This window comes from Peptacetobacter sp. AB800 (assembly GCF_047807365.1).
In the GTDB taxonomy this organism is placed as follows: Bacteria; Bacillota; Clostridia; order Peptostreptococcales; family Peptostreptococcaceae; genus Peptacetobacter.
Map to the genome: position 1 here is coordinate 1 of NZ_JBLOUI010000019.1, position 43,689 is coordinate 43,689.

Annotated in this window: 55 protein-coding genes; 5 read left to right on the plus strand and 50 right to left on the minus strand. The window is 33.1% G+C overall.

Translation table 11 applies throughout. From position 1 onward, the window contains the following. Positions 1-260: 260 nt before the first annotated feature. From ACK2WN_RS06790 to ACK2WN_RS07000, 43 genes are all read right to left on the minus strand, one after another. Positions 261-1,064 carry an N-acetylmuramoyl-L-alanine amidase gene (locus ACK2WN_RS06790; RefSeq protein ID WP_416155174.1) on the minus strand — a complete coding sequence of 268 codons (804 nt, stop codon included), beginning with the start codon at positions 1,062-1,064 and terminating at the stop codon, positions 261-263. Next, complete coding sequence (locus ACK2WN_RS06795; protein ID WP_416155175.1) at positions 1,064-1,474, minus strand: holin family protein; 411 nt, start codon at positions 1,472-1,474, stop codon at positions 1,064-1,066. The genes ACK2WN_RS06790 and ACK2WN_RS06795 overlap by 1 nt, the downstream gene beginning before the upstream one ends. Positions 1,475-1,748: 274 nt before the next feature. Beyond that, on the minus strand, positions 1,749-1,976 hold the full coding sequence (locus ACK2WN_RS06800; RefSeq protein ID WP_416155176.1) for a hypothetical protein: 228 nt from the start codon (positions 1,974-1,976) through the stop codon (positions 1,749-1,751). Further along, positions 1,976-2,278 (minus strand): hypothetical protein, encoded by a 303-nt coding sequence (locus ACK2WN_RS06805; RefSeq protein ID WP_416155177.1) that lies wholly within the window; start codon positions 2,276-2,278, stop codon positions 1,976-1,978. Before ACK2WN_RS06805 ends, ACK2WN_RS06800 begins: the two co-directional genes overlap by 1 nt. A 13-nt stretch (positions 2,279-2,291) precedes the next feature. Then, positions 2,292-2,921: a hypothetical protein gene (locus tag ACK2WN_RS06810; protein WP_416155178.1), complete on the minus strand. Its 630-nt coding sequence runs from the start codon at positions 2,919-2,921 to the stop codon at positions 2,292-2,294. A 292-nt stretch (positions 2,922-3,213) separates the two neighbouring features. Further along, the gene (locus ACK2WN_RS06815) at positions 3,214-4,170 is read right to left on the minus strand and encodes a hypothetical protein (RefSeq protein WP_416155179.1); all 957 of its coding nucleotides are present in this window, start codon (positions 4,168-4,170) and stop codon (positions 3,214-3,216) included. Positions 4,171-4,245: 75 nt separating this feature from the next. Next, positions 4,246-5,337, minus strand: a complete 1,092-nt coding sequence (locus tag ACK2WN_RS06820) for a hypothetical protein (protein WP_416155180.1) — start codon at positions 5,335-5,337, stop codon at positions 4,246-4,248. A 15-nt stretch (positions 5,338-5,352) separates the two neighbouring features. Beyond that, positions 5,353-6,408 (minus strand): siphovirus ReqiPepy6 Gp37-like family protein, encoded by a 1,056-nt coding sequence (locus ACK2WN_RS06825; protein WP_416155181.1) that lies wholly within the window; start codon positions 6,406-6,408, stop codon positions 5,353-5,355. A 10-nt stretch (positions 6,409-6,418) separates the two neighbouring features. Continuing rightward, positions 6,419-7,291 carry a phage tail family protein gene (locus ACK2WN_RS06830; RefSeq protein WP_416155182.1) on the minus strand — a complete coding sequence of 291 codons (873 nt, stop codon included), beginning with the start codon at positions 7,289-7,291 and terminating at the stop codon, positions 6,419-6,421. A gap of 14 nt (positions 7,292-7,305) precedes the next feature. Then, complete coding sequence (locus tag ACK2WN_RS06835; protein WP_416155183.1) at positions 7,306-11,028, minus strand: phage tail tape measure protein; 3,723 nt, start codon at positions 11,026-11,028, stop codon at positions 7,306-7,308. 56 nt (positions 11,029-11,084) lie between these two features. Beyond that, positions 11,085-11,315, minus strand: a complete 231-nt coding sequence (locus ACK2WN_RS06840; RefSeq protein ID WP_416155184.1) for a hypothetical protein — start codon at positions 11,313-11,315, stop codon at positions 11,085-11,087. A 5-nt stretch (positions 11,316-11,320) separates the two neighbouring features. Beyond that, a complete protein-coding gene (gpG, locus tag ACK2WN_RS06845) occupies positions 11,321-11,605 on the minus strand; it encodes a phage tail assembly chaperone G (RefSeq protein WP_416155185.1) in 285 nt (94 codons plus the stop codon). 14 nt (positions 11,606-11,619) lie between these two features. Beyond that, positions 11,620-12,192: a major tail protein gene (locus ACK2WN_RS06850; RefSeq protein ID WP_416155186.1), complete on the minus strand. Its 573-nt coding sequence runs from the start codon at positions 12,190-12,192 to the stop codon at positions 11,620-11,622. A 1-nt stretch (position 12,193) separates the two neighbouring features. Beyond that, positions 12,194-12,535, minus strand: a complete 342-nt coding sequence (locus ACK2WN_RS06855) for a hypothetical protein (RefSeq protein ID WP_416155187.1) — start codon at positions 12,533-12,535, stop codon at positions 12,194-12,196. Then, complete coding sequence (locus tag ACK2WN_RS06860) at positions 12,528-12,905, minus strand: HK97-gp10 family putative phage morphogenesis protein (RefSeq protein WP_416155188.1); 378 nt, start codon at positions 12,903-12,905, stop codon at positions 12,528-12,530. The genes ACK2WN_RS06855 and ACK2WN_RS06860 overlap by 8 nt, the downstream gene beginning before the upstream one ends. Then, on the minus strand, positions 12,889-13,242 hold the full coding sequence (locus ACK2WN_RS06865; protein WP_416155189.1) for a hypothetical protein: 354 nt from the start codon (positions 13,240-13,242) through the stop codon (positions 12,889-12,891). The genes ACK2WN_RS06860 and ACK2WN_RS06865 overlap by 17 nt, the downstream gene beginning before the upstream one ends. Next, complete coding sequence (locus ACK2WN_RS06870) at positions 13,224-13,556, minus strand: phage head closure protein (RefSeq protein ID WP_416155223.1); 333 nt, start codon at positions 13,554-13,556, stop codon at positions 13,224-13,226. The genes ACK2WN_RS06865 and ACK2WN_RS06870 overlap by 19 nt, the downstream gene beginning before the upstream one ends. After that, a complete protein-coding gene (locus ACK2WN_RS06875) occupies positions 13,556-13,855 on the minus strand; it encodes a head-tail connector protein (protein WP_416155190.1) in 300 nt (99 codons plus the stop codon). The genes ACK2WN_RS06870 and ACK2WN_RS06875 overlap by 1 nt, the downstream gene beginning before the upstream one ends. 47 nt (positions 13,856-13,902) lie before the next feature. After that, complete coding sequence (locus ACK2WN_RS06880; RefSeq protein WP_416155191.1) at positions 13,903-15,045, minus strand: phage major capsid protein; 1,143 nt, start codon at positions 15,043-15,045, stop codon at positions 13,903-13,905. After that, a complete protein-coding gene (locus ACK2WN_RS06885) occupies positions 15,038-15,760 on the minus strand; it encodes a head maturation protease, ClpP-related (protein ID WP_416155192.1) in 723 nt (240 codons plus the stop codon). Before ACK2WN_RS06885 ends, ACK2WN_RS06880 begins: the two co-directional genes overlap by 8 nt. Beyond that, positions 15,729-16,847: a phage portal protein gene (locus ACK2WN_RS06890; RefSeq protein ID WP_416155193.1), complete on the minus strand. Its 1,119-nt coding sequence runs from the start codon at positions 16,845-16,847 to the stop codon at positions 15,729-15,731. The genes ACK2WN_RS06885 and ACK2WN_RS06890 overlap by 32 nt, the downstream gene beginning before the upstream one ends. Before the next feature lie 102 nt (positions 16,848-16,949). After that, the gene (locus ACK2WN_RS06895; protein ID WP_416155194.1) at positions 16,950-18,614 is read right to left on the minus strand and encodes a terminase large subunit; all 1,665 of its coding nucleotides are present in this window, start codon (positions 18,612-18,614) and stop codon (positions 16,950-16,952) included. Positions 18,615-18,673: 59 nt separating this feature from the next. Then, positions 18,674-19,141, minus strand: a complete 468-nt coding sequence (locus ACK2WN_RS06900) for a phage terminase small subunit P27 family (RefSeq protein ID WP_416155195.1) — start codon at positions 19,139-19,141, stop codon at positions 18,674-18,676. Positions 19,142-19,309: 168 nt separating this feature from the next. Further along, positions 19,310-19,744, minus strand: coding sequence for a hypothetical protein (locus tag ACK2WN_RS06905; protein ID WP_416155196.1), 435 nt, complete (start codon positions 19,742-19,744; stop codon positions 19,310-19,312). Between the two features lie 182 nt (positions 19,745-19,926). After that, a complete protein-coding gene (locus ACK2WN_RS06910; RefSeq protein ID WP_416155197.1) occupies positions 19,927-20,475 on the minus strand; it encodes a site-specific integrase in 549 nt (182 codons plus the stop codon). A 308-nt stretch (positions 20,476-20,783) separates the two neighbouring features. Further along, positions 20,784-21,245: a hypothetical protein gene (locus ACK2WN_RS06915; RefSeq protein ID WP_416155198.1), complete on the minus strand. Its 462-nt coding sequence runs from the start codon at positions 21,243-21,245 to the stop codon at positions 20,784-20,786. Positions 21,246-21,256: 11 nt separating this feature from the next. Then, entirely contained in the window at positions 21,257-21,379 is a 123-nt protein-coding gene (locus ACK2WN_RS06920; RefSeq protein WP_416155199.1) for a hypothetical protein, read from the minus strand. Between the two features lie 119 nt (positions 21,380-21,498). Further along, positions 21,499-21,657 carry a hypothetical protein gene (locus ACK2WN_RS06925; RefSeq protein ID WP_416155200.1) on the minus strand — a complete coding sequence of 53 codons (159 nt, stop codon included), beginning with the start codon at positions 21,655-21,657 and terminating at the stop codon, positions 21,499-21,501. After that, the gene (locus ACK2WN_RS06930) at positions 21,658-22,005 is read right to left on the minus strand and encodes a hypothetical protein (RefSeq protein WP_416155201.1); all 348 of its coding nucleotides are present in this window, start codon (positions 22,003-22,005) and stop codon (positions 21,658-21,660) included. It lies immediately after the preceding gene. Continuing rightward, positions 22,005-22,292: a hypothetical protein gene (locus tag ACK2WN_RS06935; protein ID WP_416155202.1), complete on the minus strand. Its 288-nt coding sequence runs from the start codon at positions 22,290-22,292 to the stop codon at positions 22,005-22,007. The genes ACK2WN_RS06930 and ACK2WN_RS06935 overlap by 1 nt, the downstream gene beginning before the upstream one ends. A gap of 9 nt (positions 22,293-22,301) precedes the next feature. Further along, positions 22,302-22,703 carry a single-stranded DNA-binding protein gene (locus tag ACK2WN_RS06940; protein ID WP_416155203.1) on the minus strand — a complete coding sequence of 134 codons (402 nt, stop codon included), beginning with the start codon at positions 22,701-22,703 and terminating at the stop codon, positions 22,302-22,304. Continuing rightward, positions 22,696-22,947, minus strand: a complete 252-nt coding sequence (locus ACK2WN_RS06945) for a hypothetical protein (protein WP_416155204.1) — start codon at positions 22,945-22,947, stop codon at positions 22,696-22,698. The genes ACK2WN_RS06940 and ACK2WN_RS06945 overlap by 8 nt, the downstream gene beginning before the upstream one ends. Before the next feature lie 2 nt (positions 22,948-22,949). After that, entirely contained in the window at positions 22,950-23,204 is a 255-nt protein-coding gene (locus ACK2WN_RS06950; protein WP_416155205.1) for a hypothetical protein, read from the minus strand. Then, positions 23,197-23,640: a hypothetical protein gene (locus ACK2WN_RS06955; protein WP_416155206.1), complete on the minus strand. Its 444-nt coding sequence runs from the start codon at positions 23,638-23,640 to the stop codon at positions 23,197-23,199. The genes ACK2WN_RS06950 and ACK2WN_RS06955 overlap by 8 nt, the downstream gene beginning before the upstream one ends. A 12-nt stretch (positions 23,641-23,652) precedes the next feature. Further along, positions 23,653-23,982 (minus strand): hypothetical protein, encoded by a 330-nt coding sequence (locus ACK2WN_RS06960; protein WP_416155207.1) that lies wholly within the window; start codon positions 23,980-23,982, stop codon positions 23,653-23,655. A gap of 53 nt (positions 23,983-24,035) precedes the next feature. Beyond that, positions 24,036-25,373, minus strand: coding sequence for a DnaB-like helicase N-terminal domain-containing protein (locus ACK2WN_RS06965; RefSeq protein ID WP_416155208.1), 1,338 nt, complete (start codon positions 25,371-25,373; stop codon positions 24,036-24,038). A gap of 3 nt (positions 25,374-25,376) precedes the next feature. Next, positions 25,377-26,306, minus strand: a complete 930-nt coding sequence (locus ACK2WN_RS06970; RefSeq protein ID WP_416155209.1) for a conserved phage C-terminal domain-containing protein — start codon at positions 26,304-26,306, stop codon at positions 25,377-25,379. A gap of 117 nt (positions 26,307-26,423) precedes the next feature. Next, a complete protein-coding gene (locus tag ACK2WN_RS06975) occupies positions 26,424-27,146 on the minus strand; it encodes a hypothetical protein (RefSeq protein WP_416155210.1) in 723 nt (240 codons plus the stop codon). Positions 27,147-27,149: 3 nt separating this feature from the next. Continuing rightward, entirely contained in the window at positions 27,150-27,377 is a 228-nt protein-coding gene (locus ACK2WN_RS06980; RefSeq protein WP_416155211.1) for a hypothetical protein, read from the minus strand. 3 nt (positions 27,378-27,380) lie between these two features. Further along, positions 27,381-27,698: a helix-turn-helix domain-containing protein gene (locus ACK2WN_RS06985; protein WP_416155212.1), complete on the minus strand. Its 318-nt coding sequence runs from the start codon at positions 27,696-27,698 to the stop codon at positions 27,381-27,383. Position 27,699: 1 nt separating this feature from the next. Next, positions 27,700-28,191: a hypothetical protein gene (locus tag ACK2WN_RS06990; protein ID WP_416155213.1), complete on the minus strand. Its 492-nt coding sequence runs from the start codon at positions 28,189-28,191 to the stop codon at positions 27,700-27,702. Between the two features lie 14 nt (positions 28,192-28,205). Continuing rightward, entirely contained in the window at positions 28,206-28,751 is a 546-nt protein-coding gene (locus ACK2WN_RS06995) for a hypothetical protein (protein ID WP_416155214.1), read from the minus strand. A 110-nt stretch (positions 28,752-28,861) separates the two neighbouring features. Then, complete coding sequence (locus ACK2WN_RS07000; protein WP_416155215.1) at positions 28,862-29,059, minus strand: helix-turn-helix domain-containing protein; 198 nt, start codon at positions 29,057-29,059, stop codon at positions 28,862-28,864. A gap of 176 nt (positions 29,060-29,235) precedes the next feature. Here ACK2WN_RS07000 and ACK2WN_RS07005 point away from each other — a divergent pair, with 176 nt between their 5' ends. The 5 genes from ACK2WN_RS07005 to ACK2WN_RS07025 all read left to right on the plus strand — a co-directional run bounded on the left by ACK2WN_RS07005 (position 29,236) and on the right by ACK2WN_RS07025 (position 32,683). Then, the gene (locus ACK2WN_RS07005; RefSeq protein ID WP_416155216.1) at positions 29,236-29,565 is read left to right on the plus strand and encodes a helix-turn-helix domain-containing protein; all 330 of its coding nucleotides are present in this window, start codon (positions 29,236-29,238) and stop codon (positions 29,563-29,565) included. After that, positions 29,565-30,068 (plus strand): ImmA/IrrE family metallo-endopeptidase, encoded by a 504-nt coding sequence (locus tag ACK2WN_RS07010; RefSeq protein WP_416155217.1) that lies wholly within the window; start codon positions 29,565-29,567, stop codon positions 30,066-30,068. The genes ACK2WN_RS07005 and ACK2WN_RS07010 overlap by 1 nt, the downstream gene beginning before the upstream one ends. Before the next feature lie 12 nt (positions 30,069-30,080). After that, positions 30,081-31,223: an AbiH family protein gene (locus ACK2WN_RS07015; protein ID WP_416155218.1), complete on the plus strand. Its 1,143-nt coding sequence runs from the start codon at positions 30,081-30,083 to the stop codon at positions 31,221-31,223. A 147-nt stretch (positions 31,224-31,370) separates the two neighbouring features. Then, positions 31,371-31,544, plus strand: coding sequence for a hypothetical protein (locus tag ACK2WN_RS07020; RefSeq protein ID WP_416155219.1), 174 nt, complete (start codon positions 31,371-31,373; stop codon positions 31,542-31,544). 11 nt (positions 31,545-31,555) lie between these two features. Continuing rightward, on the plus strand, positions 31,556-32,683 hold the full coding sequence (locus tag ACK2WN_RS07025) for a tyrosine-type recombinase/integrase (protein WP_416155220.1): 1,128 nt from the start codon (positions 31,556-31,558) through the stop codon (positions 32,681-32,683). Between the two features lie 133 nt (positions 32,684-32,816). Here the strand turns inward: ACK2WN_RS07025 and ACK2WN_RS07030 are convergent, their stop codons facing one another. From ACK2WN_RS07030 to purE, 7 genes are all read right to left on the minus strand, one after another. Continuing rightward, positions 32,817-36,602: a phosphoribosylformylglycinamidine synthase gene (locus ACK2WN_RS07030; RefSeq protein ID WP_416155221.1), complete on the minus strand. Its 3,786-nt coding sequence runs from the start codon at positions 36,600-36,602 to the stop codon at positions 32,817-32,819. Between the two features lie 31 nt (positions 36,603-36,633). Then, on the minus strand, positions 36,634-37,884 hold the full coding sequence (gene purD, locus ACK2WN_RS07035; protein WP_416155222.1) for a phosphoribosylamine--glycine ligase: 1,251 nt from the start codon (positions 37,882-37,884) through the stop codon (positions 36,634-36,636). Between the two features lie 19 nt (positions 37,885-37,903). Next, positions 37,904-39,439 (minus strand): bifunctional phosphoribosylaminoimidazolecarboxamide formyltransferase/IMP cyclohydrolase, encoded by a 1,536-nt coding sequence (gene purH, locus ACK2WN_RS07040; RefSeq protein ID WP_300529302.1) that lies wholly within the window; start codon positions 39,437-39,439, stop codon positions 37,904-37,906. Beyond that, the gene (gene purN / locus ACK2WN_RS07045; RefSeq protein ID WP_300529304.1) at positions 39,432-40,028 is read right to left on the minus strand and encodes a phosphoribosylglycinamide formyltransferase; all 597 of its coding nucleotides are present in this window, start codon (positions 40,026-40,028) and stop codon (positions 39,432-39,434) included. The genes purH and purN overlap by 8 nt, the downstream gene beginning before the upstream one ends. Further along, positions 40,022-41,098 carry a phosphoribosylformylglycinamidine cyclo-ligase gene (purM, locus tag ACK2WN_RS07050; RefSeq protein WP_006441091.1) on the minus strand — a complete coding sequence of 359 codons (1,077 nt, stop codon included), beginning with the start codon at positions 41,096-41,098 and terminating at the stop codon, positions 40,022-40,024. Before purM ends, purN begins: the two co-directional genes overlap by 7 nt. Positions 41,099-41,269: 171 nt before the next feature. Further along, positions 41,270-42,625 (minus strand): amidophosphoribosyltransferase, encoded by a 1,356-nt coding sequence (purF, locus tag ACK2WN_RS07055; protein WP_330000010.1) that lies wholly within the window; start codon positions 42,623-42,625, stop codon positions 41,270-41,272. Between the two features lie 137 nt (positions 42,626-42,762). Beyond that, positions 42,763-43,236 (minus strand): 5-(carboxyamino)imidazole ribonucleotide mutase, encoded by a 474-nt coding sequence (gene purE, locus ACK2WN_RS07060; protein ID WP_006441089.1) that lies wholly within the window; start codon positions 43,234-43,236, stop codon positions 42,763-42,765. Between the last annotated feature and the right edge of the window lie 453 nt (positions 43,237-43,689).

Sequence of the window (43,689 nt, forward strand, 5' to 3'; positions counted from 1 at the left end):
TTTGCAGTTGGCGGACCGCAATTATATCTTATCAAAAGGAGCTTTTTTATTAAAGACTCAAAGCTAAAAGCTTTACTGAACCCCCAGTCTAACTGGGGGTTTTCTACATAAAAAAGAGGAGAACACCGCTGCTCTCCTCTTGTCTGTTATAATATAAGTTATTGAGTTTTTTAGATTTTTAAACACTATAGGCACCGCTGCCATTTAGTTGTTTGGACTATTATATTTTCTTTCTTTAGATTATTTTATTTTTTATTTTGTTACTTCTGTAATGTATCTATAAATTCAGATACCTTTTTAACTGTTTCATATCTATCATCCCCAACAAGTTTCTTTGCATTTGGGAATGCTTTTGCAGCTATGCCTCCAACTGCTATTATATTTTTAGCAGTGTATGATCTGGCTGTGTCTACATTTACAAGTAAGCTTTTTTGCTTTTTCCAATGTAGAATTTCAGCTGCTATTTTGTCGACTTCATTTCCATAGACTATTAATTCATCTGCAGATTTTTTCTCGTCAACATTTTTTCCTAAATACTTCAATATTCCATGAGCTATCTCTCGCCCGTTTCTCTGACGTTCAGCAAGAGTATCAGCTATCTGAACATCCTTTGAATTATCTAAGAAGCAAACTTCAACGATAACTGCTGGCATATTAGTTCCTCTAATTACCGCATAATAATCTTTGCCTGTCTTCTCAGATTTTCTTGAATATTCCTGGACTGTTGTTTGTCCCATATCCTTCATCTCTTTTGCTATGTTATGAGCTAATGTTTTTCCTTTGCCCTCATTGATACTATAGATTACTTCTCCTCTATCTCCTCCACCAGAATTATGATGGATTGATACAAATAAAGAGCAACCACTTTTATTAGCCATAGAGCATCTTTCATTTAGAGATAAATATTTATCTCCAGTTCTACTCATTATAACTTTTTCTCCATATTTCTCAAGCTCTTTCTTACATGCTAGAGCTGTATCTAAGTTGTATAATTTCTCAACATGATTTCCATGAACAGCTCCAGAGTCAGAGCCTCCATGACCAACATCTATAAATACAGACATTATTTCACTTCCTTTCCATTTCTTAACTGTTCAAGTGCGTTTTTTATCTGTGCTGGAACTGGAACACCTAACTCTGCAGCATTCTCTATTATGCTCAAGCTTTCGTTGCTTATATAAAAAAATGCTACTAATGTTCTAAATATGTGTTCACCTGCTCCTATAATTCTGTCTAGTGCCACCGCTATTATTAATATGAACAGTATAAATATTTTCTTCATTAGACCTTTTATACTTGTTTCAGAATTAAGATTTTTATTTATATATCCTTTACTCAATCCAGTTAAGTAATCTAATGCCATTAATAATACTAATGTGTTAAGAGCTATATCCCATCCTCCGAAAAGGAATGTAACTGTTGTCCCTATTATCGCAACAGTTGCATTCAATACATCTGATAATCTAGCTGCCATCTTTCTCTCCCTTCAAAAATTTTTTCAAAAAAAATCAAAATAAATGAAATTATTCTATCTCACCTTCATATATTAATTAAAAATTAAAGAAAGAAGGTGAGCTTATGTCTTTTTATTTTTATATTTCAATAACTATAGATATAAATATGTTATTATCAATACAAAATATTATTATTTTAGCTATACTTTTTAAAAAATTCAAATAATACTTTAGGGCATAAAAAAAGAACCCTCTGGTTCTTCATCTTATGCCCTTTATTTTTCTACACTGAAATTATATTGTTTCGTCTATAAGGTCAGCTTTTCCTAAATCACTAAGGATAAGGTCAACGTCATCTTTAAATTTTTTCCATACTGGATGTGTCATACATTTTCTATAATGCTCTTTACCTGCTCCAGCTTTCCCTTCTTCTAATTCTACTACACGCATAGCTATATACCCTGCCATACCAATCACTCCTTTTCCTTCTATAGTGTTTTTTATATCAATAGATTTGCTCATTATATCATCCCTCCTTCCATTGTCATCATCATGAGCTCATCTATTGCCATCTTAGTTATGTCTAACTCTTTCTGCAAACTTTCTATTGTTACTCTTTCTTTTTCTGCTTCAGCTCTTTCTTTTATTATTGCTTCTATATGTGCTATTGCGCTTTCTTCCATGGTTGTTCTTGGGTATGGAATAAATTCTCCGTATTGATAATACAGTCTTTTTCCATTTTCTTTTATATAGTATTCTTTCTTTTCTTCGTAAGCTTCGGCTTCTAATATATTGCCGTTTATGTCTGTGTATTGTTTAGTCATATTTTTTACTCCTTTATTTTATTTTTTTATAATATAATTCATTTGTCATTATGTTATTATTTGCATCTTTTATATAGAGTCTATTGTTTTCTATATAAAAGAATTCTGGACTATTTTTCATCTCAAATTCGCCTAACCCTTTATATTTTTCAAATATTTCAGTATTGATATTAAATTTGTAGATAGCGTTATTATCTATTGCATATACATTGTTTTTATATTTAAATAATGAATTTATATTAATATTATTTTCTTGTTTTTCTATTTTTGTATAAGCTGTGCCATTTGATGTTTTAAAAAAATCAAATTGATAATTACTTTTATTTGTGTATAAGATATAACATAAATTATTAATTAAAAAATACAATCTTCCATCTGTAGGACAAGGATATTCGGGGCTATTTAATTCTGTCCAAGTGTCGTTTTTTGTATTGTATTGATAATAATAAAATCTACCATATCCCCAAGGTTCATGCTGTATTAAATATAAATTATCATTTAATGGATATAATATACATTTTTTCCCGCCAGAATAGGGCTTACTTCCATTTTTACCAAGTTGTGTAATAAGATTAGTTTTTATATTACATTTATAAAAATAGTCCTCTTCTAAAAAGTAAACTTCGTCTTTTAAATACGTCATTTCAAAATCAGTTTCACTTGTTCCATTTATATTTGGAATAGCTTTTTCTGTAAATCCTTTTTCTAAATTTCCAAAATAAAGCTTATTTGAATAAAAGAAATAATCTATTTCTTTTTCATCATCTCTTAAATACCTCCATGGTTTTAATAAATCTGTTGAAATTGGAAATGGATTAGCTAATTTTTTATTTATTATTTCTTTTTTTTCAAAACTATGTTCGCCTCGTTGAAGGATTCCGTCAATTAAAATTCGACTTGACCCCCCCCCCCGATTCTATTGTAAACAGCCATTTTTAGACCTCTCTTTCTCTATATATTTCATCATTTAGAAGTATTGCCTTCCTTTCGGGTGTCACTACATAAATTTTTTTATCATCTTCTGTGTACAAAATTTTAATTCCATATATAAAAGAATTATTTAAATCTGATTTAATTAGACCTACATCTATATAATCATCATTTTCAAATTTACAAACTTTTAAATTGGTTTCATTATCAGATATAAATTCTTCTTCTGTTATATACGTATTATTTTTAATTGTAAATAAAACTGAATCGCTCATATTGTAATATCCATTTTTAGCAGTTTTAGCAATCCAAGTTGCCAAGTCTTTTGTTTTATAAATATGAGCATCTTTAACTAAATACAAATAACCATCTTTTTCAAATACTCCTACTGGAAGCTGGTAAAATGGGAATCCAGAATTAACAACTTTCAATGTTATATCGGTAATAATATTATCTTTTATTTTGTACATATATTTTTTACCAGACATTACAAATACATAATCATTAAAAGGAATACACATAGTAGCCGAATCTCCATCTGAACTCATGGCTGGTGAAATAATTGTTTCTGTAAAATCAATTAAATTTCTTTTTACTAATCTTTGTTCTCCACTTTTAATGTAGTATATACAATCGTTTTTATCTAAGTAATAATAATGGTTACAGTTACTAGTGTTTGAACCACCAAAATGACTTATCTTTCCCAACAATGTCCAGGCTTTTTTTATACTACCTTTGTAAACATCTGAATTGCCCCATGGCCTATTTGCAAAAAGTATATTCTCATTATTACTCAATCTTAAAGAGTTAGTCCATGAGCTTTCTAAGTATTCTAATATTGGGAATTTATCTTGTTGATTATATAAAAATTGCACTGTTTTTACTAAGTCTAATTTTTCCCTTGCTGGCTTTCCGTCTATAGTTACTTTCTCTGCTCCTCCACTTACTTTGTTAAAAAGCATCTTATCACTCCCTTCTAACGTATGCTTTTACTGGAAATTCTACAAATACAGAATCTCTTGCATCGCTAATCTCTTTCATTTCTTAACTAATTCTATAACTATATGCACGTCTATCGTTGGCTTCACTCCTACTGCAGTTAATACATTTTCTGTCATAGATCCTTTTATCATAGCATCGCCCCAAGCAAACATTTGCTCCTCTGTTACGTTAGCGCCATAATCTAGGATATAGATATCATATTGGCTAAATGGATATATATCCTCTAAAGAATATTTATTTCCAATCCATTTCGCCCGTTCTATGGTTAATTCTACTTGTGTTCTAGATTCTTCTATTTTAGTAACTCTATTGCTAACAGTAGTTATATCACTTTTTATTTTTTCTATTTCTCCATCTGTAGTTACATCTTTTTCTTTTAATTCTTCAATCTGATTCTGTAGATTCCCAGCAACATCTCCGCTTAGCTTTCCTTTTATAGACTGTAGCCATTCGTCGAATTTTTGCTCTTCTCCAGCTCTCCAGTCAGTAGCTGCTGTTTCAAATAACTGTTTCCAATTCAGGAATGCTTGCTCTTGCTCTGTAGTCCAGGTATTTGTCTTTTCTATATATTCCTTTTTCCATTGCTCTAATTGATTGAATAATGTAGTAGTATCAATCTGTGTAACAACCCCAGTAACAAGTCCACAGAGTTCCGTGTTTAACCTCGTATCTGTAACCATGCTCTGACTTATTGATACTGTTCCGTGTGCGACCTTAACATCAGCTATTCCTAACTCCCACGCATTTTCATCACGCTGCAGAGTGGGCGCAACAGGTTTACCTGACATCTCTCCTTTTTTCACTACCCAATGAATATCTCTATCTAAAACATCTTTTCTCAGTACAATCCTATCAATTCTATCAAGCACAGAATCAGCCGTATCTATCTCTAAAATATGCACGTTATCATCATACCGCAAGTGACCATCTATCCAGGCAATACCAGCCTCCATTTTAACAGCCATTGTTTCTTGATCCGCAATGCATTGAAAGTTTGTTGAAGGATTAGGAAACACTCCATTCTTGATAAGTGTTCCAAAATACTTCGCAAAATCATCTGCATTGAAAGGTCTATCTGGTACTCCCTCCTGGTCTAGTACTGAGTTAAAAAAACAACTCTTTAACATTTAACCACTCCTTTCCTAAAGTCTTTTTAACTTATCCATAAGATTTGGAATAAGCTTGTCAAATGTAATCTGCAATGTCATCTGTCCTTTGACATATGTTTCAGTAATTGCTAGAATTCTTGAATTCATAGTAATTCCTAAAGTATTATCTTGAAGTGTTACCATATCTCCTAAATCGTAATCAACTTTATAAATAAAGTTGACCTCTGGGTCTACTTCAAGCTCAAAAGTTTTTAGTGTCTTGAGCTCTTCAAGAACTTTCTCTGATTCTTTCTTTATCTCATCAACTGTTCCAGAGAAACTCTGAAACTGCTCTCGTCTTTCAAATCCTTTACCCGTTCCATAATTCAGAACAGCCTTGCCCTCTGTTTCCTTCTCTCCAATATAAACAGAGTTACAGGTGTTAATATCACTCTCTGTATAGTGTCTACTTTTTATATTGTCAAATTTTGCTGAGAATACTACAGGTGGCAATGTGTTTTGGTCTATCGTTAAATCTCTACCCTCAGATATATCAAACACAAACTTTTTCTTTTCCAGGTCTAGCTTCACATCCCAACCAAAGTTAGCATATTTTGCAATCTCTTCAAGTTTTAAGTCAAGGGCATCATACGCACTCCTCCAGTTGTCGTCCTTACCCCTTTTTAAATCTTGAGCTATAACTAAATTATCAATCACTCTATCCTTATTAGTTGGATTGATACAATTCTTATCCACGAAATTTTTCATAATAGTTTCTTGCTTTCCACTAAATGCCATATACAAACTTGATGCATCTGGAGAGATAACTCTCCTATGAAGTAATCCGGAAAGAGAGCACCCCTTAACTGGTAGACTATCACTTTTAAAATTGCCTTGTACTTCTCTATGCTCAATCACACCTGAAAGGTTTGGGTCATTATTGTATATTATTATATTTTCACGTTGAAGGTATTTATAATTTTCATCATTCCTTTTAAGATTCAAATCAAAACTTCCAGCACTTTGAAATTTTCTTGTGTGCTGGAAACTCTCATGTGAATCAAACTCTGCTATCAAATTGAAATCTTTATCTATTACTCTAATTGACATATTACACCTCCTATATTCCTAAGAATCCTGGTGCATAGTTTATAGTCATCTCTAAGTTATCAATGCCACTCTCGGCATCATATCTCAGCTGATTATCTCCTTTTCTCAACTGTATAAACTCAGATTGAAGAGTTAACCAATGAAGAACATTCTTACTTGTTCCGTCAGCATTATAAATCCTCACATACTTATTATCTGAATAGGTACTTATCTCAAGAACATCCCCTTTGTGAAGAGTAGTCATAACCTTGATTTGCTCTTTTGTGTAAATATTCAATATTGATGGATTTGTAACTGTAGCCAATGCTCTTAATTGAATAGTCATTCCTGATGGAGTATCTCCGTCATTGTAAACATTACAAATCAACTCACTAATCCTATGACCAAATACTATAGGCTTGACTGATTTGTCCTCTGTACACCACATAGGAAAATATAAATCCTTACTCCATAGAGCTATGTCTTTACGTCGTTCTGTTTCTTCATTCCAAAATGGAGATGGTGCTAGAGCTTGAATCTGAAACTTCTGACAACCTCCAACTTCTTCCTGAAAATCAAGAGACCGTATAACAACATTAACTTTTCTCTTAAATCTTTTATTATAATGATAGAGAGAGATCTTCTTGTCTGGTGCTAGAAAAGAAATTAATCTCTCTCTTTTTTCTTGCATCTCTCTCTTTGAGTTAGCAACTATTGCTCCTAATACAACAAGAGTTTTTTCTTTTATATTTACAGAATCCACCTTCACTCCATGCCTTGCTCCTGAAGATGTCGTGACATTAGAGCTGACACCTATTCCATTCAGTTGAAGGAATAAGTAAGGTTTCTCTTTTTTTAAAGTTAGCTTTTGCCCATCAGCATCTTTAAATATAATCTTATGCATATCTTATCCCTCCTTTAATAACTAAATGTAATTCTTCTCAATGTAGTTTCTAAATCTTCTTTACTATCAGATTGGTTAACAGTAACATTGTAGACCGCTCTTCTACTATTATCTGTAGTATTTGTTATGCTCTTTGCATTTTTCTTTGGAACTTCAAGAGCTGATATCTGGTTCTTTGCGCTGTTTATATCAGCAAGAATACCATTAATCATACTTTTCAGCTCATCAATATGTGGCTTGAATCCAAGTACAAGCTGCTGACCAAGATTGTCACCAGTCTTTTTATACTCTGGTGCATATGCTTTTAATAACCTTATGATTTCTTTCTGAGTTTTGCTCGCTAGTAATTTCTGAGCCTCAGCTCTCAGATTATCTTCTTTCAGCTTGTTGTCATAGTATTCTTTTAACTTCAATAGCTTAGCCTCAAGCTCTTTCTTTTGTGCCTCGAATGACTCTGTAATACGTGCAATCTCAGCTTGTTTCTGAGCTTCTAGTGCTTCTTTCTGTCTCTGAAGAGCTTCTCTCTGTCTTTCATACCGTCTCTTCTCTTCAATTTTTTCTTTTTCTTTTAATAACCGATTAAGCTCTTTTTCCATCTGAGCTCTGTTGTTTTCATCGTGTTCATATTTAATAGCATCTTTAACAGTATTAATCTGCTTATCTATGTTCTCATCTTCCTCAAGCTCTTGTTTTCTTCTGTAAGCATCCTCCAATGCATCAAGCTCAGCATCAATTGAGTCTGCCATTGCCTCATAACGTGAATTAATAGCATTGATACTTGCTTCTTTCCAACTTTCAAGAGCACTCAACTGATTGTCTAATGCTTCTTTTTGTTTATCATACATCTGCTGATACTTATTCTGTAGAGCTGATGCTACATGATCTATAACTGTATTAGTATCATTAACAAGCTGTTCATTCTGTTTCAAGAATTTCTCAGCCTCAGTTTTTAGCTTGCCAGTTAATTTTCTAATCTCATATACTGGCTCATTTGCCTTTCTTCTTATACCTACAGTTAATCCTTCAGCTGTAGATTCTCCAAGCCGTATGAATTTTTTAGAAGGTGAGTTTATATCAAGGAAATCTTTTGCTGCATTGTATGCTTTTGTAACAACACTCTTTGCTGCATTAACTGCCCGTGAAACCTTACTCTTAATACCATTAATTAAACCTTCAATCATACTTCGACCAATACTCGCCCAACTGCTTATTTTCGCTTTAGCTGAATTTATCATATTATTAACAGTATTAGTCACCGCTTGCTTTGCTGCGTTTGCCTTACTCTTAATACCATCAATCAAGCCTTGTCCCATCTTAACAGCCTCAGCTTTGAATTTCCGTGGCATCTCCTTAGCCTTATTGACCATCTCGTTGAACTTTTGCTGTGTAGCACTTACCATTTCAGACAATTTGTTCTTAACAGCTTCTTTTGCACTATTCAATCCATTGCTTACATAGTCTTTGAGCCTAGACAATGCATCTTTTACTGGACTAAGAATACTACTAAAGGCATCACTTATCTTTGAAACTATGTTCAGACAGAATTCTTGAACATTATCACTAACTACCTTTAATCCTCCCTCAATATTTTGAGGTAAATTTTTAAAGAATTCAGTTATATTTTTGCCCTGAGTTTGAATCCATTTCTGAAGTTTATCAGATGCTTTCTTTATGAAATCATCACAATTCTTTTCAAACTGAGCATAACTCTGAGATAACATCTGTTTCTGTTCCTCAAGCCAAGCTCTCATCTTTTCCTTTTGCTTTGCATAGTTGTCGTTGCTAGGGTCTTTGTCATATGAATTTGTAACAGTATCTGTAAAACTTTCAACTTTGCCATAGTTCTTATCCAACAACCGCCCAGCTCCAAGACCAAGAGCTCCACCAGCAAGACCTGCACCTGCTAATGCTCCACCACTTAATCCTGTTAGAGTTGTTAACCCTGTTAAAAGAGAAGTATCAGCAAGCAATTTCTTCAACTCTTTTAAAGTTTTGACTGCACTCATTCCAGCTGAAATTGCCTTGAGCGCTGGTCCAATTGTTGCCAATGCACCACCAAATGCAACTAAATTATTAATAGTGCTCTCGTCAAGATCTTTAACTCTATCAATTAAATTACCTATGACATCTATTGCTTTGTTGATTACTGGAGTCAATGCGTTCCCTATCTCAACCGCTAGTTCTGTGAATTTATTCTTTAATATCTTCAACCTAGACTCAAGAGTCTGATATTTCTTGTCAGCCTCAGCACTCAAAGCTGTATTGTCTTCAAATGCTTTAGTTCCTGTTTGTAGAGCTTTAGTAAATACATCAGATGCACCTGCTGCTCTTAGCAATACATCTCTCAAAGAACTATCTTTAATTCCTAACTCTTCTATAATCTGAACTGCACTTTTACCTTGCTTTTCCGCATTTGCTAGTCCTTCGATAAACTTAGCAATAGCATTTGCTGCATCTTGTTCATAAGCTCTTTTGAATTCATCGGCACTCATTCCAGCTACTTGTGCAAACTGACTCAATTTTCCTGATCCTGTCTGAACTGCAAGAGTCAAATCATTTGTGAATTTAGAGAATGCTGTACCACCAGCTTCAGCACTTACACCCACCGAACTCAATGCCCCAGCGAATGACATTATCTGAGCCTCACTCATTCCAGCCTGAGAACCTGCTGATGCAATCCTTGTTCCCATTGCTACTATATCAGCCTCAGTTGTTGCAAAATTATTCCCCAGAGCAACTATAGTTGACCCTAAATTTTCAAACTGTTCTTGAGGCATCTGAGTTATGTTCGCAAATTTAGCAAGTGCACTTGATGCTTCATCTGCTGTTAAGTTAGTAGTATCTCCAAGCTTAATCATTGTTTCTGTGAATTCTACAAGATTCTCTTTCTCTATGCCAAGCTGACCTGCTGCCTCTGCTACCCCAGCAATCTCAACTGCTGTTGCTGGCAATTCCCCTGATAATTCAAAAATCTTTTCTTTGAATTCTTCAAACTCATTTCCGACGAAATCAGTTGTTTTCGCAACACCTGTGAATGCGGTTTCAGTATCCATTGCGGCTTTTACACTTGCTGCACCTATTCCAGCCAATGGCAATGTCAATCCTTTTGTAAGCGTGTCGCCTAAACTTGAAAACTTATCTTTCAATCCATCAAATCCACCGAGGTCTTTATAAAGTTTTTTCCATTTGTTTGACTGAACATCTAACTCTTTACTCGTCTCTTTCAGTTCAGCTTGCATCTCTTTCAAAGAAGCCTCAGCTCTATTCATATTAACTTCAGTATTACCAAGAGAGCTCACGTTTCTCTTCATTGCTGAATCTAGCTGATTTAATTCCTTTTGAAGTTTTCCATATTCTTCATGTAGCTTTTTCGTTTCCTCAGCATTCTCTCCAATTGCTTGAACAGATTCTTCATAGGCACTTTTTGCTGCACTAACCTTTTGCTTTAATTCCTCATGTTTCTTTTTATTCTCTTCAAGTGTTTTACTACTAGACTCAAACTGTTTCTGATACATCTCAACTTTCTGTTTCTGAACTTCTATGCTCTTACTTAACATCTCTTGCTTTGCTTTCAGTCCGTCAACACTACTACCAAAATCTTTTATACCAGCTCCAGCATTTTTAAACTGAGCTTGTAGTGTTCTTAACTCTCTATTTAAACCTTGAGCTCCTGAGTTAAACTTACTACTCTCTAGTCCAAGCTCTATAATTAACTCTCCAAGTTTTGTACTCGCCATAAGTTTCCTCCTTTCCTAAAAATTTCAAAAAAAGAGAGCATGAATAAAATGCTCTCTTATAGCCATGTTATCTGGTCTATGTATTCCTTTTTCTCACCAGATTCTTCTCTTAGTTTTTTCAATTTTATTGAAAGAAGTTCGATATACATCAATATATCAGTATTCATTGCCTCATTTACTGATTGCTTATTTTCAAAAACCATATCAGAGGCAATCTCTTTTAAAAAATCTGAAACTGATGTATATCCCTCATTTGTGTTGTTTTTAGGATCATCTTCATCCGTCAACAATTTTACTTTTTTTCAAAGTTATTCATAACTGCATCAACTAAGTCGTTAGCAACAGTCATGAATTCTCTGTAGTCTATTCCATCATCAAGCTGCTGTTCTGTAAACTGCCCTTTAAATAAGCATAAAACAAACTGTTTTAGTCCGTTTATCATATCTAAAATATTATCTCCAGCCTTCATATTTTCAACTATATCCATTAACTCGTTTAATATCCCTAGTCTTAAAAAATCTAGCTTGAATGTTTTCTTTTCGCCATCTATAACTAATGTTATCTCTATATCTTTCATATCCTACTCTCCTATTATGCTGCTACTTTACCTGTTTTTAAGAATTCCACTGTGAAGAACTTATCTGCTGTAACTGCTGTTGTTCCATCTGTATCAGCTTTATATTTAGATACCCCGTCATGTATTCTCGGCATAAATTTGAATTTAAGTTTTGCACTCTGGAATTCAACTTTATCCTCTTTAGTTTTTCCTTCAAATTCTGGTGGCTCACATTTACCTTTAACAAGCCATACGTTTCTACTAGCAACTCCATTGCTCTTAGAAGCTTCAAATCCAAATGCTATATAAGGCGGTTTGAATTCTTTAGTTTCTTTTACAACCCCATTTTCGAATGTGTAACCAGTAACAAGAGCATATTCTTCAAGAGTTAGGTCAGCAACCTCTATCTCAACCTCTATAGCACTCATTGCTGTTTCCGTTTCTAAAAGCTGGTCATCACCGTAATTTTCCGCCGTGTCTGACTTTGGTGATATTTTTATATTTTTCGCACCAGTTAATTTTTTTATAGTTTCGTCATAAGTTAAAGTTCCCTCTGAATCCTCAGTCAATTTAACTATTCTGAATCCTCTTAATCCTGTTAAACTCATATTATCCTCTCCTTTTCACTTTAATTGAATATCTCAATGCTTTATGGTGAATATCAACATCTTCTTCATATAAATCTCGTGATTCAACTTCCTTTTTAAAGTACTTTCTCATTGTTGCGTCGACTTCATCATTAAGATTTTCATTCCATTCAGATGACCAAATATCAACCTGAACATATATTTTTTCAACCTGAGCCTCATCATCAGCGAACTCTTCCTCTTTTTCGTGATATGCGAAAAAGGTTATTGAGTTCCTCATATCTAGGCTCCTATCAATTATCCCTACTCTCTTGAATCCATACTTTTCCCGTATAGGTTCAAGTATTTCCTTTAAATTAAACATTTAAAACTACCTCTTTCAAGTAATTACCAACTACGACCTGTACCTCGTCGAATTTTTCAACTGACTGCTGGATGAAAGGACGTGCTGGCAACCTAGTTGTACCGAACTCGTGAAAAGCTCCATAATATGCATCACCTAAATCAACGATACCTATTTTAGCTCTACCTTTATTGACCTTTACTTTTATAGAATCTCTAAGAGCTCCAGAGTCAACTAGTCCTTTTTCGATAATATTTCCTTTTATATCTTTCTTTAAAACCTCTGCGCCCTTCTTTAGTGCATTAGTTTTCTCTTTTTCTGCCTTTGCTCCAAGCTCATTCACCTTTTGAATCAACTCTTCCATTCCATTAACTTTAAAGTCTGCTGTCATCCTTGTATATAAACTCCATCTCTTTTATTAAGTATGGATTCTCTTTGCCTGCGTCATAAGCACCGGCAAAACTGAATCCATTTTCTTTCATAGCTCTGATAATATCCTTGTATCTCATTATCTTATTAGGCTTTTTATATAAGTATCTAACCAATACATTATATTCAACTGCTAGATTCCTATCATCAGCGAACTCTGAATCTGACTCTGTGCTTACCTTGTAAATCACATAATCTTCAAGAGAGCTCTCTGATGTGGAATAATAGCACTCAATACCTAACCCTTTTATTATGCTTTTTACTTTCTTATAAATATCCATTACACTCTCAACTCGCATACTAAATCAACATATTTCTTCATTCCGTTGAAGTCAGAGATATTTTTAATATCGTATTCAGAGCCATTGAATATTACTGCATATTTTTTTGTTGCTAGAGGATCTAAGAGTAGCTCCTTTGTTTTGGGCGAATATCGAACTGTAAACAAGACTTTTTCTTGAGATACAACTGCATCTGATTTTAATATTTCACTTCCAGACTTTTTCATATATCTGCAGAAACAAGTTGCGAACTCTTGAGCTTCAAGTGGGAATCCAGCCTCATCTGTTTCCTGACTCATTGCTACAATTTTTATTCTGTCATTTAGATGCATCAAACCACCGACTCTCTACTTAAAAATTGCAACTTATTCACTAATGCATTAAATCCAAGAGGCATCTCTTTTTTATTCGTGCTCATACTCAAGTCACGATTATCATACCAATGTTTTGTCAGCATTTTTACAGAGAGAAGATATAACTCCTCTCTGCCATCTTTAACAAGTTTAGCCTCATTAACTCCACAACTTGATATATATTCCTCTGCTGCATTGATATAGTCTTCTATATTTTCAAAATCGTCGTCTATTCTAGCGTATAGCTTTACTTTCTCGACTTTCTGCTGTCTGTCCATTTTCAACTACCTCCTCAGCAGACATTGTTCCCTCATCAGAGGGTATATTAGGGTAAATCAGCAGATACAGTACATATTCTGAATGCTGATTTCATTTTTATCTTATGGTCTATCCAAGCTGTAAGGACGAACTGTTCCATACCTGTTTTAACATCTTTGTCTCTGTCATATAACATATCTAAGTCGTAGTTGAAGTGTGAATATCTAAAGTCACCAACTACAGGACTTTTAGCAAGTTCACAGAACTCAACTGGTACACCTAATATTGCCTCTGGCTGTGCTAAGTAAAGAGACGCATTTCCATTTGCAAGTTCTTTTATCATGTTGTAGTAGTCAACTCTTCTCATTACAACACTTGCATTTTCTGCGTAATCATCCTCTAAGTCAGCTACTGCAGATATTATTGTTTCATACATTGTTTTTCCTTTGACTTCTTTTATGTCATAGCTTGAACCTGTCTTTTTATAGAATGATTTTGTATCTGTAGTAGTATCAGAAAATGCTACTGTTTTCTCTTTTTTAGCAAGACCAGATGCAAGTGCATTATCTACAGTTGCAACTAAGTTTGTATCAGTTCCGTTTAATACTGTTTCAGATATTTCAACAAATACTTTGAATTTATTTCTTTCAAATACTATTGTTTCAGCTGATGCTGCTATTTCTTTCGCTGTTTCTCCATCTTTTATAAATGCATCATCTGAAAGAGTAAATGTTATTTTAGGAACTTCTAAATTAGTTATGTTTGTAAAAGTAGATAGGTTTCTTAATGGGTTTTTAGCAAATGGTTCATGTAATAACTCATTTGTCATAGTGCTTGGTAATAATTTTCCACCATTTCCAAGGCTTGAATCATCTCCAAGTTTCGCATTAACTCCTAATGTTGCAAGAGTTGATACTGATGGTTTTTCGTTTCTCATAACACATCTTATTAAATCAGCTTTTGCGTTTATTATTCTATCTTTTTCTGTTCCTGGAACATTTATTTTTTCTTTTGCCTCATCATCAAGTTTAGCAAGCTGAGCTTTCACTCCTTCAAATCTCTCTTCTAAGTCTTTAACTAGATTTTTCTGAGTCTCTCTTGTTTCCATATTAACTGAGAGATCTGAATACATTTCATTTAATTTATCCGTTTCTTTTTTAAGTTCGGCTCTTATTCCGTCGTACATCTGTTTCACTTTGAATCTATTCATAGCTGAATACCTCCTCATATTTTAGTGTTTTATTAATTCTTTCAATCATAGCTTTTGTTTCGCTATCCATTTCGGGCAATTTTTCCTTATTTTTTGCATTTAAAAAAGCATCTGGAACATTCTTATAATTCCTAAATGCTTTATCATCAAATTTAGCTGCAATTTTTACCTCTTCTAAAACTTCATCACATAACCCATACGCAAGAGCCTCATCAGCTGTGAGCCATGTTTCTGAATCTAATAATTCAGTTAGCTTTTCATCAGTCTGATTGAATCTTTTTAGATATATTGTTTTCATGCTATCACAAATTTTGTCTAGCTCTTCAGCTGTTTTTCTTAACTCAATAGCATTGCCTGCTGCATAAGTCCATGGGTTATGAATCATCAACATTGAGTTTGCTGGCATATAAATATTATCACCTATCATAGCGATAATACTTGCTATACTTGCTGCCATTCCGTCAACATGAACATCAATTTTTATATTTTTGTCAGATTTTACTCTCTGAAGTATGTTGTAAATAGCTACCCCATCAAATACATCTCCTCCAGGACTATTGATATATAAATTTATCTTATTAAAAGATTCAGCTTTTATATCTTCTAGTAAATCCTTTGGAGAATAAGAGTCATACCAATAATCTCCTATCTGGTCATAAATATAAATATCAAGTTCATCTTTATCATTCACTGACATCTTCCAATACTTCTCCATCTTTTACGCTCACCTCCTCACTAGAAACTAATTTATCTAAATTACTCATCTTGATTAAATCTCTTGAGACAAGCAATTCATCTCCATCTGGATGAGGCGGAAAATCTTCAAGAGCTCTTATCTCGTTCGGTGTCATTCCTCCCGACCTTAACATCTTGAAATAGAATTCTCCTCTTGTCTTCATGTCTGCCCTAGCAAATCCATTCATGTTTATTTTCACATAATAGCCTTGCATTTTTTCGACCTCAGACAAGCATTTTTTTCTAAATTCTTGCTCATACATTCTCGCTGTTGGTAGCATTGTATCAGTCATAAACTCCAACGAATTCTCCTCAGCTGATTTGTATGAGTTCTTATTTGGCATTATTTTCTGGACTGGTATATGGAACACTCTTGCAACCTTTGAAACTGTTATTTCTTCCATTTCAAAGATTTTTGCATCAACTGCACTTCTTTCTTTTAGCTCTTCAAGGCTCTTTCCACTATCAAGATAGATAATACCTTTTTTAATGTATTCTTGAATCATCTCGTGATATGCTTGAGTTTTCTGAGGGTCTAAGTTCCCAGTAATTTTAAAAGCATACTTAACATCAACATGATTTTCTAACTGCTGCATACTAAGAGTTTTAATTTTGTTGTCATACTCAATAGTATTTCTCAAAACCTTAATTGGACTGATACCATTTACTCCATCCACGCTCGCATATTTAAACGCAAGAATATGATCAGAGTGAATAAGTCTATCATGAACTTTGTACCATATCTCTTTTGTTTCTTCATTGACCATTGGATAAACATAATTATTATCTAAAACATAAAGAGCTGAAACATCTCCATATACGTCATACTCTTTGATTGCATAAGCTACCCCTTTGAGATTTCTTATTGTCTCCAAGAGCTCTATAAATTCATAGAATGTCATATTAGGATTTGCTCCATTTAAGAATATATTTGCCAAACTATTCTCACCAGCATCAACTGTTTTATAGTCCTTCTTTACATTGAAAGGTAAAGATGCCAATGCTTTGGCTTTTATAGTAACCGCTGAGAATATCGTTTCATTACCAGCAATATCATTTTCTGACAAGCTAAAATATCTATGAATATTTCTTGCTTGAATAGTACTGTTTGGAGTTTTGAAAAAAAATCCTTTTAATCTGCTAATTATCCCAACATTTTCACCTCCAATCTAAGAAGGAACATAAACAATGTCACCTTGTTGTTTTTCTTCAAGATAGACTTTCCATGCATCAATTACTGAGTCAATTGGGTCTATCCTATCCTCATCAAGAGCCTTGTCTATCTTAATCTCTCCAAATGAATTTCTTGTAGTTGTAGCATTGACCGCACTCCATTTGAAGAGCTTGTTGTCTTTGTTGTATTTAACAACCTTCGCATCAATAGACAATTTAAAATCTACTGTTGCATCATTTAAGGATCTCGCTGACTGAGTTATATCTATCAAGTCACATCCTAAAAATTCTAAATCTGAAAGGAATGCTGATGCGTTGTGATGGTCATATCCAACCGCCGTAATTCTTATTTGATATTTATCAATTAAATCATTCAGATAATTTATTATAAATTTGTAGTCTGTCTTGATAGCAAATGCTCCAGTTGTAAGAGTTAAGAGTCCATCATTGACCCATAAACGATATGGAACATCATCAGTTCTTTCATGCTCAAGCAACCTAAGTTCTGGCATAAAAGAGTGCGAATGAATGAATACACTTTCATTTTCATCCTCTTTGTTGAGAGGGAACAATAGACAAATTGAAGTTAAGTCTCCACCACTCGACAAGTCTATTCCTAATATGCACTCACGACCAACCATATCCTCAATAGTTAAATCTGATGCACACTCATTCAGTTTTTCAACGTCTAAATAACGACCGTCTTTATAGCTCACCCACATATTCAGCCATTTAGTCATGAAGTCTAATAAATCAGAGCCACCCTTTTCTTTTGCTTCAAGAGCCACCTCACTCATTTTATAAACTTCATGCATATTAATCGTATCATCCTCATTTAAAAGCAATAATGGATTAGCTTTTACCCAATTGTGGTAATCCCAAATATCATCATCTTCATCCATTTCGGCTATATAAATAAATAACGACTCTTTTTCAATCGCTCCAGATAATACTTTTTTACAGAACTGATAATGTTCATAACAAAAGCTATTAAGGTCAAATCCTGCTGTTGTTATGGCTAAAATCAGAGCATTGTTGACTTTACGTTGACCTCCAAGTAATAGCTTATAAGTCTGATTTGTTCTGTGAGCATGTAGCTCATCAGGAACTGCTAAAATAGACCTAAAACCATCTATTGTCTTTGTGTCTCGACCAATAGCAACTATATTTGTTCCAGTAGCTCCAGCCGTAATCTTATTTTGTGACTCAACAATTTTGAAAAGTCTGTTCAAGTCATCATCTGCAATAATAAACTTTTTAACTTCATCCCAGACAAGTTTTGCCTGGTCAGCTTTTGTTGCTGCACAAATAATTCTCCCTTGCTTGTAAGTTGAAAAATTTGAATCTTTAACAACTTTTGAACCTGCCAAAAACGTCTTTCCATTCTGTCTTGCAAGCTGAACATATGCCTCTCTAAATCTGACATAGTTTGTTCTCTTTTCTCTCCAACCTTCAATACTTCCTAATATAAAATCCTGGAATCCTCTTGTCCTTAGTGGAATCTCTTCATCCCCTTCAAGAATTGTCAATTCATTGTAAAGGTCAAGAGCCTCCTCACTTTTCTCAACATCCCATTTAAACCTAAATTCTTTGGTTCTACTCTTTTTTAAATCATCTAAGTGTCTTTGACAAGCTTGAATAACACTTTTACCAGCAATCACCTTTCCAGCAACAACTTTTTTTGCGTACTCGGTGACTCTGTCTCGTCTTCTTCTAGCCATTACTTAGCCTTGATATATTTTATAAATTTGTTTTCTTCTGCCTCAGCTTCAGGAACAACTATTTTCAGCCTGTCAGTTGTTGAAAGTCCTAATTTAGCCGAACATCTGAATATTGTGTCTATATATCTTGACTGAGCTGTTACCCATGGAGATATTCTTTCTCCATGTTTTCCGTCTACTACATAGCCATTTAATTCAATAGCTCTTGTGACTTCTAAATATGAAGAATAGGATTTGCAATATATCGTCAAAACAGACAAGTCTAAGTCATCCCATAGGTCTATTTTTTCAGCTGCATCTCTAATTCTTATAAATTCCTCAACAGCTATAGGATCATCTTGAAGAGCTTCAGGAACTTCTAAGTTTCTATCAACTTTTATCGCTTTTTCTTGCTTTTCTCTTAGCTCTTTTTCTCTTTTACTCAGATGTTTTTTAGTTGCTGCTGCTACTTTTTTCTGTCTTCCCATACATTTCCTCCTTTCTTCATTTTTTATTTTCACACAAACCCATTTTCCCACATTTTCCCAAAAAGTTTAAAAAGGGGAACTCTCGGACAGAACAGAATCCTCTGCGTTGGCGTTCTCCTTAAAACAATTTCGTCAAAGGAGGGGGGATTAAGGAAAAATATTTTCCTTTTAATCAAACAATCGTTCTGCTTTTAATAAAATTTCTTTCAAAAGCTCCTTTGTTTCTTGCTGCTTGTCTTTGTTTCTATATAGTTTATGTATTTTCTTGTGCGTTTTGTAACTTACAGGAATCAGATTGTTCAAGTCTGTTCCTAGTTCTTTATTATCTTTAAACTCTTCAATGTGATGTACCAGCTGAGCTGTGACCACATTGTCATTAATAAAGTATTCGTATAAATCTAAATAGTTATACCTTGCAAGAACTGCTGCTCTCACTTCTTTCCACATCTCTGAACCATAGAAGTCAGAGTTCTTTCTCTTGTATTTGTTATATTTCTTTTGTCGTTCTAGTCTCACACGTTCTCTTTCTGGTCTACAAAATTCACAACATTCTTCAGCTGCATCAATCAATCTTCCACACTTGCAATACTTCTTTAATCCCATCTTGAAATCACCTTCTCAACTTAACATATCTTATATTCTGTTAAACTCACATAACTCTTTAAAAACAACTCTGAACTATAGTTGATTCAATAGTTTCAATCACTTGTTTCTTTAGTCTTAAAAAATCAATTTAACATCAACTCGTTATGTTTAATTAACTACATAGATTTAATAGAATTTAATTACCAGTATCTGAAACGATTGTATGCTCTATCTTGATAATCTTGCTCAATTCCTATATAACGCAATGTTATTGCAGGACTTGAGTGATTGAATATCTTTTGTAAGAATGCAATGTCTTTCGTTTGTTGATAGTAATGATAGCCGAATGTCTTTCTCATACTATGAGTTCCAAGGTCATCAATGCCAAACATATCACCCAGCTCTTTGATGATCTGGTATGCTCTCTCTCTACATAATGGATTGTTATATCCGTTTCGGCTCTTTATTAAAAACTCATTGTCTTTTTTATCAGAGCAATAATGATTCAATGTCTTTTTTAATATTGGATTAATCATTATTATCTTTTTCTTTCCTGTCTTATTTTCTTTGATGGTTAGTTGTTTCTTATTCTTAACGTCTTTGACTCTCAGCTTTAATATGTCTGACACTCTCAAACCTGTATATATTCCCATCTGAAATAAGACAAGATTTCTTTCATTCGTTTTCTCCAGATAATCGCACATGTTTTCCAGAACAGTTACGTCTCTTATTGGCTCTACGTAATTCATTCTTATCCCTCTTATTCTCTGAGTGGTCAAAGTTTGGCTTTGTTGTCATTTGAATAGTTAGTCTCTTGTCCTTCTCATTCAGTTCAGCTGCTGGAATCTCTCCTGCATCTATCCACTTCAAATCCATTCAATCACCTCCTGAGAATTTAGAGTATGAAAAAAGACACCCATTTCTGAATGTCTTTAATCCCTTCAAATTGTTATTATAGATTCGGTTATAATTTTGTGTCTTTTTTTACAATACTATTTTAACACGTTTTAAAAATAAAAAACGGCAAAAAAGTGGCAATTGTATACAATGTACTAGACTATCTTTTTAAGACGGTACTTCCAAACAATGCGACTGCTATTGAGAGAACTGCCTCATCTCTCTTGTATCTCAAGTTTCTCTCACTATAGCACATACTTCTGACAATGCTGTTCCAACTATTCTTTTCAATATAGAAAAGCTTTATAATCTGAGCTTCAATCTCTGGTAGACTATTGATTGCTCTGTCTATCTTATTCAGCAAATACTCATTCTCTTTAATATCCAAGTCAATCATCTTGTTCCTATGCATCAATCTCATTGCATCCTTTTCAACTCCATCATTGGCTGTGCTAGTCTGAACATTCACTGAATCATATGTAATAGCTGGCAATGATACGAATAAGTCAGCTCTTTCCTTTTCCTCTTTTAAAATCTCTATATTCAATTTAATCTGGTTGTAGTTTCTCAAAAGCTTTTTCGTTTCTCTTTTGTATGTTTTCTCTTTGTTTGAATCCGTCATGATGCTCCTTTCTATTTAGAGAATCCTCTGAGCATTCCGTCCTTAAAGATAAAAGCTATCTTGTACTGACTCCATATCTCAAATGCCTCCTCTAAAGTTATGCTGCATATATTTTTAAATTTAATATCTTTCATTTTCTCACCTCTGTTAAAATTTCACAGAGCATGATATAATATATTTGTTAGATAAAAACATCATGCTCATGTTTTTAATTCTGGAGACTGTATGCCACTACAGTCTCCTTTTTCATTTTCTAATCTTCTATTTCCAACTCTTTTATAATCATTGTTCCATCCCAATCTTTTTTACTTGAAATATATTCTCTAGCTTTATCATAAGTTGTAAACAACCTTTCAAGCTCTCTATCTCCAAATGCTTCCTTGTACACTGCGTATATACTCATTATTTTCATTTACATCCCCTCCAGTTTCTCATCAATCTTTTTTGCGTACTTCTTTTTTATTCTCACACTCTTAGTATTAAAGAGTTTTCCACGTTCATTATTGATTCTATTCAAGACTAATCTGTATGATCTTATTACTCCATCCTTATCTTCAATCTCTTTTTTCAAAACTACATTCTCACTTTGAACGTTTGATAATTCTGATTTTAGCTCTTTCACAAAATCATTATTTGATTCTAATCTCTTTTCATAGCTCTCTATGATTTCATCCTTGTTAATTAGTCTCTTTTCATAATCATCAATTATTGCTTGCTGTATCTCAGCAACTTCTTTTTTCGTACTTAATCCAAATATCATTAATCCATTACCTCCAATCTGAATATTGCTTTCCTATCCCATCCACGACTCTCAAGCTTTTCATTGTGTTTCTCAAGAGCTTCAGCTATTTCCTCTGTTGTTAATCCCATAACCTCGAAGAATGATAAAACTGATTGAATAACATCAAACCCCTCTTCAAGAATATGTTCTTCATCACGTTCCTCATCAGCTGTTGCTTCTAAAAATTCAGCTTGTTCTTCAACAAATTTATACCTTGCATTCTGTTCAGTCCAATCACTATCTTGCATTAATTGATATATAAACATTTTTACCTCCTAAAATGGCACGTCATCATCATCAACTGCGCCATAACTTTCTTGTTCTGGTGTTACTGTTTCAGTATTTTCTACTTTTCCAGTAGGTTTCGCCCATACATGAACTTTTGAACATTGAGCCTTTGTAAATGTCTTATTTTCTCCATTCTTATCCTGGTATCTGTCTACTCTCATATAACCATGAGCTTCAACTAAAGAACCTTTTACTCCATAGCTTGCTAAATACTCAGCAGGCTTGCCCATTACTTCACATGGAATGAAATCCGTGTCTTTAGTTCCATCTCTCTTTACAAAATCTCTATCAACTGCAATTGTAAAACTTGCAACTGCTGTTCCAGCTCCTGGAATATATCTCAACTCTGGGTCTTTTGTAAGTCTTCCAACTAACACTAAACTATTCATAAATATCAAACTCCTCTCCATCATATGTATTAAGTGTTGCATATTTTGCTTTGTGCCGTTGCTCAAGAGCAAATTTTTTTATACAATCTTGACACACTATAAATCTCAGCGACTGTTCAGTTCCTTTCTCTTCATCAAGTAAATTTATTTTCATTTCTCCTGGATAACTTTTTATTTTCTTACAGTTTTCACACCAACATAAATTAAAATATCTTAATATGCTATTCACAAAATCCTTTATCATTTTTATAATATCCTCCTTATACTTATTGAGCCATTTTTATAGAATTTTATTTTTAATTTACATCCACAATGAGGACAACTTATTTCTCTTGCTTTTCCAAACTTTTCTATTAATAAAAAATGCATCTTGCAATCAAAACATTCTACAAAGTTCATCCTTCTATCTTCTGCAGGATCATTTATAGCTCTCTCTATTTCTTCCTTATCCTCTTGAATTATATTTTCTCTAACCCAATCAAACCAAATATCTTTATTCATAATCTTCCTCTTCGTCCTCTCTACTATGTTCAAAGAATTCTCCATCATCCTCAAGATATAAAACAAACCAATGATTTTTAAATAAATTTAATTCACTAGCTGAAAAACCAAATAAGTTAATAAGCTCTTTTTTATCTTCTTTGTCATCAATCATATTTATAAGCTCTTTAAAATCATCTTTGCTCAGACAAACAGCTTCTCCAAGAGGTGAATCTGAAAATTGGCATTTCAAATATAATCCCTCGCTTACTTTTTTTCTTTCTAATCTATGAATTGTACTAATCACAGGCTGAATTGAGTTTCTTGATAATCTAACTCTTCGCTCCTTATCATTTTTTACTCTTCCCCAGCTCCAATACATATAAAAGTCTTGCTCTGTTTCTCCAGGCATCTTCTCAATAAATTCCAAAAATGGATATGATAATTGAAATAACATTTTCTTCTCCTCCTATTTTTTAGCATTTAATAAATCAATTATTTTGTATTCTTTTTCCTTATCTTCCAGCTCTAAGAAGTCAGCAAATCGTGGCTCTATCCTATCGCCATATATCTCAGTTCTACCCTTTGCTCCAACTCTTGCATGTGTATAGCCTAGAACCGAAAAAGCTCGCAAACGAACTCTTGTATAATCTGACTCTTTATATTTTCCGTCATTGTACTTTTCTCTAATTAATTGAGGATCTTCTTTTCTTACTGTCAAATCTCCATGCTCTTGATATTCTTGTTTGTAAACTGATTTTTTAGAACCTATTTTTTTAATTTTCCCTTTTATGCTCAAATCTTTTCCTCCTTTTTTCGATAGCTGGGAACTTAATCCCAGCTACCTGATTATTAAAATGGCGCAATGCCATCAATGTCACCTTGCTCATACAACTTATTTGTATCGTACTTATACGTTCTGTCTCTTTCCTCTGGCAAGTTCCACAGTCTCTTTCTATCCTCATCAAAATACAGTCTCAATCTGCATTTTTGCTTTCCAGTCACCCTGTTCTTTATAATCAGAATGTGCGTTTCATCGGTGCCGTTGTCCTCGTCAATATTCCTATTCATTGCAAGCTCATAGTCACATAAGTTTATAATTTCGCTTGCTCCAGACACATCAAACATATCAAAACTTTTAGCATCTCCGCCCTTCTTTGGATGAGCTATTAGGATAATTACAAGCTTGTATTTTTTCGCTAGATTCTTCAGATTCCTAACAAAATTTTTCTGAGCCTCATACTTGTCATTCTTGTTGTCAATTGCTAGAGTCATCAAGTTATCTATGATAAAAAGCCTAACCCCTTTTTTTAGCCATAGATGCTCAATCACATTTATCATATCCATCTCTCCAGCAACTGCCTCTTCTGAGTAGATGAACAAATTCTCTTTCACCCATTCCTTAATCAATCCTACTGCATACTCTGAAGGTGCGTTGAATTTCGCTCCATATTCTGTCTGATATTTTTTTATATGTTCCTTGTCAACCACAGTATTCCTGAACCAATCCATTACTGTTGATGCTGGCAACTCTCCAGAATACAAGAATGCCTTTTGCCCCTCATCAATCCGTGATGCAATGAACTGATTGATAATTGTTGACTTACCACTTGAAGGTCTACCACTCAGAACTGTAAGAGTTCCATATCTGAAACCATCCATTACTGCGTCAAGTTTTTGAAAACCTGTGCTCAGATTATCATGCAGCGAATAATCAACTTCAATCTCACTTGCATCAAGATAGTTGTCAGAAATTGAACTGTTGTTGATGCTTATTCCCTGGAGAGCCTCGATGTCACTTGTAAGCTCTGATAATGGTGCTTGATTTTCTATTGCTCGAATCAGTTCAGTTGCTTGAGCTTGTAGTTGTCTCAGTAGATTTTTCTCCTTCAAAATCTTGATGTAGTGGTCAACGTTTGAAGTTGTCGCAACCACACTTGTCAAACTTGTAATATACCGAACACTGATTTTATCAGCGACTCCTTTTCTCTCAAGAGCCTCTCGCAATAGTATCAAATCAACTGGCTTGTTACTGTCTAAGATTTCCCTCATACTGTCGAATATGACCTTGTGTGACTCAAAGAAAAACATATCTCTGTTAATCTCTCTGAGCTTGTAGCATATCTTGTCATCCAACAAGAACGAACCAAGAACTGATTGCTCAGCTTGTTTATCGTATATCTCTTTCACTTTTTACAGCTCCTTAAATCTTGATAATCCTGAACTACTTTCTGCAGCATCTTCTTTTTTCGGCTTTGATGGTGCTTCGTTCAGATAGCCTTCAAAGTTTGTTCCGAATAAAGTCTGCGGTCTCAAATACATCTCCATATCTGTTCCTAGCCAAGACTTAGTTTTTATATCAATCACCTTTTTAAAATCTTCTAAAGTGAAACCTTCGTTCAGTCTTGCTTGTATGAAACTTTTAGTTTTTGGAGTACTGTATTTATAATTTTTATGTGCTTTTTCATTCAAGTACTCGACTATATATTTATATATATTATATATATTATCTTTGTTCCGGTATTGATACCGGTTGGGTTCATTTTGCAAATTGTCAAAAACGTTGGAATTTAAACCATTATGAGCATTTTTGCAACTGGTATTGATACCGCACCCCTCTGGTACTGATACCGCACCCTTTCGGTATTGATACCGCACCCCTCTGGTATTGATACCAGTTGGGTTTTGTGTAAATTCTGAATCATATAGCTCAATTTTTAAGTCATAAAATTTCTTTGTAAAAGCAAAATAACTGCGTGTTCCATTCTTTCCTCTGATACTTTTGGGAGTTATTACGCCAACATATTTTCTGTTCTTAATTTTCTTTCTCATATTGTCTGAGTAGCCTTTTACTTTCTCATCAAACCCCTCTGGTTTTGTTCCAAGGTTATGAACAAATATTTCTCCAAGTCTTGATTTTGAAATATTGATAATTGGAATATCTTCAATGAATTTATCGTAAAATACCCAATAGAAAACTTGATTTGTTTCAGCATCATACTCTTGCTCAGCATCCCCTGATGCAACAAAATCTTCAAAGTGTTTAAGGATCAGCAACTCTTCTATGCTCAATCCGTACTCTATAGCCTTTGATTGCTTATAACCGAATATTTCATTTCTCACTAAAATCACCGCCTTGTTTTTTATTTTTTTATGTGGTAATATTCAAATAACACGAATTTTTTATATGAATGTTTTATCATTCATATCTGAGAGACCTGCTGGTAACAGGTCTCTTTTTTATTTTCTATTTTCTCCCACATGTGGGCGAAAAATTCTTCTCAATAAATTAATCTGACCTCTATTTGTTATTAGTACAACTGGATTCTTATTTTTCCTATGATAGCTATATTCAACTAATCCTCTATCAAGTGCATACTGTGTCGGCTCTCGTCCATTTTTTAGAAGTATGTTATACATTTTCAAGAGCTCTCTCAATCCTCTTTCAGATATTGTTTTTCCTTCGCTACTTATCAGCTTAGCCATTCCTCGTATTGTTATTGAGTTTGCTCTTCCTACTACATTCTGAAGTATTTTCTCATTTGCCTTGAAGTTTTCTTCTAACAACAACATCTCCTTAATATTTTCTCTTTTAATATTTTCAATAGACCTTTCAACTCTCAACTTAACTAGAGCATTAGAAAAGTTTTTTCTGAACTCTCTTGCTTGTTTATTTTCGACTTTAAATGCAAGCCAATAGAAAAAATCTTCTGGAATAAAATCTCCTTTCTCCCACTTGTGGGAGAATCCATACTCCTCAGAATATTTATTTATTCTGTCATATCTTACAGTCTTATATTCTTTGCCCTTCTTCATCTGAACTTTTACAAGACCAAGTTTTTCAGCTGCATCTTCTATGTTTATATCAAGTGTCATATTTTCATTTTGAACGGCTCTGATATTTCCAAAGTCAAATAAACTTACTACTTTATTCTGAGCAACCATTACTTCCTGTACTGGCATATCTTATCCCTCCTGTTCTTCTTTTTTAACTGTTCTCTTTCTTCTTGCTGCAGGTTTCTTCTCTTCCTTTTCAGCCTCTTCTAGCTCCTTGCTCTCTTTTATAGTGTTTAATAGGATACTGAAGAACATTCCAAAGAATGTATAACCAAATGCAAATAACATAAGATTGAACTCTCCAGCTATCATCTGATATGCTGCAAGTGAAAATGCTAATATATAAGTTGCTTTCATTTTTTATCCCTCCATATTTTCGCCCATATCTGGGAGAATTTTATTTTTTGCTCTTGCATCTTTTAAAACTTTATTCATATCTTTGCCTTCGTTCTCTCTGATAAAACGATTCAGCTCAGCTTCTCTTACTCTATATGAATTGTTGAACTCTAACTTTTTAAGAAGTCCTGCGTGTATGAAATCATAAACTGGACTTGTAGTTGTTCTTTTATATCCTAATCTCTCAGCTACATCTCCAACCTTTAAAAGCTTCTCTGGTGCTTCCTGATAGATTACATTAACAACCTTTTGTGTTGTGCATGGTCTTTTAATTCTAGTCATATCATTCCCTCCTTGCGCTTGCTTTTTCTAATGCTAATTTAAGATTTAAAGCATCACTCATAATCTTTTGTAGTTCGTTTATACATTCGTTGACACTTACAAGCTCATCATCAGTTATCTCTCCATCTTCCAGAATTTCAAGAATTTTATCCTTTGCTCTCTCTGCCTGCTTTAAAGATTGAATAAAAATTACTGATGATTTGTACACATTACTCACATCATTGTGTATAACTTTGCAGCCGAATTTTCTTCCTATTGCACAAATGTTATTACAAAAATGAGTTATTATCTTTTCATCCTTGTATAGCTCTGACATTTTAAGAGCTTCTTCTGGATATGCTTCTCGCTGATCTGTTTCTATGAAGAATAATCTCTCTTTATTCATTCCTAATAATTCAGAAGCTGTTACTCTATTTGAACATTTAGGATTTTGACTCATTACTCTTGCTTCATAGTAGATATTTCCTTTTGCCACTGTTGCTGTTCTGCTCATGTTTTTCACCTCTTTTAAATATCTATCTTTCCATTAGTAAAAGTTTTGATTGATATAGATGGAAATCTTTCTTTTATTGCTCTTAGCATATCCTCTGTTATTTCCATATTTCCTTTTTCCACAGCTTTAATATCAGATTCTTTTATTCCTGTTAGAAAAGCAAATCCATGCCGGCTTTCATTTAAAATAACTCTCAACATCCATAAATTTTTTGCTATTTCATTAGGAAAATCTTCTTTTTCACTTCTACTTTTTGCAAAATCTATGCTTTTTTTGAAAAAATTTTCTCTTTTTTTATTTTCCTTTTCTAATTCTTTTTCTGATAATTTATATTTATAAGTTATAAATACATCTGTATATCCATTTTCACTATTTAAATATTTTATCTGTTCCACTTCCATTGAAGGATTAACATTTACCTCTCTAAAAAAATTGAATACACTTTCTTCTAGTGAGGAGTTTACTATTCCACCCATTGCACCTCTATTTGAAAAAGTTCTTATTCCCCAGTACCAATCTTTCTTTGGAAACCTTCCTTTTAAAATTGTTAGTCTATCCATTTTTTCACCTCTTTTTTCGGATGTTAAAACTGCTATCGCCATTATTTTGATATTTATATTTTTTATATAATGAGATATTCTTTAAATAACACAATTTCTAAAATAGGGACTTAGTTTTTAAAAAAATTTTCTATCCTACAATTTAATATTTTTGCTAAAAGTGGAATCATATCCGCTTTAAAAGAGTATGTTCCTGATTCATACTTCAAATAAGTTGAAGCATTTTTAAAACCTAGACATTCAGCCATTTTCTGTTGGGAGATTCCTAATTCTATACGTCTTTCTTTTACAAAATCAAGGTTGAACATATTTTTTCACCTCTCTTTCTTTTTTCTATTTCAGAAATTCTATATTTAGATAATAACATTTCTAAAATAGAAAATCAATACTTTTTTTCCCTATTTTAGGGATTTTTATTTATTAGACATTTTAAAATGTTATCATATTTCCATAGTGGAAATTATTTTTAAAAGGAGCTTTGACTATGAATGTTAATGATAGAATAAAAATGCTTAGAGAAGAACTTGGCATAGAGCAAAAAGCATTGGCTAAAAAACTCGGTATAAGCACAAGTGTTATGAATAGAATTGAATTAGGTACTAGACCAATAAGGGATGAAGAACTTTCAAAACTTGCTGATATATTTAGCGTTTCAGTTGATTATCTTCTTTGCAGAACAAATATCAGAGATTTGCAAGAGAATACACTAGCTGCACATATGGATGATAGAACTAAAGAACTGTCTGAGGATGGACTAAAACAACTTGATAATTTCATCGACTTTTTAATTGCTCAAGAAAAACGGAAAAGATAATGACTAAGTTTGAGCAATTATTAGATATAGCTGATAAAGAAGATATTATAATAAAATTTGTTGATGAAATTCCAGGAATTTTTGCTGAGGCTTTATATATATCAAGAGATGGCATCCGTATGATCCTCTTAGATAATATTTTAAAAAGCAATAATATTCGTATGACCGAAGTATTAGCGGAGGAATTAGGACACTATTTCACAAGTATGGGAAATAATATAAAACCTAAAAATTATTTTGATAAAATTAGTATAGATAAATGTGAGGCTAAGGCTCTTCGCTGGGCGTGTAATTTTTTAGTTCCAAAGAACGAACTTATAGATGAATTAAGAAAAAGACCATCTACTATTGATGAGCTTGCTGATGGGCTGTCTGTAAGTAAAGATATTTTAATGCAAGGTATTTATTATTTGTCACTTAATCATGACTATTTGCTTATAGATAATGATTTATATCTTGTACTTACTAATTATCCTAATTTATATATTTATAATAAAGTTTAAAGGAGTGATTATATGAATTTATTGGTTGTTGGAAATGGTTTCGACTTAGCTCACGATTTTCCAACTTCATACAAAGATTTTTTAAAGTTTGTTGAAGAGGTTCAAGATTTTGTTGAATTTAGAAAAGTTGCTAAAAATATGACACGTGGTAAAAAATACTTCAATTTTTTATTAGAATTTTCTAATACTGAAAGTGGTATAAAGTATATATCTGATATATGTAACTTTTCTAAAAAAAATTTATGGATTAATTATTTTAATAGATATTTAAACGATGACAAATTGTCTTTCAAAGAAAACTGGATTGACTTTGAACTTGAGATTTCTAAATTTATAAAAAGAATGGATTATATGAATAAATCTAAAGAAATATATATAAAAGAAAATTACAATAAGGTTATGATGAATGATACTCCAAGATTTTCAGCAACTCCTTCAGATATTGTCTTTATTGAAAAATTAGAACCAAATATATTAGAGAGCACAGGTGCTTGTCCTACTAAAAATGGTTATCTTGTTTCTATAAATTACTTCAATCAATTAAGAGATAAATTAATAAATGATTTAAATCGTTTAATTCGTTGTTTAGAAATATATCTTAGTTGCTATATAAATACACTTGATAATAAGGTTCGAATAAAGGAAATTGATGACTTAAGTAGTGATATAAATTATGTTTTAAGTTTTAATTATACAAATACATACGAAAGATTGTATGGTAATAATAAAGATGTGGAATATGATTATATTCATGGAAAAGCTGATTTAAATCATTCTTTAGAATCTTGCCCTCTTGTACTTGGAATAGATGAATATCTTGATGAAACTGAAAGAAATGAAAATATAGATTTTATACAGTTTAAAAAATATTTCCAACGTATTTATAAAAAAACTGGATGCGAATATATAACTTTATTAGAAGGTTTAAGTGAACCTCTTAATATATATATCTTTGGTCATTCTTTAGATATTACTGATAAAGATATTTTAAGTGCACTTATAAAGCATCCTTTTGCCAATACTACAATTTATTATCACAACAAAGATGCTCTTGCTAAACAAATTGCAAATCTTGTTCGTGTAATATCACAAGATGAATTAATAAAAAATGTTTATGGTGCACATCCTAAAATAAAGTTTGTTAAACAGAGTTAATATTTTAAAAGCTTGCTTCTATAATGAAGTAGGCTTTTTTATTTTCTCCCACATCTGGTCGAAAATATTCGTCAGTTTTTCCGTATTTATTTTTTGTCGAACAAATGTTTTAATAAAGTTAATAAAATTGAATGGAGGAAAAAATAAATGAATAAAATCACAAAAATCAAAATACTATCTTTTAAACTGACACTTGCTGGAGTAATAAATCAATCTCTTTTCAAGCTATATCAAGCCTCTAATATAGCATTTATCAAGAAATTACATATCAAATCATGTAAATATATTATCTCGTTACTTCCAGTAATAGAATCATTATAGGTGGTGATAATATGGGTTCAGTAAGAAAAAAAGGAACTAACTGGTATTATTACTTTGACGTTGGAACTGTTGGAGGAAAAAGAAAAAGGATTGAAAGAGCTGGAGGGAAAACTAAAAAAGAGGCTCTCAAGGCTCTTGCTATTGCTGAGGCGGAATACTTTGAGTGTGGAAATATAAAAGAAGATTCATCTGAATCATTTGCTGATTGGATTAATTATTGGATTGAGGAAATTGTAAATCCTCAATTAGCCTATCAAACATACACTACATATAAATACATAGCTGATAGTCATTTAATCCCTGGTCTTGGCTCATACAAGCTCAAAGCGTTAAATCCTATGCTACTTCAAAAGTTTATAAATAAAAAATGTGAAGATGGATATGCTTTCAATTCTGTAAGAGCTATGAAAAAAGTTTTAAGCTCATCTCTTAAATATGCGGTCTATCCCGCTCAGAAAATAAGAGAGAATCCTGCAGCATATGTTCAGATGCCTAAAGAAAAGATCAGAGAAAAGAAAAGCAAAATAATCTCTGAAGAAAACTACAAAAGAATATTATCATTTGTAGAAACAGAACCTGCTCTTGCAAATATGATTCAGATTGGATGGCATACTGGAATGAGATGCTCTGAAATATGTGGATTAACTTGGGACAATGTGGACTTTGACAACAAGGTTATTCACGTTAAGAACAACCTTCTAAAGAAGGGCAAAGAACTTGAGCTTTGTTCTCTTAAAACAACATCTTCTTATAGAGATATTTATTTTGGAAAAGAGCTTGAGGATCTGTTAAGAAAACAGAGAAAACTTGAAAATATTAAAAGGCTTGAATATGGTGAGTATTGGAAAAATGATTTTAATCTGGTATGCACTCGTGAAAATGGTAAAGCATATTATGCTAACCTTGTCACTAAGCGTTGCTCTAATATATCAAAAGCTCTGGGCATTGACTTCACGTTCCACATGCTGCGTCATACAAACGGAACTCGTATGCTTGAAGCTGGAGTTCAAGAAAAGGTAATACAGGAACGTTTAGGTCATGCAAGTATCAATACGACTATGAATGTATATGTTAAGAGTACAGAGGAATTGAACAGAGATGCTGCTGAAAAACTTGAGGCTCTCTCATCAGCAATCTAAGCAAAAATAAAAGTTCCGCCATCTATCCTGAGCGGGTGGAAGAATGGCGGAACTCTTTTGATTTCCGAATATAAATTTAAAGTTTTCCGTTCAGATTTCAACGTTTGAGCGGGTCGCTGAAATCTAGTTCATATTATTTGAAGTAAAGTACTCCTGATTCGAATATTTTCTGGTCTTTTTCACCAAGTATATTCTTAGTTATGTTTGCACTTAATCTTTCTGAGTGACCCATCTTACCAAATACTCTACCGTCTTTACTTGTTATACCTTCAACTGCGTAGAATGATCCATTTGGATTGTGGTCTATATCATATGTAGCATTTCCGTCGAAGTCTACGTACTGAGTAGCTATCTGTCCGTTTTCTATAAGCTCTTTCATTACTTCTTCACTTGCAACGAATCTACCTTCACCATGTGATATTGGTATACTATGTATATCTCCAACTTCTGTCTGAGCTAACCATGGAGATTTGTTAGAAGCTATTCTAGTGTTAACTATCTTAGCCTGATGACGTCCTATATTATTGTAAGTTAATGTAGGAGCTTCTGCACAAGGTTCTATTATTTCTCCGTATGGTACTAATCCAAGTTTTATAAGAGCCTGGAATCCATTACAGATACCTAACATTAAACCATCTCTTTCATTTAAGAATTCATGAACAGCTTCTTTCATCTTAGGATTTCTGAATACTGTTGCTATGAATTTAGCTGAACCATCTGGTTCATCACCAGCACTGAATCCACCTGGTATCATTATTATCTGTGATTTTTTGATTTCTTCAACCATAGCGTCTATAGATTCTTCTATATCCTGGTAAGATAAGTTTCTAAATACTTTTATAGTTGATTCTGCACCAGCTCTATCAAAAGCTCTTGCTGCATCGTATTCACAGTTTGTTCCAGGGAATGCTGGTATTAATACTTTAGGTTTTACTATGCTTAATGAAGATTTAGCTGGAGCACCAGTTCTTACATAGCTTATATTTTCTATTTTTGAAGTTATTTCAGCTGCTTTTGTTGGGTATATAGATTCTAAAGTATTGCAGTGAGATTTGTATAATCCACATAAGTCTACTTTTTCACCGTTGAAGTCTATAGCAGGTTCTGCTGTAGTTTCCCCAAGAACTATACATCTGTATCCTTTTAGAACTGATAAATCATCTTCTGCAAGTTCAAGAAGTATTGTTCCGTAATCAGCTGCAAATAAATCATCAGTGTTTTCATAAGCCTCTACAGCTTCTTCACTGAATTTGAATCCGATATGGTTACCGAATCCCATCTTAGCAACTGCTTCACCAACTCCTGCAAATCCAAGAGCATAACTTGAAAGCACTTTGCCATCTAATATTAATTCTCTTACTTTTGTAAGGTTTTTCTTTAATTCATCAAAGTCTACTACACCATTGTCTAAAGTAGCTGCTGATATTTTAACTACTTTTGATCCAGCTTTTTTGAATTCAGAAGTAACTACATTTTTAGCATCTACAGTATCTACTGCAAATGATACTAATGTTGGAGGTACGTCTATATCTTTGAATGTTCCTGACATAGAGTCTTTACCACCTATTGCAGGTATTTCAAACTGTTCCTGAGCATAGTATGCACCAAGTAAAGCTGCGAATGGTTTACCCCATCTTTCTGGAGCTTTTCCAAGTCTTTCGAAGTATTCCTGGAAAGTAAGTCTTGTCGTAGCGTAGTTTCCTCCAAGTGCAACTAATTTAGCAACAGATTCAACTACTGCATATAATGCACCGTGGTATGGAGACCATTTACCTATTTTAGGGTTGTATCCGTAAGTCATTATTGTAGAAGTATCAGTTTCTCCACCAAGTACTGGTATTTTAGCAACCATACCCTGTTCTGGAGTAGCCTGATATTTACCACCAAATGGCATTACTACTGTATTTCCACCTATACTAGTATCGAATTTTTCAACAAGTCCTTTCTGAGAACAAGTATTTAAATCAGATAATGCTTTGTGGAATTTTTCTTCTATAGTATTAGCACCTTTAACTATTTCTACATTGTCGAAGAATGTATTTTCTTCGTCAACTTTTTCAACTACTACGTTAGTTTTCTGTTTAGCACCGTTAGTGTCTAAGAAAGCTCTCTTTAAGTCTACTATAGCTTTACCATTCCAGAATAATCTCATGTATCCTGTATCAGTAACTGTAGCAACGTGAGTAGCAATTAAATTTTCTTCTTTTGCTAATTCTATGAATCTATCTTTGTTTTCTGCAGCTATTGCAACTGCCATACGTTCCTGAGATTCTGATATTGCAAGTTCAGTACCGTCAAGTCCGTCGTATTTCTTAGGAACTAGGTCTAAGTTTATGTCTAAACTTTCAGCTATTTCACCTATAGCAACACAAACCCCACCTGCACCGAAGTCATTACATCTTTTTATCATCTGAGCAGCTTCTTTATTTCTAAAGAATCTCTGGATTTTTCTTTCGTTAGGTGCATCACCTTTCTGAACTTCTGCTGAACAAGTGTTTATAGATTCTTCACTGTGTTCTTTAGAAGATCCTGTTGCACCACCGCAACCATCTCTACCAGTTTTTCCACCAAGAAGAACTATTATATCTCCCGCCTGTGGTCTTTCTCTAACTACATTTTCTTTTGGAGCAGCTGCTATAACAGCACCTATTTCCATTCTCTTAGCTACGAAGTCTGGATCATAAACTTCTGCTACCTGTCCTGTAGTTAAACCTATCTGGTTTCCGTAAGAACTGTATCCATTTGCAGCTTCTGTAACTATTTTTTTCTGCATTAATTTTCCTGGTAGTGTTTCTTCTAGAGGAGTTCTAGGGTCTGCAGCACCAGTTACACGCATTGCCTGGTAAACATAAGATCTTCCTGATAATGGGTCTCTTATTGCTCCACCTAGACAAGTTGCAGCACCACCAAATGGTTCTATTTCTGTTGGATGGTTGTGTGTTTCATTTTTGAACATTACTAAGTATTTTTCTGGTTTTCCATCAATTTCTACGTCTACATTTATAGAACAAGCATTGATTTCTTCACTTTCGTCAAGGTCTGCTAATTTTCCTTCTTTTTTAAGTTTTTTCATAGCTAGAGTAGCTATATCCATTAAGCAAACATCTTTCTTTCTGTCTACATATATTTCTTTTCTAGTGTTCATGTAGTCATCGAAAGTTTCTTTTATAGCGTCTGTGTATTTACCTTCAGCTATTTCAACATTTTCTAGTTCAGTCATGAATGTAGTGTGTCTACAGTGATCTGACCAGTAAGTATCTAGTACTTTTATTTCTGTTATAGTTGGGTTTCTGTGTTCATCATCTCTGAAGTAAACCTGAACATGTTTTAAATCTTCTAAAGTCATTGCTAGACCCTGAGATTTTACGAAGTCATTAAGACCTTCTTCATCTAATTCGATGAATCCGTCTAATATTTCTACTTCTGTTGGCTTTTCAGTTACTAGAGCTAATGATTCAGCTTTTTCTAACCCAGCTTCTCTACTATCAACAGGGTTTATTATATACCCTTTGATTTTGTTGAATTCTTCATCTGTTATGTTTCCAGATAGTATGTATTCTTTAGCAGATTTTAATTCAGGTCTCATACCCTGATTTAATATCCGTATACACTGAGCAGCCCAATCAGCTCTCTGATCGTACTGTCCTGGAAGATATTCAACTGCGAATACTCTCTCATTTTCATTACAAGGAACTTCTTCAAAGTAAACAACATCAAGGTTTGGTTCTGAGAATATTGAGTTTGCCGCATTCTGGAAAACTTCATCAGATATACCTTCTACGTCGTATCTGTTTAAAACTCTTAAAGAGTCAACAGATGTGATATGAAGACTTTCTTCAATGTCTTTTTTAAGAGCTCTTGCTTCAAGATCAAAGCCGTTTCTTTTTTCGACTAATACTCTTTTGACGTTTTTATCCATTTCTCTTCCTCCAAATTTTTTTTCGGAAATTTTACAGACCTATATCAGTTCTGTAGTGCATTCCTTCAAAGTTTATTCTTTTTATATTTTCATAAACTTTATCGGCAGCTTCTGCTACAGTTCCTGCTTTAGCAGTTATACCTATAACTCTTCCGCCGTTTGTAACTAATTTACCATCTGACATCTTAGTTCCACTGTGGAATACTACTATTTCATCATCTAATTTGTCAAGACCTGTTATTTCTTTGCCTTTTTCATAGGCTTCTGGATATCCTCCTGAAGTTAGCATAACACATATAGCCTGTTCATCTGTATATTTTATTTCTACTTCAGAAAGTCTGTTATCTATTACAGCATTCATTATTTCACTTAAATCAGTTTCTAATCTGAATAATACTGACTGAGTTTCTGGATCTCCAAATCTAACATTGTATTCAAGTACTTTTATACCTTCTTTAGTTATCATTATTCCAACGAATAAGATTCCTCTGTAATCTAATCCGTCATTCTGGAACCCTTTTAAAGTTTTATCAAGTACATTTACTTTTATGTCGTTTGCTAATTCTTCAGTCCATAATTCACTTGGAGAGAATGTTCCCATACCACCAGTGTTAAGTCCTTTTTCACCATTGTTTACTTTTTTATGGTCTTTAGCACTTTCCATTGGAACTATAGTGTTGTTATCAACAAATGCTAATATAGAAGTTTCTATTCCTGTTAGGAATTCTTCTATTACTACTTTGTCACCTGCTTCTCCAAATTTTTTGTCTGCCATCATTTCTTTTAAAGTTTTTATAGCATCTTCTCTATTTTCAGGTATTACAACACCTTTACCAGCTGCAAGACCATCTGCTTTTATAACTACTGGATATCCAAAGCTATCTATTTCTGCTATAGCTTCATCTAAATCAGTATATTCTTTGTATTTTGCAGTTGGGATATTATTTCTTATCATGAAATCTTTAGAGAATGCTTTACTTCCTTCAAAAGTAGCACACTGTTTGTTTGGTCCAAATATTCTTAGACCTTCTTTTTCAAAGGCATCAACTATCCCCATTACAAGTGGAACCTCAGGTCCCACTACTGTAAGGTCTATAGCGTTGTCTTTTGCGAATTTTACTAGATTTTCTATATCACTGTCTTTTATATCTACACATTCTGCAGAATCTGCTATACCTGCATTTCCTGGTGCGCAATATACTTTTTCGACATCTTTTTCATTTTTTAACTTCCAGCATATAGCGTGTTCTCTTCCGCCACCGCCGACAACAAGTATTTTCATAGCTATACTCTCCTTAAGATTAATGTTTGAAGTGTCTTACTCCTGTGAATACCATAGACATATTGAATTTGTCACAAGCTTCTATAGAGTCGTTATCTCTTATTGATCCACCTGGCTGTACTATTGATTTTATACCAAATTCATTAGCTAAAGTTACACAGTCATCGAATGGGAAGAATGCATCTGATGCTAAAGTAGCTCCTGTGAAGTCTTTTTCATCTTTGTTGTTTTCTAATGCATTTTTAAGAGCCCATATTCTTGAAGTCTGGCCACAACCTAAAGCAAGAGTCTGACCATCTTTAACAACTGCTATTGCATTTGATTTCATATTTTTAACTATTTTCATACCGAATTTCATATCTTCTAATTCTTCTTCAGTTGGTTCTAATTTAGTAACTGTTTCATATTTGTCAGCTAATTTAGTATCTTTATCCTGGATTAGAAGTTTTCCATCAAGGTATTTCATTTCATATTTCTGTTTGCTGTCTTCTATTTTAGCAAGTTTTAATACTCTAAGGTTTTTCTTAGTTCTTAATACTTCTAAAGCTTCATCAGTAAAGTCGTAAGCAACAACTATTTCAAGGAATATTTTGTGTAATTCTTCAGCTGTAGCTTTATCTACTGTAGAAGTTATACCAACTATTCCACCAAATATAGAAGTTTTGTCTGCTTCATAGCATTTAGTGTAAGCTTCTAAAGCTGTGTCACCTAAAGCAACACCACATGGGTTAGTATGTTTTATAGCTACTGCAACTACTTTATCGCTATCTTTGAATTCTCTCATAACTTCTAAGCATCCGTGTAAGTCATTTAAGTTATTGAAAGATAATTCTTTACCGTTTAACTGTTCGTAGTTTAGTATAGGGTTTTTAGCATTTGGCTGAGCGTATAATATACCGTTCTGATGTGGGTTTTCACCGTATCTTAAAGTCTGTTCTTTCTGGAAAGTAAGATTTAAGAATTCTGGGTAATCTTCTCCAACCTGTTCTGCAAAGTAAGTAGATATCATAGCATCATATCTTCCTGTTATTGAGAAAGCTTTGTATGCTAAGTTTCTTCTTTCTTCTTCTGTTAAATCACCTTTTCTTAATCCTTCTATTACTAAATCATAGTCTTTTATATCTGTAACTACTATAACATCTTTGTAGTTTTTAGCAGCAGATCTTATCATTGAAGGTCCACCGATATCTATGTTTTCTATCATTTCTGCATGGCTTTTTCCAGCTTTTAAAGTACCTTCGAAGTCATAAAGGTTAACACAAACAAGGTCTATTGAATGTATACCATGTTCTTTAACTGTTTCTACATGAGATTCTAAATCTCTTCTGTAAAGTATTCCACCGTGTATAAATGGATTTAAAGTTTTTACTCTACCATCTAATATTTCTGGGAATTTAGTAACATCTTCAACCTGCATTACATTTACACCATTTTCTTTTAGTATTTTAAATGTATTACCTGTTGATATTATTTCAAAATCAAGTTCGTTTAATGCTTTTGCAAATTCAACTACTCCTGTTTTATCTGTTACGCTTATTAAAGCTCTCTTACTCATTTATATATACTCTCCTTCCATTAACTCTTACTTTGTCATCACATAAAAGTGCAACACTCTTTTTAAGTATCTGATGTTCTACTTTAAGAACTCTTGCAGCTAGAGTATCTGCATCATCATCCTGTTCTACTTTTACAGATTCCTGCATTATAATTGGACCTTCGTCAGCTCCTTCTGTTACAAAGTGAACTGTAGCTCCAGTTACTTTTGCGCCGTAATCAAGAACTCCCTGATGAACTTTCTTTCCGTAGTATCCTTTACCACAGAAAGAAGGTATTAGAGATGGGTGAATATTTATCATTCTGTTTTTGAATTCATTTACAAAATCAGCGCTGATTATTTTTAGATATCCAGCCATAACAACTATATCTATTTCTTTTTCTTTTAATATTTCGATTACTTTCTTTTCATCATTTTCAAATACTGCTTCTATATTGTGCTTTCTTGCTCTTTCAAGACCGTATGCATTTTCTTTGTTAGAGATTACTACCTTTATCTGACCGTTTATCTCTCCTGCTTCTGTTGCATCTATTATAGACTGAAGGTTTGTTCCTCCTCCAGATACTAAAACAGCTATATTCTTTAGCATAATTCTACTCCTTCATGAGTATCAACAACTTCACCTATGATGTATGCATTATCTTCCATAAGGTCAGCGTATTTTTCGTCAACAAAGTTTTTGTTATCACTTGGTCTACCATTTACATAATCAACAACAGCCTGAGCATCTTCTTTGTTTACTATTAAAACAAGACCGATACCCATGTTGAAGCTCTTATGTAATTCTCTCTGTTCAACTGCGTTGAATCCTTCTATCATTTTGAATATTGGTGGTTTTTCCCAAGATTTAGTGTCTATGTTTAGTCCTAATCCTTTTGGTATAACTCTTGTTATGTTTTCTATAACACCACCACCAGTTATATGAGCTATTGCTTTTATATTGTGTTTTTCTATTAAATCTAATGCTAATTTAACGTATATTTTTGTAGGAGTTAGAAGTGCTTCACCTACTGTCATTCCTAGTTCTTCAACATACTGATTCATATCGTATTTGAATTCTTCTAAGAATATTTTTCTTATAAATGAGAATCCGTTTGAATGTATACCACTTGAAGTTATACCTACTAAAACGTCTCCTGCTTTAACATCTTTACCAGTTACAACTTTTGATTTATCTGCTATACCTACAGCAAATCCAGCTAAATCGTAGTCATCTTCTCCGTACATACCTGGCATTTCAGCAGTTTCCCCACCTATTAATGCGCATCCTGACATTTTACATCCGTTAGCTACACCATCAACTATTTTTTCTATATGTTCTGGAACTAATTTTCCAAGTGCTATATAGTCAAGGAAGAATAATGGTCTTGCTCCCTGGCATATAAGGTCATTAACACTCATTGCAACTAGGTCTATACCTACAGTGTGATGTATATCCATCATCTGAGCTATTTTTAATTTTGTTCCAACACCGTCAGTAGCTCCCATTATAACTGGATCTTTCATTCCTGAGAATTCAGCTATACTGTAAAGTCCACTGAAGTTACCTAAATCACCTATTACATTGTCATCATATGTTTCTTTTATTTTTCCTTTTATAAGGTCTACTGCTCTATTCCCTTCGTCTATATTTACTCCCGAAGCTTTATATGTTAGCATTTCTACGTTCCTCCTAGATTTTATTATTTTCTAATCAGAATAAATCGTATACTTTGATAAGTTTCAATATCTAATTATTAAAATAATTTTCAACTCAAAAACTTTATCAAAGTACGATTTTCCTATTATTTACATTATAAACTAAACTTTACTATTTATACAGTAAATTAATTATTTATCTATCTTTCTAACTGGATAATCTCCATCGAAGCAAGAAGTACAGAATGTATTCATTCCTTTAGCTGCTTCTTTCATTCCTTCTATGCTTATGAATTTTAATGTATCACAGCCTATATATTCTCTCATTTCTTCAACAGAATGACTTGCTGCAAGTAGACTTTCTCTTGTAGGAGTGTCTATTCCGTAGTAGCAAGGATATTTTACTGGTGGTGAAGTTATTCTTAAATGAACTTCTTTAGCTCCTGCTTCTTTTAAAGATTTGATTAACTGTTTTGAAGTAGTTCCTCTTACTATAGAGTCGTCAACTAATATTATTGATTTACCTTTTATTGCTGGAACTAGTGGATTTAATTTTATTCTAACAGCTATTTCTCTTTCTTCCTGAGTTGGTTTTATGAATGTTCTACCAACGTATCTGTTTTTAACAAGTCCTTCACTTAACTGTAATCCACTTTCGTTAGCATAACCTATTGCACTTGCCCATCCTGAGTCTGGAACTGGAACAACACAGTCAGCTTTTACATCTTCATTTTTAGCTAGGTAAGCACCACAGTTTATTCTAAATTCGTATGCATTTAAATCATCAAGTGTTGCATCGTTTCTTGCTATATAAACATGTTCAAATATACAGCTTTTCTTAACTGGTTTATAAGTATCTGAATAGCTATAAGATTTTAATTCTCCATCTTTTATAACTATTATTTCACCTGGCTCAACGTCTCTTATAACTTCTCCACCAAGTATTTCTATAGCACTATTTTCAGATGCTATAAGATATTCATTACCTTTTTTACCTAATAGAAGTGATCTAAATCCGTGTGGATCTCTAACTGCAACTAAAGAATCATCACATATTATAGCTAAAGTATAAGAACCTTTTATATAGTCCATAGTAACTTTAACGGCTTCTACTATATCTCCTTTGTAGTATCTAGCTAATATATGAAGTATAACTTCTGCATCAGAATTAGTCTGGAACATGAATCCTTCTTCTTCTAATGTTTCTCTTAAATAATTAGCATTAACTAAACTACCATTGTCAACTATTGCAAGATTTCTATTTCTGCAACTTCCAACAAATGGCTGAGTATTAGCAACATGGTTATGACCAACTGAAGATGATCTAACATGTGCTATACCAAGATTACCTTTGTAATTTTTTAATTCGTCTTCTTTGAATGCATCTCCAACAAGACCTTTTTCTTTTTTGTATATTACTTCTTTTGCTTCTTCATCATATATTGCTATACCACAGCTTTCCTGTCCTCTGTGCTGCATAGAATATATTCCGTAGTAAAGCTCTTTTGACACCTGTTTGTCTGAGTAAACACCTAATATACCGCTCATACACTCGCTCCTTTTTATAAAATAATATTTTAAAATTTAAAACTGTCTATTATTAATTTATATTTAAATATGTTTTTAACTCTCTACATAAAATAGGCAGAGAGTCCAAACATTTTTAAAATTCTATTTAACTAAAATTATCTAAAGCTTTCATCGTCTTCAAGAACTTTTTTAGCCATTTCATCTCTATATGCTTTTAACTGTTCTTTTAACTGAGGATATTTTAATGACATCATCTGTATAGCTAGTAACGCAGAGTTTAGACCACCGTCTATTGCAACTGTTGCTACTGGTATACCTTTTGGCATCTGAACTATTGATAATAGTGAATCTAGTCCGTCCATTGTTGATGATTTTATTGGAAGTCCTATTACTGGAATTAAAGTCTGAGCTGCTATAACACCTGGAAGATGTGCTGCTTTTCCTGCCGCTCCTATTATTACATCAGTGTTGTCTTCAAGCTCAGCTAAACATTCTGTTAACTGTACTGGAGTTCTATGAGCTGATAATGCTCTAACTACAACCTCTACACCAAATTCTTTTAATACTTTTATTCCTTCTTCTACTTTTGGAAAATCTGATTTAGATCCCATAATTACTGCTACTTTCATTATTTTCCCCTCTCCTTCTTAAATCTTTTGTTTTTAGTCAAAAATTCGTACCATTATACGAACTATTATATATAAATATTATATTAATATACATATTTTATCAATATATTTTTTGCTTTTTTTTGAAATTATTAAATTTTTTTAGGATTTTTCAACTATATTGTTCGTATTTTTGATACTTATTCTATTTTTTTGCGGTTTTTATTCGTGTTTTACCCAACTTTTAAAAATTTTGAATTTCTAAAAGAGTTTTTAATTCTATTACTATATTATAAGTATAGTATACATTTATATATTTCCATTTTCATACCTATAATTCCTTCTTAAATTAATTTTTTGCATCTTGAATTTATAATCTAAGTGCAACAAAAAAAAGAACTCATATCATTTTCTTGGTATAATATTCATGCCAACAAAAATTAAAACCAAGGAGAAAATGATATGAGTCTATAT

Bases quoted from the DNA above. Each gene is read 5' to 3' on its own strand.
- ACK2WN_RS06790 (WP_416155174.1), bottom strand. From the start codon at position 1,064: ATGTCTGTATTTATAGATGTTGGTCATGGAGGCTCTGACTCTGGAGCT.
- ACK2WN_RS06795 (WP_416155175.1), bottom strand. From the start codon at position 1,474: ATGGCAGCTAGATTATCAGATGTATTGAATGCAACTGTTGCGATAATA.
- ACK2WN_RS06800 (WP_416155176.1), bottom strand. From the start codon at position 1,976: ATGAGCAAATCTATTGATATAAAAAACACTATAGAAGGAAAAGGAGTG.
- ACK2WN_RS06805 (WP_416155177.1), bottom strand. From the start codon at position 2,278: ATGACTAAACAATACACAGACATAAACGGCAATATATTAGAAGCCGAA.
- ACK2WN_RS06810 (WP_416155178.1), bottom strand. From the start codon at position 2,921: ATGACGTATTTAAAAGACGAAGTTTACTTTTTAGAAGAGGACTATTTT.
- ACK2WN_RS06815 (WP_416155179.1), bottom strand. From the start codon at position 4,170: ATGCTTTTTAACAAAGTAAGTGGAGGAGCAGAGAAAGTAACTATAGAC.
- ACK2WN_RS06820 (WP_416155180.1), bottom strand. From the start codon at position 5,337: ATGTTAAAGAGTTGTTTTTTTAACTCAGTACTAGACCAGGAGGGAGTA.
- ACK2WN_RS06825 (WP_416155181.1), bottom strand. From the start codon at position 6,408: ATGTCAATTAGAGTAATAGATAAAGATTTCAATTTGATAGCAGAGTTT.
- ACK2WN_RS06830 (WP_416155182.1), bottom strand. From the start codon at position 7,291: ATGCATAAGATTATATTTAAAGATGCTGATGGGCAAAAGCTAACTTTA.
- ACK2WN_RS06835 (WP_416155183.1), bottom strand. From the start codon at position 11,028: ATGGCGAGTACAAAACTTGGAGAGTTAATTATAGAGCTTGGACTAGAG.
- gpG (WP_416155185.1), bottom strand. From the start codon at position 11,605: ATGAAAGATATAGAGATAACATTAGTTATAGATGGCGAAAAGAAAACA.
- ACK2WN_RS06850 (WP_416155186.1), bottom strand. From the start codon at position 12,192: ATGAGTTTAACAGGATTAAGAGGATTCAGAATAGTTAAATTGACTGAG.
- ACK2WN_RS06855 (WP_416155187.1), bottom strand. From the start codon at position 12,535: ATGTTTAATTTAAAGGAAATACTTGAACCTATACGGGAAAAGTATGGA.
- ACK2WN_RS06860 (WP_416155188.1), bottom strand. From the start codon at position 12,905: ATGACAGCAGACTTTAAAGTTAATGGAATGGAAGAGTTGATTCAAAAG.
- ACK2WN_RS06865 (WP_416155189.1), bottom strand. From the start codon at position 13,242: ATGCGAGTTGAGAGTGTAATGGATATTTATAAGAAAGTAAAAAGCATA.
- ACK2WN_RS06870 (WP_416155223.1), bottom strand. From the start codon at position 13,556: ATGCATCTAAATGACAGAATAAAAATTGTAGCAATGAGTCAGGAAACA.
- ACK2WN_RS06875 (WP_416155190.1), bottom strand. From the start codon at position 13,855: ATGGACAGACAGCAGAAAGTCGAGAAAGTAAAGCTATACGCTAGAATA.
- ACK2WN_RS06880 (WP_416155191.1), bottom strand. From the start codon at position 15,045: ATGAATAGATTCAAAGTGAAACAGATGTACGACGGAATAAGAGCCGAA.
- ACK2WN_RS06885 (WP_416155192.1), bottom strand. From the start codon at position 15,760: ATGGAGAAGTATTGGAAGATGTCAGTGAATGATAAAGATGAACTTGAT.
- ACK2WN_RS06900 (WP_416155195.1), bottom strand. From the start codon at position 19,141: ATGGGAAGACAGAAAAAAGTAGCAGCAGCAACTAAAAAACATCTGAGT.
- ACK2WN_RS06905 (WP_416155196.1), bottom strand. From the start codon at position 19,744: ATGGGATTAAAGAAGTATTGCAAGTGTGGAAGATTGATTGATGCAGCT.
- ACK2WN_RS06910 (WP_416155197.1), bottom strand. From the start codon at position 20,475: ATGAATTACGTAGAGCCAATAAGAGACGTAACTGTTCTGGAAAACATG.
- ACK2WN_RS06915 (WP_416155198.1), bottom strand. From the start codon at position 21,245: ATGACGGATTCAAACAAAGAGAAAACATACAAAAGAGAAACGAAAAAG.
- ACK2WN_RS06920 (WP_416155199.1), bottom strand. From the start codon at position 21,379: ATGAAAGATATTAAATTTAAAAATATATGCAGCATAACTTTAGAGGAG.
- ACK2WN_RS06925 (WP_416155200.1), bottom strand. From the start codon at position 21,657: ATGAAAATAATGAGTATATACGCAGTGTACAAGGAAGCATTTGGAGAT.
- ACK2WN_RS06930 (WP_416155201.1), bottom strand. From the start codon at position 22,005: ATGATATTTGGATTAAGTACGAAAAAAGAAGTTGCTGAGATACAGCAA.
- ACK2WN_RS06935 (WP_416155202.1), bottom strand. From the start codon at position 22,292: ATGTTTATATATCAATTAATGCAAGATAGTGATTGGACTGAACAGAAT.
- ACK2WN_RS06940 (WP_416155203.1), bottom strand. From the start codon at position 22,703: ATGAATAGTTTAGTGTTAGTTGGAAGACTTACAAAAGACCCAGAGTTG.
- ACK2WN_RS06945 (WP_416155204.1), bottom strand. From the start codon at position 22,947: ATGATAAAGGATTTTGTGAATAGCATATTAAGATATTTTAATTTATGT.
- ACK2WN_RS06950 (WP_416155205.1), bottom strand. From the start codon at position 23,204: ATGAATAAAGATATTTGGTTTGATTGGGTTAGAGAAAATATAATTCAA.
- ACK2WN_RS06955 (WP_416155206.1), bottom strand. From the start codon at position 23,640: ATGTTATTTCAATTATCATATCCATTTTTGGAATTTATTGAGAAGATG.
- ACK2WN_RS06975 (WP_416155210.1), bottom strand. From the start codon at position 27,146: ATGCCAGTACAGGAAGTAATGGTTGCTCAGAATAAAGTAGTAAGTTTA.
- ACK2WN_RS06980 (WP_416155211.1), bottom strand. From the start codon at position 27,377: ATGAAAGCAACTTATATATTAGCATTTTCACTTGCAGCATATCAGATG.
- ACK2WN_RS06985 (WP_416155212.1), bottom strand. From the start codon at position 27,698: ATGACTAGAATTAAAAGACCATGCACAACACAAAAGGTTGTTAATGTA.
- ACK2WN_RS06990 (WP_416155213.1), bottom strand. From the start codon at position 28,191: ATGAGCAGAACAGCAACAGTGGCAAAAGGAAATATCTACTATGAAGCA.
- ACK2WN_RS06995 (WP_416155214.1), bottom strand. From the start codon at position 28,751: ATGGATAGACTAACAATTTTAAAAGGAAGGTTTCCAAAGAAAGATTGG.
- ACK2WN_RS07000 (WP_416155215.1), bottom strand. From the start codon at position 29,059: ATGTTCAACCTTGATTTTGTAAAAGAAAGACGTATAGAATTAGGAATC.
- ACK2WN_RS07005 (WP_416155216.1), top strand. From the start codon at position 29,236: ATGAATGTTAATGATAGAATAAAAATGCTTAGAGAAGAACTTGGCATA.
- ACK2WN_RS07010 (WP_416155217.1), top strand. From the start codon at position 29,565: ATGACTAAGTTTGAGCAATTATTAGATATAGCTGATAAAGAAGATATT.
- ACK2WN_RS07015 (WP_416155218.1), top strand. From the start codon at position 30,081: ATGAATTTATTGGTTGTTGGAAATGGTTTCGACTTAGCTCACGATTTT.
- ACK2WN_RS07020 (WP_416155219.1), top strand. From the start codon at position 31,371: ATGAATAAAATCACAAAAATCAAAATACTATCTTTTAAACTGACACTT.
- ACK2WN_RS07025 (WP_416155220.1), top strand. From the start codon at position 31,556: ATGGGTTCAGTAAGAAAAAAAGGAACTAACTGGTATTATTACTTTGAC.
- ACK2WN_RS07030 (WP_416155221.1), bottom strand. From the start codon at position 36,602: ATGGATAAAAACGTCAAAAGAGTATTAGTCGAAAAAAGAAACGGCTTT.
- purD (WP_416155222.1), bottom strand. From the start codon at position 37,884: ATGAAAATACTTGTTGTCGGCGGTGGCGGAAGAGAACACGCTATATGC.
- purH (WP_300529302.1), bottom strand. From the start codon at position 39,439: ATGAGTAAGAGAGCTTTAATAAGCGTAACAGATAAAACAGGAGTAGTT.
- purN (WP_300529304.1), bottom strand. From the start codon at position 40,028: ATGCTAAAGAATATAGCTGTTTTAGTATCTGGAGGAGGAACAAACCTT.
- purM (WP_006441091.1), bottom strand. From the start codon at position 41,098: ATGCTAACATATAAAGCTTCGGGAGTAAATATAGACGAAGGGAATAGA.
- purF (WP_330000010.1), bottom strand. From the start codon at position 42,625: ATGAGCGGTATATTAGGTGTTTACTCAGACAAACAGGTGTCAAAAGAG.
- purE (WP_006441089.1), bottom strand. From the start codon at position 43,236: ATGAAAGTAGCAGTAATTATGGGATCTAAATCAGATTTTCCAAAAGTA.